The sequence below is a fragment of the Actinomyces sp. W5033 genome (assembly GCF_051303165.1).
Genome location: NZ_JBPPGD010000001.1, coordinates 81,546 through 137,697, shown reverse-complemented (window position 1 = coordinate 137,697; position 56,152 = coordinate 81,546). Strand labels below are relative to the sequence as shown.

The following is a 56,152-nucleotide window of genomic DNA, read 5'->3' as shown; positions in this document are numbered from 1 at the left end:
TCATCGGCTCGCTGCTGCGCGAGCACGTCGAGCGCCAGGAGGTCGTGCTCGTCTCGAAGGCGGGCGTGCGCACGTGGCGCACCGGGGAGCGGCCTGCGGCCGCGGACGCCTCGCGCGGCACCCTGCTGGACACGCTCGACGCCTCCCTGCGCCGGCTGGGCACGGACCACCTCGACCTGTGGCTCGTCCAGGTCGCCGACCCCACCACCCCGATGGAGGAGACGGCGCACGCGCTGCGTCAGGCCGTGGACTCGGGCCGCACCCGCTACGTGGGCCTGTCCAACCACCCCGCCTGGGCCAGCGTGCACGCGGCCGACCTGCTGCGTGAGCACGCGGGTCCCGGCATGGCCGCGGTGGAGGTCGAGCACTCCCTGCTGGCACGCGGTGCCGAGCGCGAGCTGCTGCCCGCTGCCCAGGCCCTGGGCTTCGGCGTCATCGGCTACGCCCCGCTGGGGCGCGGGGTCCTGTCCGGCAAGTACCGGGCGACGGTGCCGGCGGACTCGCGCGGGGCCTCACCGCACCTGCGCTCCTACGTGGCCCCGTACCTCCATCCCGGTCACGAGGGCGTCGTTGAGGCCGTGGCGACGGCGGCCGCGGGACTTGACCGCAAGCCCGTGGAGGTGGCGCTCGCCTGGGCACGTGAGGCCCCGGGCCTGGCCTCGACCGTCGTCGGCGCCCGCACGCCCGCACAGCTCCAAGGGGTCCTGGCAGCCGACGACCTCGTCCTTCCCACGCAGATCCGGCGCGCGCTCGACGACGTCACCGCCCTGCCGGCCTGACCCCGCCAGACCGCGCCCTGCGGCGGGGCTGCCCACCGCGGTGACGGCTGGGGGGCCCGCACCGGTGGTGCGGGCCCCCCAGGTCAGGACAGGAGCGTGGACTCAGTCCTCGTCGTCGTCCTCGTAGTCCTCGTCGTCATAGTCGGCGTCGTCGTAGTCATCGTCCTCGTCGTCGGAGTCAACGATGTCGAAGGGCAGCTCGATGCCGTGGGCGGTGAAGAGAGCGTCGTCGTAGGTGAAGAAGGCGTCCTGGAGGGCGCTCTCCGCGGCGACGACCGCGGGTGAGAGCTCATCGCCCGCGGCTGCGGCGTCCAGGTGCGCCTCGAAGGCGGCGATGAGTCGGTTGAGCGCGGACCGCGGGTCATTCGTCATGCCGTCACAATACCGGCACGAGCGCCGCGCGCGTCCACAACGGGGCTGGGCGCCCGCGCGGTGCCCGGCGCGCCCAGCGGGCTCACTCCTCGATCCCGAGCTCCTTGGCGATGTAGCCCAGGAACAGGTCCTCCCCCTTGACCCGGGTGGTCTCCTCGGGGCCGACGACCACGCGCACGCCGTCGCGCAGGATCTGGGAGGCGCCGCCGTCAGGGCCCAGTGGCAGCACGACGAGCTCGGGGCGGGGCTGGTAGGTGGCCGTGGCCTTGCCGCCGGCGATGAGGGAGCGGATGTTGGCGGCCACCACCTGGGCGTGGGCGCGGGCGGAGTCGGCCCGCTTGGACTCGCGCACGTCGGTGATGTCACCGACGGCCCACACGCCCGGGTGGTCCACGACCCGCAGGTGGTCGTCCACGCGGATCGTGCCGTTGTAGTGGCGGATGTCGTCGTAGTCGTCCCCGAGGAAGCCCGTGGCGGCGGACGAGCCCCAGGCGCGGAACCACATGTCCGCCTCGAGACGACGCCCCCCGGTGGTGGGCACGCGGAAGGGCGAGAGCACGCCGGGGTCCACCGGTGGAAGGGCGGCGAGCGTCTGGCCGGTGATGACCTCCACGCCGCGCTGCTCGAGCTGGAAGCGGATGGCCTGGCGCAGCTCGGGCTTGTAGTCCTTGGTGGCGAGGATGTCCTCGGCGGCCTCGAGCAGGATGACCTCGACCTCGGGGAAGGCCGAGGTGATCTCGCCGACGAGCTCGATGCCGACGTCGCCGCCGCCGACGACGAGGACGCGGCCGGCCTGCTCGAGGTTGGTGTGCATGCGCTCGATGCGGGCCTTGGCGACGACGCTGGAGGACTCCAGGTGCTTGGCCGGGAAGGGGTAGACGGTGCCAGTGGCCAGGACGAGGTGGTCGGCCTCGATGGGGCCGACGCCGCCGGAGACCTCGACGGTGGTGCCCTTGACGGCCAGGGCGGTGCCGTGGACGACGCGGCCGCGGGTGAGCAGCCGGTCGTAGGGCATGAAGATCTTCTCGGCCCACTCGCGGTCCACGGCTGCGCGCAGGGCGGCGGCGTGGTTGACGAAGGTGTCCTTCTGCTCGACGAGGGTGACCTCGGCGACGTCGTCGAGGGCCTTCGCGACGGTGATGCCGCCGTATCCGCCTCCGACGATGGTGACGCGAACCATGGTGTTCCTTCCAGTCCTGGGCTGAGATCGTGGTCCTGGTGGCGCGCACGCGGCACGTGCGGGCGGGGCCGGTCCGGGCCACAGTGTAGCCGGGACCTTATTCCTAGACAGTGTCCCGGGGTGGCGGCGCGCGGGCTCTAGGAGGCTCAGTCCCCCAGGCCGAGCACCCCGGCGACGTCGGGCCGGAAGAAGCGAGGGCCCTTGAGCACCTTGCCGTCCTCGCGGTAGATCGGCCTGCCGTCCTCACCGAGCTTGGACATGTTCGAGCGCTGGACCTCGGTGAGCACGGCCGCCAGGTCGATGCCGGTCTCCAGGGCCATGCCGTAGATGACGTAGACGAGGTCCGCCAGGGCGTCGGCCGCCTCAACGGTGTCGCGGGTGCCGTCGTCGGCGGCCACGGCCCGCTCGTAGGCCCGCTCGACCTCGTTGCGGGCGGCCTCACCGTAGACCGCGCCGGTGAGCTCGGCGAACTCCTCGGCGATGAGACTCATGCGCATGCCCAGGCTCGCCCGCTCCAGGCTCGGCCCGTCCGTGCGGATCGGCAGCCCGTAGACCCGGTGGAAGCGGCGCACGAGCGCCTCGGGGTCGTCGCCCTCGCGCCGCCCCACGCCGTCCTGGGCGACGAGAGGTGTGGCATCGCCCTTGGTGTTGGCCGAGCCGTGCCCCCGGCCGGTGGGCTCGGCCGACGCCGGCTCCGGGCCGTCCCAGGGGGCCTGGGGCTCGCGCGGGTCGGTGGGCAGCAGGGTGGCGCGCAGGGCGTCCACGAGCTCGCCGCCCCGTGCCAGGGCGGCGCGCGTGCGCCCGTCGGAGACGAAGCCGAGGCGCCAGGCCACCCGCCAGGAGGCCCAGTTGGGCATGCCGTCGTGGATGAGGCAGGCCCAGCCCAGGGCCTTGACCGGGAAGGGGCCGATGGGGTCGAGGACGACGTCAGTCAGGGCCCGCAGCGCACGCAGGATCGTGCCACGTCCGCGCGCCTGGGCGTCGAGCCAGTAGCCGACCTCGCCACGGCCGCTGGAGTCGCGCCTGACGTCCACCATGCCCACGAGCACGCTCTCCTCGCCGTGCAGCTCGCGCACGGCGAGGGTGGCGTCGGTACCCGTGTCCCAGCCCGGCTCGACCACCTGCTCGATGAAGGCGACGGCGTCCTCGCGCCGGTAGGGCGAGGGGACAGTGGTCCAGGCCGCGATGGCGGGGTCCTGGCAGATCTCGGTGACGCGGTCCACGTCGGCGGCGGTGGGGGTGCTCAGCAGGAGCGCGGGCAGGGCGTTGCCGTCGTGCGTGGCGGCCGGGACACGGATCTCGAAGGGCTGCATGAGCCGAGGGTAGCGCCGCGCACGACGAAGGCCCCGACCTGCTGGTCGGGGCCTTCTCACCGGGTGTCCGAGGGGGGACTTGAACCCCCACGCCCGTTTAATAAGGCACTAGCACCTCAAGCTAGCGCGTCTACCTATTCCGCCACTCGGACATTGTCACTGCCACCTTTCGGGGGACTCGGCCCCGCTGGCGACGGAGAGAAACTTAGCACGGTCCCCGGCGAGGCGGGCAAATCGGTTCGCGGTGCGGTGCGTCACAAGGACCTCGGCCGCAGGGCACCGCGCCAGGGCGCCTCAGACCAGCGGCTCGACGATCACGCGCGTGCCCACCGACAAGGTCTGGCCGGGGGCGAGCACGACCTCGTTGTCCCTGACGACCGCGTTCTCCACGCACACGAAGGTGGGCCACTCGTCGTCGGCGAGGTCCGCCATGGCCCTGGCGTCCTCGCTCCCGGGGTTCCAGACGACGGCGTTGGGCGTGCCCTGGCCGGTGACACGCACCCGGCGGCCCTTGGCCGGGTCATTGACCGTGATCGTGTGGTCCGTGGCGGGCACGTCGTAGACGCGGTCCGTCAGCCCCCGCAGGACCACCGCACCGGGCAGGCGCTGGCCCGCCCCCTCGGCACGCGTCCAGAAGGCGCGCTCCTCGAGCCCGTCGATGGTGACAGCGGTGACGTCACCGACGCTGAGATAGGTGTGCAGCGCCATCTCGACGGTTCTCGGCACGCCGTCCAGGTTGCGCACCGACAGCGACAGGGCCAGCTCCTCACCCACACCGACCTCGTAGAGCCAGCTGAGGCCGTCCGCCTCCAGGCCGAGCAGGGCGTTGACGCCGCCGTCACACCGGGAGGTGACGCTGCGCAGCCGCCACCGGGCCACACGGACCGTCCCGTGCTTGGGCTGCTTGTCCTCGTGGGGGCCGGTGGCGAACCAGGGGGCGCACAGGGGCACCCCGCCACGGATCGGGTGGAACCCGTCGAAGACGGCATCACGGGACAGGAAGAGGACCTCGCCGCCCCGGCGCGGGCGCCAGGAGGCCAGGTGGGCGCCGTGGAGGTAGATCTCGGCGTATCCGGCGGGGGCGTCGATGAGGAGGCGGGGCTGGCCCCCGCGTCCGGCGGTGAGGGCGGCGGTGCGGGGAAGGGACACGGTCGTGTGCGCCACGGTGCTTCCTTGTCGTCGGGTGCTGGGCCTCGCTCCCGGCCTCAGGTGGCCAGGGGCCCGGTGCCACCCTAGTAGTCTGTGACCCGTATCCGAGCCTCACTCAGGAGGAGACGCGCGTGGACACCCTGACCCCACCCGGGCTCCTGGAGACGCCGGTCACGGCCGTCCTGCTGGACCTGGACGGCGCCCTTATCGACTCCGGCCCCACGATCCTCGACTCCTTCTCCCACACGCTGGCGCAGCTGGGGCTGCCCGCACGCAGCCGTGAGGAGCTGGGCGTGCTCATCGGCCCGCCCCTGCACGAGGGCTTCAGCCAGCACCTCGGGCTGGAGGGGCAGGCCGTGGACGAGGCGGTGCGCGTCTACCGCTCCCACTACACCGAGCACATGCACGAGGCCCCGGTCTACGACGGCGTGCCCGAGCTGCTCGACGCCCTCGCCGCAGCGGGAGTGCCCACCTGCCTGGCGACCTCCAAGCGTGAGGACATCGCGCTGCGCATCCTTGAGCGCAACGGCCTCGCCCGCCGGCTCACCGCCGTGGCCGGCGCGGACCCGTCGGACCGGGGCGGCCGCAAGGCGGAGGTCATCGCCCAAGCGCGTCGGCGCTTGGAGCAGGCGGGGGCTGACACCTCACGCCTGGTGCACGTGGGCGACCGAGTGCATGACGTCCAGGGTGCCCACGAGGCGGGCGTCGAGTGCGTCGGTGTCCTGTGGGGCTACGGTGGCGCCGAGGAGCTGGCGGGCGCCGAGTGGCTGGTGGGCTCCCCCGCACAGCTGCGCCGTCTGCTCGCCCGGTTGACCGGCCTGCCCCTGGGCGAGCCCGGCCCGGAGGACCGCCCGTGAGTGCCGGTCCCCAGGAGGAAACCAGTCCCCAGGCCGGAGCTGGCCCCCACCAGGACGGAGCCGGCCCCCGGGACGTGGCCGACAGCTCCTCTGTGGAGACAGGCCCGGACGATGCCCCGGTCCCCACGCGGGTGCCGCCGCGGCCCCGCGCCGGCTCCGCCACGTCCTCGGCGCGCCCGGGCGGTGGCGCGCCTCGTGTCATCCGTCGCGCTCAGCACCTCCTCAGGGCCCAGGTCGAAAGGGCAGAGCGGCGTCGTGAGGAGCGCCGCAGGGTCGTGCTGCGGCTCGAGCCGGGCACCGTCATCGCCCCGGCACCCATCGCCGTCGCCCAGCCGCAGCCCGCTTCTGCCGCCCCCGTCGAGGAGCCCGGACAGGAGCCGCCCCGCACACCTCCGCTGGAGTCGCTGCCCTCCTGGCTCGTGCGCGGCGGGATCGGCGCCTGGCTCCTGCTGGGCATCCTCATCGTCGTCAGCCTCGCGGTGTTCGCGACCGCGCAGATCGTGCCGGTCTTCATCGGCATCTTCATCGCGCTGGTCGTCACCTCGCTGCTCGAGCCGGTCGTGGACCTGCTGGGTCGGCTCATGCCGCGCTACCCGGCGACCTTCCTGGCCCTGCTGGGCACGCTCGGCGTCGTCGCGGGGTTGGTCACCTACGTCGTCACCTCGGTGACCAACCAGTGGTCCTCCCTGGCCCGCCAGTTCTCCAGCGGTGTCACGACGATCCTCGACTTCCTGGAGAACGGTCCGCTACCCCTGCACCTGACCCAGCAGGAGCTCGTCAGCCAGTTCTACTCCTGGCTCGAGAAGGGTCAGCGCTACGTCGAGTCGAACGCGCCGACGCTGGCCAGCGAGGTCCTGTCGAACGCGGGCACGGTCGTGGAGGTGTTCACGGTCCTTGCCCTGGCCCTGTTCTGCACGATCTTCTTCCTGGCCTCGGGCGGGCGGATGTGGCGCTGGTTCCTCAATGAGCTGCCGACGGCGATGCGCCCGCGGGTGCACCGGGCGGCCGGGGCGGGCTGGTACACCTTCGCCGGCTACGCCCGCGGCACGATGATCGTGGCGCTGACGGACGCGATGATGGCCGGAGCCTTCCTGCAGGTCATCGGCATCCCGCTGGCTGCCCCCCTGGCGGTGCTCGTGTTCATCGGGGCCTTCATCCCCATCGTGGGCGCCCCGGCAGCCATGATCGTGGCGATGGTGGTGGCCCTGGCCGCCAAGGGGCTCGTCATGGCGATCGTCGTGGGCCTGGGCGTGGCGGGGATAGGCCAGATCGAGGGGCACATCCTTCAGCCGCTCATCATGGGACGTCAGGTGTCGCTGCACCCGGTGGTCGTCATCATCGCGGTGGCCGTGGGTACCTACGCGGCCAGCCTGCTGGGGGCGATCGTCGCGGTGCCGGTGGTGAGCGTGGCGTGGTCGGTGTACTCGGTGCTGCACACGAAGGACGCGCCCATGGAGGGCGAGCTACCCCGGTTCCAGGCGCCGCGCTAGCTCCTGCCCCCACCTCCCCTCGAACTCCTCGGTTTGCGCTCGAAAGTACGGGGATCTCCCAGGGAGTTCGGACGCAAACCGAGGAGTTCGACGGCACGGAGCCCAGCTACCTCGCTGGCTCAGGCCCAGTCCCGGCTCGCGGTGGCGGGCACACCGTGAAGGGCCTCAAGGCGGTCAGCACGCACAGCGGTGACTGCGTCGGCGCTCTCGACGGTGCCGGTGACGACGACGGCTACCGCCCTGCGGCCGGTGCCGCGGTATCTCCTCCACATGCCGGCGCTGCAGATGATGTTGAGCAGACCGGTCTCGTCCTCGATGTTGAGGAAGATGGTGCCTGCGGCGGTGTGGGGGCGTTGACGGTGCGTGATGACCCCCGCCGCCCGCACCCGCTCGCCGTGCAGGCTGGCACCGCCGCGGGTGAGCGCCTCGGCGGTCAGGACGCCGTCGGCCTGCAGCAGGGGGCGCAGGAAGGCCAGGGGGTGGGTGGAGGTGGACACCCCGGTCAGGCGCAGGTCGGTGGCGTGCTCCTCGTAGGCGCTCATGGCCCGAAGGCGGGGGGCTCGTGCGCCGGGCGTGGTCCCGGGCAGGGTGGGCTGGTACCAGGCGGCGGGCTGCTGGGTGCCAAGGCCTGGGCCGATGGTCCTGCGCGTCACAGCAGGACCGGGTTCTCGGGCGCTGGCGGCCTTGCGCACCCTGGCAGGGGCCTCGCGGGCGCTGGCGGCATTACCGGCCGTGCCGCGCCGGGGCGGGCGCAGGGTGTGCCGGCTCCCGTGCTCGTCGGCCAGGACGCCGGCGGCCCACAGGGCCTCACGGCGGCTGACTCCCAGGCTCGTGAGAGCGCCGGCGGCAGCGAGGTTCTCCAGGTGCGTGCGGCTGAGCCTCACCCGGCGGGCGAGGTCGGCGATGTCCTGGTACAGGCCGTGGGCCTCGCGCTCGCTGACGACCGCCTGCGCGGTGGCGGCGCCGACCCCCTTGATGGGGGCCAGCCCCAGGCGCACCGCGAGGTGAGGGTGGACGTCGAGGGGGCTGAGGGCGTAGGGCGTGGGGCCGACGGGCATCAGGGCGTCGTCGGGCACCTGCTCGACACCCGCCTGGACACCGGAGCGGTTGACGTCAGCGGGCTCGACGCGCACCCCGTGGCGGCGGGCGTCGCCGACGAGGGTCTGCGGGGACCAGAAGCCCATGGGCTGGGCGGCGAGGACACCGGCGTAGAAGTCCTCGGGGCGTCGGACCTTGAGCCAGGCGGAGGCGTAGACGAGGTAGGCGAAGGAGAAGGCGTGGGACTCGGGGAAGCCGAAGTCGGCGAAGGCGCACAGCTTGTCGTAGATGGTCTCGGCCGTGGCCGTGTCGATCCCCCGCTGCCCCATGCCCTCCACGAGCCGGGCACGCAGTGCCTCCATGCGCGCGTGGGAGCGCTTGGAGCCCATGGCCTGGCGCAGGGCGTCAGCCTCGGCGGGGGTGAATCCGGCGGCGTCGACGGCGATCTGCATGAGCTGCTCCTGGAAGAGGGGCACGCCGAGGGTCTTGGCCAGGGCCGGCTCGAGCAGGGGGTGCGGGTAGGTGACGGGCTCCTGCCCCAGCCGACGACGGATGTAGGGGTTGACCGCGTCGCCCTGGATGGGGCCCGGGCGGATGAGAGCCACCTCGACGACGATGTCGTAGAAGGTCGAGGGGCGCAGTCGCGGCAGTGTCGCCATCTGGGCGCGCGACTCGACCTGGAAGACGCCGACGGTGTCCGCGGCGCTCAGGAGGCGGTAGACGGCGGGGTCCTCCTCCGGCAGGGTGTGCAGACCCCAGGGGCGTCCGCTCTGGGCGGGGCGCAGGGTGCCGACGCCGTCGGCCTCGGCCGTGGGCTCGGGGACCGTCTCGCCGCGCCCGGCGAGCGTGGTGAAGGCCAGGCGCAGGGCGGTGAGCATGCCCAGGCCGAGCAGGTCGAACTTGACCAGGCCGGCGGCGGCGCAGTCGTCCTTGTCCCACTGCAGGACGGTGCGTCCTTCCATGGCGGCCCAGCGCACGGGGCAGACCTCGGTGACGGGCTGGGCGGCCAGCACCATGCCACCGGAGTGGACGCCCAGGTGCCGGGGCAGGAGCAGCAGGCGGTCGGCCACGGCGCGCACCTGCTCGGGTGCCTCGTCCGGCCCCGCCTGCGTGCCGGGTTCGAGCCGGGAGGACCAGCGGTGCTCGAGGGAACGCGTCCAGGTGTCGATGACGCCCGGGGGGTGGCCGAGGGCCCGGGCGGCGTCACGCACGGCCGAGCGCGGGCGGTAGGAGATGACGTTGGCGACCTGGGCGGCGCGCTCACGCCCGTATCGGGAGTAGACGTGCTGGATGACCTCCTCACGGCGGCAGGCCTCGATGTCGAGGTCGATGTCGGGGTAGCCGGAGCGGCCAGGTGACAGGAAGCGCTCGAAGAGCATCCGGTGGCGCACGGCATCGACGGCGGTGATGCCCAGCGCGTAGCAGACGGCTGAGTTGGCGGCGCTGCCCCGGCCCTGGCAGAGGATGCCCTCCTTCTCACAGAAGTCGACGACGCTGCGCACGATGAGGAAGTAGCCGGGGAAGCCCAGGGACTCGATGACCTCGAGCTCATGGTCCAGCACCTGCCAGGCGTGCGGGTCCTCCTCCGGGGGCCCGTAGCGCTGGTGGGCGCCGCGGCGGGTGAGCTCGCGCAGCCAGGTGGCGGGGGTGTGCCCGTCGGGGACCTGTGCCTCAGGCAGGTCGGGGGTGACGAGGGCGAGGTCGAAGGCGAGGTCGGCGGCGAGCTCGGCGGTGAGGTCAACGGCATGCGGGGCACGCCGGTGCAGACGGGCCATGTCGGCGGGCCCGCGCAGCCAGCGGCCGAGGGCTGGCAGGTGGCGGCGCGCCCCCTCAAGGCCGGTGCGCAGGCGGGTGGCGGTCAGGACGTCGGCGAGGCGGGAGTCCGTGGGGCGGGCGCATCGCACGGCGCCGGTGGCCAGCAGCGGGAGCTGGTGCACGCTGGCGAGGCGGCTGAGGGCGTCGGTCAGGGCCGCGTCAGTGGGGCCGCCGTCAAGGGTGATCTCAACGGCGACGCCGTCGCGCCCGAAGAGATCGGTGAGGTGGCCCAGGGAGGCGTCGGCGGCGCGCAGGTCCCAGGTGGTGGGGTCCCGGGGGTCGCCCAGGGCCCGGCGCAGGGGGCCGTTGGCGGTGCCGGTGAGGACGAGGACGGGCAGGCTGGTGGTGCTGCCCGGGCCGCTCCCGGCGGCCTGCCCCGCCGCGGCCCCGTGGCCTGGGCCGGTCCCCAGGGCGGTGGCGAGGTCGGGCAGGCGGTGGGCGGGCTCGGTGCGCTGTCCAGCGTCGAGGTTGTGGCGGGAGACCGCCGCACACAGGCGCCGGTAGCCCAGGGGGCTGCGGGCCAGGACGGGCAGGTGGGAGCCGTCCTCAAGGGTGAGCTCGGTGCCGTGGATGGTGGGCAGCGCGTGCTGGCGCCCGGCCTCGGCGTGCTTGACGATGCCGGGCATGCCGTCGTGGTCGGTGAGGGCGAGGGCCTCAAGGCCCAGGGCGACGGCGGCGGCCGCGAGGTCCTCGGGCTCGTTGGCGCCGTCGAGGAAGGAGTAGGCGGAGTGGGCGTGCAGCTCGGCGTAGCGGTGGGCGCGGGCGCGGGGGACGCCCTCCCCCACCGCAGATGCATCGAACATGTGTACAGAGTATCGGCCGTCCCCGACACGTACCACGGCCCGGGACGGCCTGCGCTCCGCTCTCATGCACGACGTCCGCACGGGCGAAGCCGCGGCCGTCGAACGCGCCTAGGGCCTGGACCTCAGCCGACGCCGCGGGATCTCCCGACAAGGCGAGCGCGAGCAGGCGCTCAAGGGCCCCGACCCAGCGGCCCCCGAGCAGCAGGGCTCCGTCACCCTGCCCGGGGCCCGCCACCCCGCCTGCCGCCTTCCCCTCGGTCCGCGGCGCCCCTTGAGCCGGGTGCGCGCACGCCGGTCTGGCCGCGCCCGGCGGACAGCAGCAGGGCGCTCATGGGGCCGTCTCCCGTGAGGCCGCGACCGCCCCGAGCAGGCGCTGGGCCTCATGGGCGGCGTCGATCGCCTCCCGGGCCCGCCACCAGGCCGGGCCGTCCTGGATGGGGACGGCTGCGTCGTAGGAGACGGACCTGCTCAAGACCTCGACGTGGAGTCGGCGCGGAGCACGGCACACCCCACACACCACTCACGTCATTCTCTTGTATCTTGCGACATACAAGACTTTGACGTGAGCTGGACCTACTCGCCCGCCAGCACCCCGCCCGCCGCGAGGTAGCACTTGCCGCACAGGGACTCGTAGGTGACGTCCTGGCCGTCGATGGCGATCTGGTCGCCGTCGAAGACGAAGCGCTGCCCCACCTTGCGCGCGTTGAAGATCGCCTTGCGCCCGCACCGGCAGATCGTCTTGAGCTCCTCCAGGGAGTGGGCGATCTCCAGCAGGCGGCGTGAGCCCGGGAAGGACACGGTGCGGAAGTCTGTGCGGATGCCGTAGGCGAGGACGGGCACGTCGTCGATGAGCACGAGCCTCATGAGCTGGTCCACCTGGAGGGGCGTGAGGAACTGGGCCTCGTCGACGAGCACGCAGTCCACCGCCTCACTCACGACCGCGCCCTCCTGCGCCGCCCGCTCCCCCAGCACGCGCTCGCGCACGAGGGCACGCAGGTCGTCGTCGGCGCCGACGAGCAGGTCCACCCGGCGCACCATGCCCAGGCGCGAGACGACCGTGTCGTCCCCCTTGGTGTCAACACCCGCCTTGATGAGCACGACGCTCTGGCCGCGCTCCTCGTAGTTGTAGGCGGTCTGCAGCAGGCCGGTGGTCTTGCCCGAGTTCATCGCGCCGTAGCGGAAGTAGAGCTTGGCCATCGTGCGCGCCTCTCCTCGGGGACCGGGCGGCGCCACGGCAGGGCGCCCTCCGGGATGCTACCGGGCCCCGCTACTGTCCTTTCCGTGCTCATGACGCCCCCGCCCTCCGACGCTTCCCGGCCGCGCCACCGGATCGTGCCCGTGCTCCTCGCCTCAGGTGGCCTCGGGCTGGGGGTGTTCGCCGTGGTCGCCGTCCAGGTGCTCACGGGCGGGGCTCTGGCGGGCTACGACCCGACGGCGACGGCCTACGCCGTGGGTCTGCGCCGCACGTGGCTCACGCATCTCGCCTGGGCGGCGACCCACCTGGGCGGGACGACGGGCCTGACGCTGCTGACCCTCCTGGCCTGCGCGGTGCTGGTGGCGGGCGGTCGCCGGCACCAGGCGGGTGTGCTGGCGGTGGCGATGGCGGGCTCGGCCGCGCTCACCGTGCTGCTCAAGCTCGCCTTCGGCCGCGAGCGTCCCTCGGTCGCCCTGCTGCTGGGCAGCCCCTCCCCCTCCTTCGCCTTCCCCTCGGGGCACTCCTTCAACACGGCGGTGCTGGCCGGGGCCCTCGCCGGGGCCGTGCTGCTGTCGGGCGCGCCCCGGTCCCGCAAGGTGGTGGCGGCCCTGGCTGCTGTTGCGGCAGCCCTTCTCGTGGGGCTGTCACGGGTCTACCTGGCCTACCACTGGGCGACGGACGTTCTCGCGGGCTGGGCCCTGGCCGTGGCGTGGCTGTCGCTGGTGGCGGTGCTGTGCGGCCGCCTGAGGCAGTCCCCGAGCTGCTCGGGGGCTCAGGAGCAGCCCCCGAGCAGCCTGAGCGCTCAGGAGTAGACGCCCTCGAGCCACCAGCCTGATCGGCGCACGAGCAGCAGGGCCGGCCCGTCCTGCAAGACGAGCTGCAGGTAGGCGCGACGTGAGGCCCCTGTGGGCCTCCACCACCCCTCGTCCACGGGCCACGGCCCGGCCCAGGAGCACACCCTCAGCCACCCCGACGGCGCGGGCCCTCCGGTGACCTGGACCTGCCAGGGCGTGCCCGCGAGCTGTCCCTGGGCGTCAACCAGGATCTCGCGTCCCTGCGCGTCAAGCAGGACCGCCGGAACGGGCTCGGCCAGGACGAGCGAGGGAGACGGCGAGGGCAGGGCTCCCACCCAGGCCGCCCGCCCGCCGTCGGCCGTCGTCTCCTGGCGCGGCTCCGCACGGGCGCGGTGGCCCTCACCCCAGGGCACGAGCCGCGCCCGCGAGCGCGGGTCCCAGTCCTCGTCCAGGACGGGCGTGCTCACGCTGCCGACGCCCAGCAGGGACTCGACGCGCTCGGCGGCCCGCGCGGCACGGCGCCGCCCCCTCTCACCCGGGGAGGACCACAGGCCCGCCTGACGGGTGCCAGCGGCGCAGGTCTCGAGGGCGAGCAGGCGCAGGCGGACGAGGGCCGAGGCCGGACGGGCGCCCGGCCGCGCGGAGAGCCAGCCCTCGACCTGCCAGCGCACCCTGTCGGTGAGGTCGGTGGGGCTGGGGACGGTGTCGAGCGCCCAGGAGCGCGACAGGAGGCTGCCGTCCTCGCACTCGGCCTCGACCAGGAGCCTGCCCGCGGCCAGGCCGTGGGCCACGAGGGAGGAGGAGAGTCTGACGGCAAGGGCCCGGGAGGCGAAGGCTGCGGCGTCGGCGCGCTCGACGGGAGGGTCGAGCACGCTGACGGCCTCAAGGTCCGCGTCGGGGCGCGGGCAGGAGGGGACCTGCCACGTCTCGCCGGCGGCGAGGCGGTGCGCCCGCTCGCCGGCAGGGCCGAAGCGGGCGGCGACGTCCGCGCGGGGCAGGCGGGCCAGGTCCCCGAGCGTGCGCAGCCCGAGCTGGGCCAGCCCCTCTAGGAGGGGCTCGGTCTGCGCCCTCTCCCTCTCGGTGGGCAGGGCGGCCAGGAGGTGCCCCAGGGCCCAGGGAGACAGGAAGGAGGCGGACCTCCCCTCGGGGACGAGGACCCCGCTGCGGGCGGCGAGGACGGCGGCCAGGAGGGAGTCGGCGGCGCCGACCAGGCACTCGACGCCAACCTCCCTGGCGACGGCCTCGACGAGTGCGGCCGCGACCTCCTCCTCGCCTCCGAGCCAGCGCGCGGGGCCGCGGGCGCCGCAGAGGGCGAGGCCGGGCCGGGCGACGACGGGCTCGGCCAGGACGGTGGCCAGGGCGGCCATGACGGGCTCGAAGGCGCGGGCCTCGCGCACGGGGTCCGCAGGCAGGACGGTGAGCTCCGGGCACAGGGAGCGGGCCAGGCGCAGCCTCATGCCGCGGCGAACCCCAGCGGCGCGGGCGGGGGCGGAGGCGGCTTGGACGCCCTGGGAGCCGAGGACGGCGACGGGATCGAGGGCGGGGTCCGGTGCTGCGGCCCGCCCGGCCTGGGAACTGGTCCCTCCTGCCGGGTGGCGGTGATCGAGGGTGAGGGCGACGACGGGCCAGTCGGGGACCCAGATGGCCAGCAGCCGGGGCACGGCCGGGACGGGGCCCGGCGTGGCGCGAGCGTGCGGCCCGCTCATGACAGGCCCCCGGGCAGGACGGTGAGCGCGGGGGCACGACGCCGGGGCTCCTGCGGGGCACGGTCCTCCAGGATCTCCACCCCGCGGGCCCCGGAGCGCACAAGGACCGTGGCCGGGCCCCTCTGTGGCTCGGTGAGCACCCAGTCGAGGTGACGCAGCCAGCCCGCTGGCATCTCCACCGGCGCCTGCGCGGGCTCCTGGGCGAGCGGCTGCGTGGGAGGTGCGGGGGGCGTCGGCCGTGGCGGGCATGGCGCCAGGCCCTCCGGCAGGGGGCCGCGGGGAGCCGGGCGCAGCGCCAGGACGCGCGCGCCCCCGCTCTGGGGGACGTCGGCAGCCCCCTCGCCGCCCTCCTGGTCCGCCTCCACGAGCTGGGTGCCCAGGCCCCGGGCCCGGGCCCGCAGGAGACGGGCACCCTCCCAGGGCTCGTCGAGCAGGACGAGGCAGCCTCGCTCGCGGGCTCGGGCGGCGACGGCTCTCTGCTGCCGCGCGGTGAGCGCCCGGGCGGTGGCGTCCGTGAGCAGGACGACGTCGAGCCCATCGACCAGGGCGGCGACGACGCTGGGCAGGACGGCCGGGGCAAGGTCGCGGGCCGGCACGACGAGGACGCGCGAGAGGTCGAGGCCGGCCTCGGCGGCGGCGCACCAGCCCAGGTCCCTCCCGCCGACGACGGCGCACCACCCCCGAGGCCCCTGGCGGCGTGCGGCGGCCGCGAGCAGGAGGGTCACGGAGCCCGTGAGGGACAGGACGCCGGCGGCGGCCGGGTTGACGGCCTCCCAGGGCGACTCGGACCCGGGAGCGCGCCCGGGGGGACCGGGCACCGGGGCGGGAAGGGTGCCAGCGGCGAGAGCACCAGGGGTGGAGGCCGAGACGGCCACCGCAGCGCCGGGCCACGCCCCGAGGGGCAGCGGGGCCCGCAGCCCGGTGCGGGCCTCGGCCTGCGCGAGGGCGGCGCGGGCCGTGTCCAGGCGCGACGGCGCCCCGGCAGCAGGACCACCGTGCGCCTCGGCCGTCGCGGCGTCCGTGCTCTGAGCCTGCATCCCCATCCTCTCCCCGGCACATTCATCGAACACATGTTCGATGTGTGTACCAGGGTAGCGCCAGGCAGGGACACGTGGCGCCGCCTGGAACACCTCTCGTCCCCGACCGGGCCCACGGCCCGCGTCCACCGGGCCCACGGCCACCGGGCCCACGGCCCGCACACGCCGCCCTCGCGGCCGCCGTCGTCCACCCGCAGCCGTCTACAGTGGTGCACCTCACCAGACGAGCCCCACAGGCCACCCGCACCCAGGAGACGAATGTGACCACCGACCTCAGCCGTCCGCGCAGCCCCTTGCCCTACGACCTTCTGCCCACGGTCCCGACCTTCACGCTGGCCTCGGATGACGTCGCCGAGGGCGAGCGCATGGATGACCGGTTCACCGCCGTCCACGGCAACGTCTCCCCCGAGCTGCACTGGAGCGGGGTACCAGAGGGCACGCGCTCCTTCGTCGTGTCCTGCTTCGACCCCGACGCCCCGAGCCCCTCGGGCTTCTGGCACTGGACCGTCATGGACCTGGACGCCTCCACCACCGCCCTGCCCCGAGGGGCGGGCGAGTCAGACCTGCTCCTGGACGGTGCCGCCATGCACGTGCGCAACGACGCGGGCACGCACGCCTGGTACGGCCCCTACCCGCCCGACGACGACGGCGAGCACCGCTACGTCTTCGCCGTGCACGCCCTCGACACCGACACCCTCGGCCTGGATGACGAGGCCTCCGCGGCCGCCGTGGCCTGCCAGGTCTCCTTCCACACCCTGGGCCGCGCCCTGCTCACCGCCACGTACTCGATGCCCGGGCCCCTGCCCCCGTCCGCTCGCGCTGCGCTCGACCCGGCCAGCGGCGCGAGCAGTCGGTAACCGCCTGACGGCAACCACCGGTGCCCGCGCGGCGCCGCGCGCCGTCAGGCCCCGGGGCTCAGCGCCCGCCCGGGAAGCCGAGGCTGTGCCAGGCGTGGTACAGGCCGATGGCGGCGGAGTTGGCGAGGTTGAGGGAGCGGTTGCCCTCGACCATGGGGATGCGCACGAGCCCGGTCACACGCGGGTGGTCCATGATCTCCTGCGGCAGCCCCGTGGGCTCGGGGCCAAACAGGAGGGCGTCGTCACCGCGCCAGCCGACCTCGGTGTAGAGCGTGTCCGTGTGGGCCGTGAAGGCGAGGACCCTGCCCGGAACCTGTTCCAGGCACTCCTGCCAGGTGGCGTGCACGCGGGTGAGGGCGAGGTCGTGGTAGTCCAGGCCCGCCCGGCGCAGCCTGGCGTCATCCATCTCGAAGAGCGGGTCCACCAGGTGCAGCATTGAGCCCGTGTTGGCCGACAGGCGGATCGCCGCACCGGAGTTGCCGGGGATACGGGGCTCGAAGAAGATGACGTGCAGCACGGCGCACATCCTGCCACGGCCCCGGGGCCGCGGCGCAGGCGCGGCTGAGCGCAGCCCCACGGCCGGCCACCGCGGGCCCGCAGCCGCGCGCTAGCCCGCCCGGGCCGGCACTCAGCCGAGGGTGTCGAGGACGATGTTGAGCCCCTCCGCCATCGTCGGGTGGGTGATGACGGCGTCGCGCAGCTGGCGCCAGGTCAGGTGCCCGAGCATCGCCATCTGCACGCTGGTGATGACCTCGCTGGCGCCCTCACCAATGATGACGGCTCCCAGGACCTCCTCGCTCCGGGCGTCAACAACCACCTTGTAGAAGCCCTGCGTGCGCCCCACGGTCTTGGAGCGCGGCACCGAGGCGGTGGGCGTCGTGGCGACGAGGACCTCGTGACCGGCCTCGCGGGCCTCGGTCTCGGTCATCCCGACGTGCCCGAGCTCGGGCGTGGTGAACACGGCCCACGGGACCAGGCGCCCGGCCGTCGTCGCCTCCTTGCCGGCGAGGAGGTCGCGCAGCACCCGGAAGTCGTTCCAGGAGGCGTGTGTGAACTGGGGTGTTCCGGCCACGTCACCGGCGGCGTACACCCCGGGGGCGCTGGTCTCCAGGTGCTCGTTGACCCGCACGAAGCCCCTGTCGGTCAGATCGACGCCCGCGGCCTCCAGGCCGAGGCCGGCGGTGACGGGGGTGCGCCCCAGGGCGACGAGCAGGTGGGACCCGCTCACCTCGTGCCCGTCCTCGGTGGTGACCAGGACGCCACCACCGGCCGTGGCCGCGACCCTCGAGGCGCGCGCACCGGCCAGGACCGTCACGCCCAGGGCCTCCAGGCCGGCGGTCACCTCGGCGGCGACGTCGTCGTCCTCACGGTCCAGGACGTGACGGCCCGCGTGGACGATGGTGACCGGGACACCGAGGAGCCCCATGAGGGAGGCCATCTCCACCCCGATGACGCCGCCGCCCAGGACAACGAGGTGGGTGGGCAGCTCGGGCAGGGTGAGCAGGTCCTCGCTGGTCCAGTAGCGCACGCCACCCAGGCCCTCGATCGGCGGCAGTGACGGCGTGGTGCCGGTGTTGATGAGGACCTTGGCGCCGCGCACGCGCCGCAGGCCGCCGTCGTTCAGGGCGACCTCGACGGTGCGCTCCCCCACGAAGCGGGCGGTGCCACGCACGAAGTCCATGCCCGAGGCGGGGAACATGTCCTCGTGGGCGGCCACCATGGCGGAGACGACCGCCTCCTTGCGGGCGCGCAAGGAGGCCAGGTCGATGCGCGCCCGGGCCAGGGCGCCGCCGTCCTGCCCGGGCAGCGTGACGCCGTAGGCCTGCGAGCCCTGGACCTCGCGCAGCACGCGAGCGGCGGAGATGAGGGTCTTGGTGGGGATGCAGGCGACGTTGATGCACGTGCCACCCACCTTGTCCCGCTCCACCATGACGACCCTGTCACCGGCCTTGGCCCGCAGCATCGCCAGGGACTTGCCGGCCTTGCCCCCTCCGATGACAAGCAGATCGACGTCCTGGACAGGCTCCTGGGTCGTGGCGGGCACGGTGCTCTCCTCAGTCTCAGGCCCGCGGCGGTCGCGGGCCACCGGTACCAACACGGCCCGTGCCGGTGGCATTCCACCCCGGTCTCGACTCGTTGTCGCAGGACTTCTTAGTATCGGCCCATGAGCAGTGCCCCACCTCCTCCTTCCTCAGACGCCCAGGCCGGACCTGACCCCGACCTCCTGGCTGCGCTGTCCCCCAGCACACCGCCCCTGGAGCAGCAGCGCATCGCTGCCGAGCGCCCGGACCTGCACGCCGTCCTGGCCGCCAACCCAGGTGCCTACCCCGAGCTGCTGGAGTGGCTGCGCACCTTAGAGGACCCGGCGGTCCAGGCCGCTCTTGCCAACCGTGCCCCTGCTCAGCCCGCCGCCGCCCCGGTGGCGGGCGCCCGCCCTGGTCCGGCTCCTGCGGCCGGAGCGCCGCTCGCCCCGGCACCGCCGCGCAGGCGCGCACCAATGCTCATCGGTGCCGCCGTCGTCGTCGTGCTCGTCCTGGCTGGTGCCGGTTGGGGCGTTTGGACGCTGCTGGGCCGGGGCGGCGGCTCGTCCTCCGCGACCTCCACCGTCCAGGAGGTCTCCGCCGGCTGGGCCGAGGCCAGCCACAAGGTCTGGAAGCTCGACGTCGACGAGGACGCGGTGATCGCCGTCAACGGGGACCAGCTGGTCGTCGGCACACGCAACAGCAGCTTCGACCTCACCCGTGTGACCGCCTACGACGTCTCCGGCTCCGAGCCCAAGGAGCAGTGGGAGACGAGGGTCAACCAGGACGACGGATACGTCAGCTACTGGGGGGACTGGGTGTATCTCGGAGGCAGCCAGCTGCTCAAGGCCTCCGACGGCGCCCCCGCCGAGGCCGGTTGGGACGAGGACGACTTCCCCACCTTCATCGGCTCCTACGCCCTGGTCTGCGACAAGCACGACCACTGCACCGGCTGGTCCGCATCCGACCCCACCACGCCCCTGTGGGAGCAGGACATCGCCGGCTCCGCCTCCTCGATGGACCTGGCCAGGTACAACTGGGCGGTGCACGACGGCTCGCTCGTCACCCTCGCCGCCCAGGACACCGCCGTCCGGCTCGAGGACGGCACCCTGGTGGACCTCAAGGCTAACAGCACGGAGGAGAACGTCATCCCCCTGGCGGACGGCTGGCTCATCTTCAACTACGTCGATGAGGAGTACCGGGTCCTGTCCCCCTCGGGTGAGCAGGTCGATGCCTTCGAGGGCGCCTGGCCCAGCTACGACAAGAAGACGAACGCGCGCCTGTTCGAGGCTCCCCGTCCCACCGGCGCACAGATGCGTGCCCTCGTCGTCGACGGGGACCTGTCCTGGGCGGCCGTGACGTCCCAGTACGACCCGGACGAGAAGGACCACTGCTCCATCACGCTCACCATCGGTGAGCGCAGGCTCGTGCCCGCCCGGGACGACGGCGAGTGCGTCTACGGGGTGGAGAGCTCCTGGTACGCCCTGTCCTCCGACGGCTCCCTGCTCATGCACGTCGAGGGCAGCCCCTCCCAGACGAGCGCGTCGGTGGCGCTGTCAGGGATGTGGTCCGTGGCCGACGGCAGGCCCGTGGCCTTCGCGGGCTCCGAGCCGGGCGAGCAGCCCATGTGGCTGGTCAACCCCGGGCTCATCATCACCTTCGACCGTGAGCACGGGCAGCTCACCGCCTACGCCCCCGGAAAGAAGTGACGTCCTCCGGCTGGCCCCAGCGTCGCCGGGCCACCCCTCACTGCCCGCGGGCGAGCTGGCGTAGCACGTACTGCAAGATGCCCCCGTGACGGAAGTAGTCCGCCTCACCGGGGGTGTCGATGCGCACGACGGCGTCGAAGGAGACGACCCGGCCGTCGGCCTTCTCCGCCCTGACGGTGACGGTGCGCGGGGTGAGCCCCTCGTTGAGGGCCGTGAGCCCCTCGATGGAGAAGGTCTCGGTGCCGTCCAGACCCAGGCTCGCCGTCGTCTGGCCCTGCGGCAGCTGGAGCGGGACCACGCCCATGCCGATGAGGTTGGAGCGGTGGATGCGCTCGAAGGACTCGCAGATGACGGCCCTGACGCCCAGCAGCGCCGTGCCCTTGGCCGCCCAGTCACGCGAGGAGCCGGAGCCGTACTCCTTGCCGCCCAGCACCACGAGCGGCACGCCCGCCGCCTGGTAGGCCTGGGAGGCGTCGAAGATCGTCTCCTGCTCACCGGTGAGGAAGCACCTGGTGTAACCGCCCTCGACGCCGTCGAGCAGCTGGTTGCGCAGGCGGATGTTGGCGAAGGTCCCGCGGATCATGACCTCGTGGTTGCCACGGCGCGAGCCGTAGGAGTTGAAGTCCTTGCGGGCCACGCCGTGCTCGGCCAGGTAGCGGCCCGCCGGGGAGTCGGCCTTGATGGCGCCCGCCGGGGAGATGTGGTCCGTGGTCACCGAGTCGCCCAGCAGCGCCAGCACGCGGGCGCCGGTGATGTCCTCGACCGGGGCCGGCTCCATCGTCAGCCCCTCGAAGAAGGGGGCCTTGCGCACGTAGGTGGACTCCTCGTGCCAGGCGAAGGTCTCACCCTCGGGCGTGTCCAGGCCCTGCCAGCGCTCGTCACCGGCGAAGACGTCGGCGTAGCCGGAGGCGTACATCTGGCGGTCGATGGTGGCGTCGATGGTGGCCTGCACCTCAGCCGGGTCCGGCCAGATGTCTGCGAGGAGGACGTCCTTGCCGTCCTGGTCCTGTCCCAGCGGCTCGGTGGCGAAGTCGAAGTCCATCGTGCCGGCCAGCGCGTAGGCGATGACCAGCGGCGGGGAGGCCAGGTAGTTCATCTTGACGTCGGGGTTGATACGGCCCTCGAAGTTGCGGTTGCCCGACAGCACGGAGACGACCGCGAGGTCCGCGTCGTTGACGGCCGCCGAGACCTCGGCGGGCAGGGGCCCGGAGTTGCCGATGCAGGTGGCGCAGCCGTATCCGACGACGTTGAACCCCAGGGCGTTGAGGGCGGGCCACAGGCCGGCCCTCTCGTAGTACTCGGTGACCACCTGGCTGCCCGGCGCCGTGGAGGTCTTGACCCACGGCTTGGAGCGCAGGCCCCGGGCGACGGCGTTGCGGGCCAGCAGACCGGCCGCGACCATGACCGAGGGGTTGGAGGTGTTCGTGCAGGAGGTGATCGAGGCGATGGCGACGTGCCCGTGGTCGAGCTCGGTGACGGTGCCGTCGGCCAGCGTCACCGGGGTGGGCTTGGAGGTCTCGGCGGCGTAGGCCGGCAGCGCCCGCCGGAAGGCCTCCCGGGCCTCGCTGAGCACGATGCGGTCCTGGGGGCGCTTGGGTCCGGCGATGGAGGGCACCACCGTGGACAGGTCGAGCTCGAGGTACTCGGAGTAGGCGGGCTCGCGCGAGGGGTCGTGCCACAGGCCCTGCGCCCGGGCGTACTCCTCGACCAGGCGGATGGAGGCCTCGGTGCGGCCGGTCAGGCGCAGGTAGTCCAGGGTGACCTCGTCGATGGGGAAGATCGCGGCGGTGGAGCCGAACTCGGGGCTCATGTTGCCGATGGTCGCGCGGTTGGCCAGCGGCACGGCCGCCACGCCCTCGCCGTAGAACTCGACGAACTTGCCCACGACCCCGTGCCGGCGCAGCATCTCGGTGATGGTGAGCACGACGTCGGTGGCGGTGGCTCCGGCCGGGATGGCCCCGGTGAGACGGAAGCCGACGACTCGCGGGATGAGCATGGACACGCTCTGGCCGAGCATGGCGGCCTCGGCCTCGATGCCGCCGACGCCCCATCCGAGCACGCCCAGGCCGTTGACCATGGTGGTGTGCGAGTCCGTGCCCACGCAGGTGTCCGGGTAGGCCTGGGTGACCGTGGCGCCGTCGGCCCCGGTGACCTGCCGGGTGAAGACGGTGCGGGCGAGGTACTCGATGTTGACCTGGTGGACGATGCCGGTGCCCGGCGGCACGACGCGGAAGTTGTCCAGCGCCCCCTGGCCCCAGCGCAGGAACTGGTAGCGCTCGGCGTTGCGCTCGTACTCGCGCTCCTTGTTGGTCTCCAGCGAGCTGGACAGGCCGAAGGAGTCGATCTGGACGGAGTGGTCGATGACCATCTCGGCGGGGGCAAGCGGGTTGATGACCGACGGGTCCGCACCGAGCCCGGCGACGGCCTCCCGCATGGTGGCGAGATCGACGATGCAGGGCACGCCGGTGAAGTCCTGCATGACGACGCGCGCGGGGGTGAACTGGATCTCGGTGTCCGGCTCGGCGGCGGGGTCCCACTGGGCCAGGGCGCGCACGTGCTCGGCGGTGACATTGGCCCCGTCCTCGGTGCGCAGCAGGTTCTCCGCCAGCACCTTGAGGGCGTAGGGCAGCCGCTCCAGGCCCTCGACGGCGTCGAGGCGGAAGATCTCGTAGGCGGTGCCGTCCACGTCGAGCGTGGCGCGTGAGTGGAAGGTGTCGAGGCTCGTCAACGTCGCTCCTAGTGGTCACAAGTCGGCAGTGCTCCGTCCACACCGTAGACGACGCCCCGTCACAGGGCGGGAACATCCCACGTGCCCGGGCGCTCGGGCGGCCCCGCGGTACCGCGTTTACGTCACTGAGGGGTTTCCCAACAGCGCCCGGCTCACGGGCGCTCGAGGACGGCGACGGTCTCGAAGTGGTGTGTGTGGGGGAACATGTCCAGCGCGCGCACCCCGCCGACCGTGTACCCCGATCCCAGCAGGAGGCCCAGGTCCCGGGCGAGGGCCGCCGGGTCGCAGGCGACGAGCACCACCCGGCGCGGGCTGAGGGCGGCAACGGCTTCGATGACCTGCCGGCCGGCACCCTGCCGGGGCGGGTCGAGCACGACGACGTCGGCCGTCGTGCCGTCCAGGCGGCCGAGCTCGTCCACCGCCCGGGCGCTGACCCGCCCGGTGCGCAGGCTCACCGCGTCGTAGCCGTGCAGGTTGCGCCGGGCGTCCCCGACGGCCTGCTCGGAGCCCTCCAGGCTGACGACGCGGGCGCCTGCGGCCGCCAGCGGCAGGGTGAGCAGTCCGGCCCCGGAGTACAGCTCGAGGACGCGCGTGCCGGCCACCCGTCCCGTGTCCAGGAGGGACCCGTTAGCCCAGGGCGAGCCGGTGACGACGGCGCGCATGACGGCCTCGACCAGGACGGCCGGGGCGTCCCTGTGGACCTGCCAGAAGCCGTCGGCGTGCACGCTGTAACGCAGCTCGCCCATGCCCAGGCCGCGGGCGTCCACCACCTCGTCTACGCGGCGGCGGCCGGTGGCACGGCCCTGGGCGGTGAGCACCTGGCCGTCGATGAGGACCAGCGGCTCGCCCGCTGAGGGGGCCACGGCCTCCAGACGGCTGCCGGGGCGGGCGTGCCTGCGCCACAGGGCGCGCTCGGTCAGGCCCAGCTCGCGCAGGCCCGCCACGGCCAGCGGCAGGCTGCCGGGGTCCAGGACGGTGGAGGAACGGAAGGCGTTCATGCCGAAGCGGCCCCGCCCGTCAGCCGTCAGGGCCAGGCGGGTGCGGCTGCCGGTGCCGGCCAGCGCACGGGTGCGCGCGTCGTCGGAGGCCTCGGCGCGGGCCTCGCTGGGCAGGGGCTCGACGGTCACGGCGGCGCCTCCGGCGGCCTCGGTGACGGCCTGGGCGGCGTCCTCGCCGCCGATGCGGCGCAGGCAGTCGGCCAGCACCCACCGCTTCCAGGTGCGCTGGGCGGCCAGGGCGACGTGGGAGAGCTCTCCCCCGCCCACCCCGCCGGGACCGGCCTGGGGCCAGACGGGCTCGACCCGGTCCGGGGAGGCGCTGAGGACCTCGACGGCGTCGGCACGCCAGATCTTGGCGGTCTTCTGGGTCAGGACCGCGCGCACCCGCTCGCCGGGCAGGGCGTGGCGCACGAAGACGACGCGCCCGCAAGGGTCGTCGGCGGGGCGGGCGACGCAGTGGCCGCCGTGGGCGGGGGCACCGACGTCGAGGACCAGCTCCTCGCGCGTGGTGGGGCGCGTGCCGTCCTGGGCGGGGCGGGGGACCGGGCGTGCGGGGCGGGCGGTCATCGTGCCTCCTGGCTGTGCTGGCCGTTGGGGTTGTGCTGCCGGTCGGCTGCGGCGTCACGCGCCGCCTGGTCGGCATCGATGATGCCGGTCGGGGAGGTCTGGCGCACCCCGTGGTGGATGAGCCGCTCACCCGGCAGGCCCAGCTGCCAGGGCACGGAGGCGACGACGACGCCGGGGGTGAACAGCAGGGCCGTCTTGATCCGCAGGGCCGTCTGGTTGTGCAGGGCCTGCTGCCACCAGTGGCGCACGAGGTACTCGGGCAGGAAGACGACGACGAGGTCTCGGGGGGACTCGCGGCGCACGCTGCGCACGTAGGAGACGACCGGCTGGGTGATGTCGCGGAAGGGCGAGTCCAGGACGGTCAGCGGCACCGGCAGCTCGGCGTCCTCCCAGGCCTCCAGCAAGGCCTCGGCGCCGCCGTCACCGGTGTCGACGGTGACGGCCTCGAGGGAGGTCGGGTGCGTGGACTGGGCGTAGGTCAGGGCCCTCAGGGTCGGCTGGTGCAGCCGCGAGGCCAGGACGATGGCGTGCACGTGGGCCGGCAGGACGCGCGCGTCGTGCAGGTCGTCGATGGCGATCTCCTGGGTGACGCGCCGGTAGTGGCGGCGCACGGCGGTCATGACGAGGTAGACCAGGGCCATGATCGTCAGCGTGATCCAGGCGCCGCGCGTGAGCTTGGTGGCGAGCACGATGACGAGCACGAGGCCGGTGCCGGCCATGCCGACGACGTTGACGGCGCGCGAGCGGCGCATACGGGCCCGCACGCGCACGTCGGTGGCGGTGGTGAGCTCACGGGTCCAGTGGCGCACCATGCCGACCTGGGACAGCGTGAAGGAGATGAACACGCCGACGATGTAGAGCTGGATGAGGCGGTTGGTGCTCGCACCGAAGCCGACGATGAAGGCGGTCGCCCCCAGCCACAGGACGATGATGCCGTTGGAGTAGGCCAGGCGGTCGCCGCGCTGGGAGAGCTGGCGCGGCAGGAACTCGTCGCGCGCCAGGACGCTGGCGAGCACCGGGAAGCCGTTGAAGGCCGTGTTGGCCGCCAGCACGAGGATGAGGCCGGTGACGGCGGTGACGAGGTAGAACATCGGCGGGAAGCCGGCGAAGACGGTGGCGGCGATCTGGCCGATCACCGGGTCCTGGTGGTAGCCCTTGCCCAGCGGGACGCCGTCGCTGAGCAGGCCCGTGGCCGGGTCCTCGACCATGTGCACGCCGGTGGCTCCGGCCAGGTGGACGATGCTCAGCAGCATGGCCGCGGCGATGAGGCCCAGCAGCAGCAGGGTGGTGGCCGCGTTGCGGGACTTGGGCCGCCGGAAGGAGGGGACGCCGTTGGAGATCGCCTCGACCCCGGTGAGGGCCGCGCAGCCGGAGGAGAAGGCCCGCAGGACGAGGAAGGCGCCCGCCAGGCCCGTCAGCCCGTACTCCCAGCCGTCGTCGGCGAGCACCTCGTAGGCGGCGCTGGGTGCCTGGCCCAGTGTCCCGGTGACCTCCTGGACGAGCCCGGTGACGGCCATAACCCCGATGGCCGCCATGTACAGGTACGTGGGGATGGCGAAGGCGCCCCCGGACTCGCGCGAGCCGCGCAGGTTGAGCAGGGCCAGGACGGTCACGACGCCGACGGCGACCTGCACCTTGTAGGGGGCGAGCGCGGGCACGGCGGCCGCGAGGTAACCGCTGCCGGAGGACACGGAGACGGCAACGGTGAGCACGTAGTCGACGAGCAGGGAGGAGGCGACGAGCAGGCCCGCCCTGGGGCCCAGGTTGGTGGTGACGACCTCGTAGTCGCCGCCGCCGGAGGGGTAGGCGTGGACCGTCTGGCGGTAGGAGGCGACGACGACGAGGAGGACGGCGACGACGGCCAGGGCGATCCACGGCGACAGCGCGGTGGCGGCCACCCCGGCGACGGCGAGGGTGACAAGCACCTCGTCGGGGGCGTAGCCGACCGAGGACAGGGCATCGGAAGCGAAGACCGGCAGGGCGATCCGCTTGGGCAGAAGGGTCTCTCCCAGGGCCTGGCTGGGGACCGGGCGCCCGACGAGGAGCCGTTTGAGGCGGTCGGCGAAGTCACGCACGGTGAAGGAGCCTACGTCCGTCCTCCGTCTGGGGCCATACGGGGAGTACCGTTCCGCTCGTGCACTTCGTCATCATGGGCTGCGGACGGGTGGGGGCCACCCTGGCCACCCAGCTGGACCGCAGGGGCCACTCGGTGGCCGTCATCGACCAGAACCCGGACGCCTTCAGGCGTCTGCCCTCGGGCTTCCAGGGCCGCAAGGTCAAGGGTGTCGGCTTCGACCGTGACGCCCTGGAGCAGGCCGGCATCGACGAGGCCTACGCCTTCGCCGCCGTGTCCAACGGGGACAACTCGAACATCATCGCGGCCCGGGTGGTGCGTGAGACCTTCGGGGTGGAGCACGTCGTCGCCCGTATCTATGACGCCCGCCGTGCGGACGTGTACGAGCGGCTCGGCATCCCGACGGTCGCCACCGTGCGGGAGACGGCGGAGCAGATGATGCGCCGCGTCCTGCCGGGCCTGACGGCGAGGGAGGCGGAGGACCCCTCGGGCGCCGTCGTCCTCGTGCAGCCGGACGTGTGTGCGGCCTGGGTGGGCATGAGCGTGGCGTCCCTGGAGCAGCGCCTCCAGGTGCGCGTGGCCTGGATCTCGCGCGCCTCCGCTGCACTTGTGCCGACGGCGTCAACGATCGTGCAGGAGAACGACCGCCTCCACGTCGCCGTGCCCACGGACCGGCTGCCCGCGGTGCAGCGCGCCCTGTCCCGTCCCCCTGTGCAGGAGTCCTGAGCCATGAAGATTCTCATCACCGGCGCTGGCTCCGTGGGCCGGTCCATCGCCCGCGAGCTCATCTCCCACGGCCACGAGGTCACGCTCGTGGACCGCTCCCCCGAGGCCATGCGCGTCGCCTCCGTGGCGGACGCCGACTGGCTGCTGGCGGACGCCTGCGACGTCGATGCCCTGGCGCAGGCCGGTGCGGGCGACGCCGACGTGGTGGTCTCCGCCACCGGTGATGACAAGGCGAACCTCGTCGTGTCGCTGCTGGCGAAGACGGAGTTCGGGGTGCCCCGCACGGTCGCACGGGTCAACAACCCGAAGAACGAGTGGCTGTTCGATGAGACCTGGGGCGTGGACGTGTCGGTGTCCACCCCGCGCATCATGACGGCGCTGGTGGAGGAGGCGGTGAGCGTGGGCGCGCTCGTGTCGGTCTTCCGCTTCCACCAGTCGGGCGCCTTCATGCACGAGCTGACCCTGCCGGACGACTCCCCGGTCATCGGTGAGCTCGTCAGCGAGGTCGAGCTGCCGCCGCACACGGTGCTTTCGGCGATCCTGCGCGACTACCGGCCAATCACGCCGGACGCGGACGAGCGCTTCGAGCGCGGCGACGAGCTGCTGTTCCTCACGGCGAAGGAGGGCGAGAGCGCCCTGGCGGAGATCCCGGTGATCTTCACCTCCCAGGATGAGCCGGTCCCCCAGGACCCCGAGGAGCAGGCGCCCGTGCTCGGCTGAGGGCCGCGACCGCACGTGCCTGGCCGGTCGGAGGACCTGGCGCCGCCCGACGGCGGGACCTGGGCCCCGGCAGGCTCAGCGACGCGGGGCGGCCAGGCTCAGGGGCGCTGGGCGGGGCGCACGAGCAGCCACACGAACCACAGGGTGACGGCGAACAGCGGCACCCCCAGGACCAGACGCGCCACGCCCAGGGCGCTGACGGCCTCCTGGCCCGCGAGGTACAGCGGCACCTCCACGAGCAGCCGCAAGGCGAACATCGCGCTGAGCACGGCCGTGGCGAGCACATGGCGGCGGCGGTCCGCGGCCCGTTCGGGGTCCGTGCGCCAGGAGGACCAGAGGCCAGTGCGAGCGGGCTCGTCCTGGCCGGAGCCGGCGCGCCACAGCTCCATGAGCACACCCACCAGCGGCCACCGCACCACGAGGGACACGAGGCAGCCGGTGAGCCACACGGCGTTGATGATGAGGCCGGTGGCGTAGAAGTTCGAGGCCTGGCCGCTGCGCCACGCCCACGCGGCGCTGACGAGGGCGAGGACGGCGCCGCCCAGCGCCTGGGTCAGGGGCTGGCGCTGGGCCAGGCGGGCCCCGGCGGCCAGAGCGCTCAGGGCGAGTGAGGCCACCACGGCCGTCACGAGCGCCGTCGGTCTCAGCGCCATGACGACGACGAAGACCAGGGTCGGCAGGACGGACTCCGCCACCCCGCGCCAGCCTCCCACCGCGGCGGCGGCGTCGAAGCGCTCGGAGCTGATCGCGCCGAGCCCGGTGCGGGAGGCGGCTCGGCCCGTGGAGGCGCCACCGTCCGTGGCTCCGTCGTCGTTGTTGTGCGGTGCGGCCTTGGTCACTGGCCCTCTCCCAGGAGCTCGTAGGCGGGGTTGTAGATCGTGGGGCGCGTGCGGCCGGCGCAGACCATGCCCTCGGCGAGCAGGTGGGCGCCCGGCTGGATGCCGGTGACCGAGTGGCGCCCGATCCACACGAGGTCGATGGTGCCGGTGCCGTCGTAGAGCTGGCCCGTGAGCACGGGCTTGGCGGTCACGGGCCCGTAGGTGACGGCCCTGATGACCCCTGAGACGGTCGCGCGGCTGCGGGGGACGGCCTGGCCGATGGGGGTCGTGCCGCGGCGGGCGGCGCTGCGGGCCTCGTCGTCGGCGTCGATCTGCTCCCGGCTGGGGCCCAGGGCCCCCACCGCCCGCGACAGCCGGGACCACAGGCTCATCGGACCTCGGCGATGGTCGGGCCCGGGGTGAGGGGGTCGAGCGCCGGCAGGCCCTCGGCGGCGGGGGCGTTGACGGCGCCGGGCACGTGCAGGGGCAGGACCTCGAGGGGCGGGCGGGCCTGGCCGTCACGGACGACGACGACGTCGTCGAAGACCTCCCTCAGGGCCGCCGCGGCGGCGTCGTCCGTGGCGGCACGCCCCTGCAGGACCCCGCGGAGGAACCAGCGGGGCCCGTCAACGCCGATGAAGCGCGACGGGACGCTCATCCGCACGCCCTCGGGGCCGGGCACGGGCACCTGCGCCAGCAGCTCGGTGCCGTGGGGCCCCTCCAACACCTTGAGGGTGGCCTTGGCCCGGGTGAGCTCGGCGGTGATGCTCGCACGCCGGTCCTCCCACACGCCTGCGGTGCGGGGGGCGGCGAAGGCCCGCAGCTCGAGGGTGGAGCCTCCCAGGGCCAGGACGACGGCGACGGGGGCAGCACCTGGACGGGGCAGGTCCAGACGCATCTGCATGCCGTCAACGACGGGCACCCGCAGGGACCCGAGGTCGATGCGCGGGGCGTCGGGGGCGTTGGCGACGTCCCAGGGACCCGTGGTGGGCTCCCCGGCCGGCTCCTCGACGGCCTCGTCGCTGTCCGCCGACGCGACCTCCTCGTCGGTGCCGGCGGCGGGCGCACCGGCACGCCGGCGCGAGAACAGGCCCATGGGAGCTCCTCTGGTGGGACCGGTGCGCCCGGTCCCAGGTTCTGTGGTTGGCAGGGTGCGGCGGCGGTCCCGCAGGCGGGGCCGCGCGGGTGGTGGCCTCAGCCGGCGCAGTCGGTGCACACGGGCAGGCCCGTGGCGTCATCGACGTAGGCGAGCTGGCTGCGGTGGTGGACGAGGAAGCACTCGGAGCAGGTGAACTCGTCCTCGAGCTGGGGCACCACGTGGACGCTGAGCTCCTCACGGGACAGGTCCGCCCCCGGGAGCTCGAAGCCCTCGGCGACCTCGTTCTCGTCCTCCTCGATGGCCTCAGAGGAGTGGTCCTTCTGCCGGGCGGTGAGCTCCTCAATAGAGTCGGCCTCGGGCTCGTCGTCGTTCTTGCGCGGGGCGTCGTAGTCAGTCGCCATGGCTCGTCACTCTCTCCTCGTGGACGGCGGTCGCTGCGGCTTGAGCGGCACGGGGCCGCCGGGGTTCCGCCCCGCCCCTGGGGACGAGCCGGAACGCCCCTGTGGGCAGGGCACGCGCACCATAGCACCACCGCACCGGAGTCGGAACACCCTCCTGGCTGCTGCCGTGATCGGTCTCGCGCCCCGGCTCACGCGGCTCACCGGGCTCGCCTCCCGGTCTGCCGGGCCTCGAGGTGGCAGGCTGGGCGCGCAGGGCGCCGCTCCCGCCGCCAGCCCTGCGGGACCGCTGAAGGGCACTGAGGAGGCCGACCACATGATCGAGCTCGAGCTGCTGGGCGCAGACGGCGACCGCGTCGTCATGACGGACAGGGACGGGCAGCGGTACGCGGTCGTCGTCGACGACGCCCTGCGTGCTGCCGTGCGCCGGGCCCGGCCGGCTGCCCTGGCGCCGGCTCCCGAGCCTCCCGCGCCCGGCACGGTGGTGCGCCCGCGCGACCTCCAGACCCTCATGAGGGCGGGAGCCTCCGCCGAGGAGGTCGCCCAGGCCGTCGGCATGGACGTCGAGCACGTGCGCCGCTTCGAGGGCCCGGTGCTCGCCGAGCGGGCCTGGGCCGTGTCCCAGGCGCAGGGCTGCCGCATCGGCTGGGAGAAGGACTCCCCCGTGCTGGGCGAGCTCGTCGTCGACCGGCTGGCCACACGCGCCGTGGAGCCCTCCAGCCTCCAGTGGGACGCGCTGCGCGAGGGCCGTGAGCCGTGGCAGGTGGTCCTGACCTTCGTGCAGGGCGCCGAGGAGAAGCAGGCCCGGTGGGAGCTTGACCTCGCCGCCCGGTCCGTGAGCGCGATGGATGACGAGTCCCGTTGGCTCACTGAGGCGGCTGCCGCGCCGCGGATGGCGGAGGTCTTCGACCAGGACTCCACGGCTGTTCGGGCCTCCTCCCGGCCCCGGGCGGCCTCGCCGGCACCGGAGGCCAGGCAGACGGGCGGGCCTGCGGCCCCGGTGCAGGCCCTCGGGCCTGCGGGTCCCGTCCAGGTCCCCGACCCCGAGCCGGGCGCCCTGGATGGGTCTGGGGGCCAGGATGCTCCTGCGGTCTCCCAGACGGAGGCCCTGCTGGCGGACCTCGCCTCCAGCCGTGGTCGGCGTGCCAAGGTCGTCTGCCCTGTCGAGGATGAGGAGGAGCCCGGGCAGGACGGTCCTGTCACCTCGCCCTACGGTCACGCCCAGGTGGTCTCCATGCAGGAGCGCCGCAGGGCCCTGACCGGCAACCACCCGGCGGGCTCCCGGCTGCCCCGTGCGGGCTCACCGGCCTCAGCGCCCTCACCGGCGCCGGCCTCCTCGCCCGGCTCCACGGACTCAGTGACCGAGGGGGAAGTGGATGCCCCTGGGGACGGGGCGACCCAGGAGGCGCTACCGGACATGCCCTCGGCGCCCAAGCCCCGGCCGAGGCGGCGGCCGCGCCGGCCGATGCCCTCGTGGGACGACATCGTCTTCGGCTCGAAGCCGGAGTAACGCGCCGGCTCGCGCTCAGGCGCGGGTCAGGAGCAGGGGCACGTTCGTCTCCTGGGCTGTGAGCGAGCCGTGCACCCCGGGCATGGCGATGGCCTTGGGCGAGTGCACTCGCCGGTCCACAAGCACCCATGCGCCGGCCATCGCGACCACGACGTCGCCGACGACTGAGCGGGCGCGTTCACTCAGCGGCCCGAGCAGCGTGTGCGCCTCGTCGCGCGTCCCCACCCACAGGGCCTTGTCACCGAGCCGGTCACGCCACCGGGCGGCGCTCTCGGCGGCGAGGGCCGGGTCCGCCCCGCTCACGTGCAGGTGGGTGAAGCGGGGCTCGCCAGCGACGGCGACGACGTCACGCGCGAGCACAGGGTCCGCGGACAGGTCCACCCGGTGGCTGGCGTTGGTGTCGATCATGCCGTGGTCTGCCGTGAGGATGACCCGGGTGCCACCGGGGACGCGGCGGGCGAGCTCGGCGAGCATGTGGTCCAGGCGCTCGAGCTGGGTGAGCCACTGGTCTGAGCGCCAGCCGTGGGCGTGGCCGGCGTGGTCGAGCTCGCCCACATACAGGTAGACCAGCGGCACGCCCTGGGCGAGGGCACGCGCGGCCAGGCCAGGGCGGTCCTCCATGCGGTCGGCCCCCCGGTGGGCGGCGCCGCGCAGCCCTGCCAGGGTGAGACCGGAGCCGGCGAAGCGCGCGGGGCCGATGCTGACGGCCAGCGGGGCGCTCTGGCCGTCGGTGCGCCGGGGTCTGCTGGGGTCGAGCTCGAGGCGCTCGAAGATGGTGGGAACGTCCTGCCAGGCGCGGGGGTCGAGGCCGTGCCCCTCCCAGCTGATGAGGCTCAGCTGGTCCTCACGGCGTGGCTCGCGCCCGGCCAGGCGCTCACGTGCCAGCAGGGGGCTGAGGACGCTGTATCCGACCATGCCGGTGGCTCCCGGCAGGGCTCCGGTGCCCAGCGTCGTCAGGGCGGCTGCCGTGGTGGAGGGCAGGCAGGTGCCCGCCTCGGGCCCGGGTGCGCTGGACTCGGCGCTGGACAACCAGGAGCGCAGCATGGGGGCGTGGCCCTTGCGGGCGCGCAGGTTCTCCAGGCCGAGGCCATCGACGAGGACGACGACGGTGCCGCCGCCCGCGCGGGGGCTGGCGCCGTCGGGCACAATCCCCCAGGCGGTGGCGACGGCAACGGCCTCCTCCTGGCTCAGGGTCCCGGGCACGGTGGTCTCGCGCAGGAGTAGGCCGGCGCTGACGGCGGCGGCGCCCAGGACCTGGCGCAGGTGGGGTGCGTGGGCGGCGCCCTCACCGGGCGCGGTGGGGCTCATGTCAGCCCCTGGGCGTGCAGGGAGGAACGGGCCGTGGCGCGCGACAGCGCCTGGGCGAAGGCCTCGGCGCGGGCCAGGGCGGCGTCGCCCTCGACCCCGAGGGCCACGCGCACGACGATGTCGTCGGGCATGGACACGCCGGTCAGGCCGTGGTCCGCCTGGCAGTCGGGGTCCGGGCAGGTGGCGGGCTCCAGGTCGATGCGGCGCACGGCGCCCCAGGAGAGGGCGATGGTCATCTCGGTGAGCCGGCCGCCGTCGGCCGCCGGCATGCTCACACCGTGGGTGAGGGCCACGGAGGAGATGCGCCCCACCGGCACGGCCTCGCTCGTGGCGACGGCCGCGGGCGAGCCGTCCTCGCGCTGGGCATCGTCGACGTGGACGATGAGCAGCCGCCCGGGCGTGAGCGCCAGGACGGTGAGGTGGCGGTGGACGGCCTCGTCGAAGGTGGTCTCCGCCTGGACGAGGCTCGCGACGGGCTCCTCGCCGGCGAGCGCGGTGCGCAGCGTGCCGAGCACGAGCTCGGGGTAGTAGCCGGCGCGCGTGACCTCGGCGGTCAGGGTCGTCATCTCGGGCTGGGTCATGGGGCCGATCATGCCATCCGCCTGCGACACCCATGAGTGCGCCGAGGCGAGGACCGGAGCGAGGCACCTCCTCCGGTCGCAGGGCAGTGAGAGGGCGCCCGGCAGCGGGATTCAGACGTCCTCACCCCAGGAGGCCAGCACCTGCCTGACCTGCGCGATGAGTGCCTTGTGCGGCTCTGGACGTGCCAGCAGGTCCGCAAGAAGCGCACGCATGCCATCGGCCGCCTTCTCCGGGTCACCCGCCGCCCGCACCGCCGACGCCAGGTTGGCCCGGGTGGTCAGGGTGCCGGGGTGCTCTGGCCCCAGCACCCGCGCCATGTCCTTGAGCAGCTCGGAGTACATGCCCGCTGCCCGGCCCGGGTCACCCGCAGCCAACGCCGCCGACGCCAGGCTGTTCCGGGTGGTCAGGGTGCCGGGGTGGTCGGCCCCCAGCAGCCGCGTGTGGTCCTTGAGCAGCTCGGAGTACATGCCCGCTGCCCGGCCCGGGTCACCCGCATCCCGCACCGCCGAGGCCAGGTTGCCCCGGGTGGTCAGGGTGTGGGGGTGCTCTGGCCCCAGTACCCGCGCCATGTCCTTGAGCAGCTCGGAGAACATGCCCGCCGCCCGGCCCGGGTCACCCGCAGCCAACACCGCCGAGGCCAGGTTGCCCCGGGTGGCCAGGGTGCCGGGGTGGTCCGCACCCAGCACCCGCATGCAGTCCTCGAGCAGCTCGGAGTACATGCCCGCTGCCCGGCCCGGGTCACCCGCATCCCGCACCGCCGAGGCCAGGTTGCCCCGGGTGGCCAGGGTGTCGGGGTGCTCTGGCCCCAGCAGCCGCAACTGGTCCTTGAGCAGCTCGGAGAACATGCCCGCTGCCCGGCCCGGGTCACCCGCAGCCAACGCCGCCGACGCCAGGTTGCCCCGGGTAGCCAGGGTGTCGGGGTGGTCCGCACCCAGCAGCCGCATGCAGTCCTCGAGCAGCTCCGAGTACAGGCCCGCCGCCCGGGCCGGGTCACCCGCATCCAACACCCATCTCGCGTTGTGATCTCGAACCATGCGGCCGCGAGGGTCACCTGCGTCCAGGGCACACGCCTGGAGGCAGGTGAGTACCCGCGCTGCGAAGCGAACTGCCTGATCGTAGCGGTACCTCTGCGCGGCTTCATTGGCCGCATGCCACAGAGCGACTGCCAACGCCTCGACGTCGTCCTCCTCAGCCGGTCGCCATGTGTCCTCCTCGGACGAGTCGGTATTGGCACCGACCCGGGCACCCGTGAGCGTCAGGTACCAGGACGCCAGAAGAGAGCTGCCCCGGCCTGACGGCAGATCGAGCTTCGTGAAGAAGGAGCTCAGGCGCGCCGCCAGCGCCCTGCGCACGCACTCGCGCAGGTCCTCGGCCTCGTCCTCACCGACCAGTTCTGGGCTCAGCTCACGCACGTGCTCGGCGAGGAGAATCTCAGTGAAGAGCTCCGACTCCTCCTCCAGAAGGCACCACGAGTCCGGGTCAACGGCGTGGGCGAAGGCGCGACGGGTGTCCTGCCGGTCAGCGTGCCTCCACTGCGCCACCGCCTGAGCGACCTCCCGCGGCGGAAAACGGCACACCGCGTCGTCTGCGTCGGGATTGGCTGCCACCGCCCAGGTGAGGGCCTCGCGCACCTCCTCGTCGAGCTCGTCCCACCGCCGGGCGATGACCTCCTTCAGGTCCCTGGGCAGGTCCTCAAGATCCCCCTCACGGAGCACGAGTGCCCCGCCGCCTCCCTCGATCCGCCTTCGCGTCACCTTCATGGTGAGCCACAGCTTGAGCAGGTGCGGGTTCGCCAGGCGACCCACGATGGCCTGAGCGGTCGCGTCATCCGTCTTCGGCGCGTGCTCGCGCAGGATCGACACGAGGTCCCCCGCACCCAGAGCCGGGACCTCCAGACGCTCCACCCTGCCTTCGGCGCTCGCCGACTCATACCACCGCTCGTAGACGGAGCCCGTACGGGTCTCCGGCCAGGCCGTCGCCACCACGAGCACAGGGGCGCTGCGCCGTGCCGCCAGCTGGTTGAGCAGCTCGGCGAGGTCTCCTCCCATGAGGTGGGCGTCCTCCACAACGAGGACCGCCGGCACCTCCTTGGCCGTCATAGCGGACAGGACGTCGGCGAGGTCCTCGGCGGCGCTACGCCGCTGCTCCTCCACACGCTCCCCCACGTTGATAAGGCCGCCGAGATCTGCGCGCCGGTCCCATGCCTGCTTGGCTCCCCCGAAGCCCTTGACGCCCCAGCGGGCAAGGACGCCCACAAAGGGGACCGTCACTCCCACAAGCCCGGCCAGGAGGTCCAGGGCGGCGTCTCCGCCCTCCTCCACGAGGTCTGCGCGCACCGCCCGCCAGGCTGAGGCAGCCAGCTCATACGTCCTCCGGCCCCCACCCAGCGACCGGAACCGGGCAATCTCCACGGGAATCGTGTGGGCGCCCAGCTGCGGCACCACAGCCTGGACGACGTCCATCTCATTGCCGGTCGACAGGCGCTCACAGTTGAACCCCCACCACCCGAAGGTCGGCAGCGCGTCCTCAGGCCACACGAAGCCAGTCAGCGGCGGGGCGACGAGCTTGCGCCCCGGCATGGGGTCCGCCCCCGCCCCCAGGTGCTGGCGGGTCACCGGCGCGAGCGGCGGCCAGTAGGCGTCACCGCGCTCCTGGCGCAGCCGCTCGTAGAGCTCCTGGACGATGCGGGTCTTGCCCACACCCGACGCCCCTCTGAGGACGATGACACGGGGCTCCTGGCAGTCCGGGTCGGCGACCCGCTCAAGCCGTTCCAGCAGCCTCTCGACGATCTCCCGGTGCCCGGCACCCAGCAAGCTGTCACCCATGTCACAGATACTAGCGGCAGCGCCGTCGCGCTCCTCACGCCCGGGTGTCGATGTGCGGGCAACGGCGCCCGGCCTGGACAATGCGCACATGCCGATGCCCACCCAGACGCCTGCCCCGGTTGACGGCGAGATCGTGGAGATGGACCTCTCCACGGAGATGAAGACCTCCTTCCTCGAGTACGCCTACTCGGTCATCTACGCGCGCGCCCTGCCCGACGCCCGCGACGGCCTCAAGCCCGTCCAGCGCCGCATCCTGTTCCAGATGGACCGCATGGGCCTGCGCCCCGACCGCCCGCACGTGAAGTCCTCGCGCGTCGTCGGTGACGTCATGGGCCGCCTGCACCCCCACGGCGACGTCGCCATCTACGAGGCCCTGGTGCGCCTGGCCCAGCCCTTCACCATGCGCCTGCCGCTCATCGACGGCCACGGCAACTTCGGCTCCCTCGACGACGGCCCCGCCGCCCCCCGTTACACCGAGGCCCGCCTGGCCTCCCCGGCCCTCGCCCTGACCGCCGACATCGACGAGGACACGGTTGACTTCACCCCCAACTACGACTACACCCTCACCGAGCCCGAGGTCCTGCCCGCCGCCTTCCCCAACCTGCTCGTCAACGGCGCCTCCGGCATCGCCGTCGGCATGGCGACCAACATGGCGCCCCACAACCTCGTCGAGGTCATCGGCGCCGCCCGCCACCTGCTGGAGCACCCCGAGGCGAGCCTGGAGGACCTCATGGCCTTCGTGCCCGGGCCGGACCTGCCCGCCGGCGGCATGATCGTGGGTCTGGACGGCATCCGCGAGGCCTACCGCACCGGGCGCGGCAAGTTCCTCACCCGTGCCACCGCCCGCATCGAGAACATCACGCCGCGCAAGAAGGGCATCGTCGTCACCGAGCTGCCCTACCTCGTGGGCCCAGAGAAGGTCATCGCCCGTATCAAGGAGACGGTCGCCTCCAAGAAGCTCCAGGGCATCACCGACGTCGCCGACCTCACCGACCGCAAGAACGGCACCCGCCTGGTCATCAGCGTCAAGAACGGTTACAACCCGGAGGCCGTCCTCGCCCAGCTGTACAAGCACACGCCCCTGGAGGACTCCTTCGGCATCAACAACGTGTGCCTCGTTGACGGCCAGCCGCGCACCCTGGGTCTGCGCGAGCTGCTCGAGGTCTTCGTGCGCCACCGCCTCACCGTGGTCGAGCGGCGCACCCGCTTCCGCCTGGCCCGGCGGTGCGAGCGCCAGCACCTCGTGGAGGGCCTGCTCATCGCCATCCTCGACATCGACGAGGTCATCCAGGTGGTGCGCTCCAGCGAGGACGCGGCCACGGCCCGCACCCGGCTCATGCAGGTCTTCGACCTGTCCGAGGCCCAGGCCTCCTACATCCTCGAGCTGCAGCTGCGGCGGCTGACGAAGTTCTCGGTCATCGAGCTGGAGAAGGAGCGCGACACCCTCACCCAGGAGATCGCCGAGCTGGAGGCGGTCCTGGCCGACGACGCCCTGCTGCGCGGCGTCGTCTCACGCGAGCTGGCGCTGGTGGCTGAGGAGCACGGCACACCGCGGCGCACCGTGCTGCTGGAGGCCGCGGGCGCCGGGGCCGGCGCCCTGACCGGAGGCTCCGGCGCACCCGGCGGGGCGGGTGCGGGGGCCTCCAACGCCATGGCCGAGGCCATCGCCGCCAGTGTCATGGCCGGTGCCGGTGACGTGCCGCTCACCGTCCCGGACGACCCCTGCCGGGTACTGCTGTCCGCCACGGGGCTGGTGGCCCGGGTCAGCGGCGCCGAGCCGGTCTCCCGCTCGGGCGCCCGCCAGCGCCATGACGCACTCACGAGCCAGGTGGCCACGACGGCGCGCAGCAGGGTCGGTGCGGTCACCGACACCGGTCGCCTCGTGCTCATGGACGTGCTCGCCACCCCCGAGGTTCCGCGGCTGGAGGGCGCCCCCTCCGTCGCAGGCGGGCAGCCGGCTTACCTGCTCGTGGACCTCGAGCCCGCCGAGAGGGTCGTGGGGCTCGTGCCCGTGGGCGAGGCCGCCTCGGTGCCGGTGGTGCTGGCCACGGCCCAGGGCGTCATCAAGCGTGTCAAGCCCGGTGACGAGCCGGCGCGCGGCGACTCCTGGGAGGTCATCAGCCTGTCCGACGGCGACAGGGTGGTCTTCGCGGGCACGGCGGCGGACACGGACATGCTCGTGCTCGTGACCTCAGACGCCCAGCTGCTGCGCTTCGAGGCGGCCAGGGTGCGTCCGCAGGGGCGCGGCGCCGGCGGCATGGCGGGCATCAGCCTGCGCGAGGGGGCGAGGGTCCTGTCGGGGGCCGCGGTCCCCAAGGCGCTGCTCGCCGAGGCCGTCGTCGTCACGGTCGCTAACGCCGAGGAGGCGCTGCCGGGGATGGGCACCGGCTCGGTCAAGGTCACGCCCCTGGACCGTTACCCGGCCAAGGGCCGTGCCACCGGTGGCGTGCGCGCCCAGCGCTTCCTGCGGGGCGAGGACCGGCTGGTGCTCGCCTGGGTGGGCATCGGGCCGGCGCGCGCGGTCGGCTCCGGGGGACAGGAGGTGGCGCTGCCCGAGGTCGATGAGCGCCGCGACGCCTCCGGCACGCCGCTGGCCGCACCGGTCGCCGGCATCGGCTGAGGCCGGGCACCACGCAGGCCCCGGGCGCCAGGCAGGCCCCGCGCGGGCCCAGCCCCCGGGGGCCTCAGACCTCGAGGGAGTACAGGACCGAGCCGCGCGTGGGCGTGTAGCCGAGCTCGCGGTACAGGTCCACCGCGCCCGTCGGGTTGTCCGAGTCCACACCAGTCGCCGCGAACTGCATGCCGTCACGCGCGTAGGCCCTCATGGCGGCGGTCAGCAGCGCCTCACCCACGTGCCGGCCACGGTACTCGGCCCGGACCCCGATCATGTCCGTGTAGCCCTCGCGCCAGCCCAGCGCCTCCCAGTCCTGCTCATAGCGCCCCGAGCGCAGGTAGCCGGCCACCCGGACCCGGTCCCCCGAGCGGTCCACCGCCACAAAGCTCCAGGCGGGCGCGAAGTAGGCCCGCCCGGCAGCCCACTTCTCCACGCTCATGGGCCGCTGGCCGGTGCTGTCCGACAACGCCTCGTTGTGGGCGCGGCGGGCGGCGTCATCGAGCTCCTCGCTCCACGGCTCAACCGTGAGGAAGCCGTCGAGATCGACGTCGGGCACCGGCACGGCGAGGTCACGGCGCAGCTCGCGGTACCAGCGGCGCGGCTCGAAGCCGAGCTCGGACAGGTGACGCATCATCCGCTCATCGCCCTCGAGAACGGTCGTCACCACGTGGGCGCGAGCCTCGGCACGCCTGGAGCCGACCGTCGCGGCACGCTCCACGCCGATGAGGTGGCGGGCCCGCTCGACCTGCCAGTGCAGCAGGGCCCCGCCGATGCCGCGCCCGCGCCACCCGGGGTCCACGATGCCGACGATGGAGGCGTAGACCTCCGCCGCCGGGCGCAGGCGCACGAGCCCGAAGGCACGCATGACGCCCTCGGCGTCACGCCCGGCGACCCCCGAGTAGGTGGGATCGACGAAGTACTCGGCGGTCTCCTGCGCCGTCGTGCGGTAGGGCGGGTTGTCCACCGCCTCGGCCCGGTGCAGCAGGTCCGCCAGCTCCTGGTTGTCAGCGGGGCCGAGCGGCATCCACAACAGGTCCCGGGGCAGGGCGGAGCGCGGGCCGGGTCGCATCATGCCCCACAGCCCGTTGGCCCCGGCGTGCCGGGCGAATCCGTAGACGGCCACTGGTCCCTCCTGCCTCAGGCGTCGATACGCTCGCGGTCGATGGCGTGCGCCCCCTCGATGATGAAGTCGCGCCTGGGCTCCACGCTCTGGCCCATGAGGAGCTCGAAGACGCTCTCCGCGGCCAGCAGCTCGGCCTCGTCCCCCAGGGTGATACGACGCAGGGTACGGTGCTCTGGCTCCATCGTCGTCTCCGCCAGCTGGTGGGCGTCCATCTCACCGAGCCCCTTGTAGCGCTGGGGCTCCTTGAAGGAGCGACCCTGCTTCTCAAGCCTGCGCAGCGTGCGCACGAGCTCGTCGTCGGAGTAGGTGTAGAGGACCTCCTTCTTGCGGCGCCCCTGGGCCGAGACCTCGACGCGGTGCAGCGGCGGGACAGCCGCGTACACCCTGCCGGCCTCGATCATGGGACGCATGTAGCGGAAGAAGAGCGTCAGCAGCAGGGTGCGGATGTGGGCGCCGTCAACGTCGGCGTCGGTCATGAGGATGACCTTGCCGTAGCGGGCGGCGTCCAGGTCGAAGGTGCGCCCGGAGCCGGCCCCGACCACCTGGATGATGGCCGAGCACTCGGCGTTGCGCAGCATGTCCGCCTGGGAGGCCTTCTGGACGTTGAGGATCTTGCCCCGGATGGGCAGCAGCGCCTGGAACTCGGAGTTGCGGGCGTTCTTGGCGGTGCCCAGCGCGGAGTCCCCCTCGACGATGAACAGCTCGGAGGCGCCGACGTCGTCGCTGCGGCAGTCGGCGAGCTTGGCCGGCAGGGTCGAGGTCTCCAGGGCCGTCTTGCGGCGCGTGAGCTCCTTGTGCATGCGGGCGCTCACGCGCGCGCGCATCTCCCCGACGATCTTCTCCTGCAGGGCGCGTGACTGGCTCTTGAGGTCGCGCTTGGAGGAGGTCAGCAGGGCACTGAGCCCGCTCTCCACGACCTTGGCGACGATCTGGCGCACGGGCGCGGTGCCCAGCACCTCCTTGGTCTGCCCCTCGAACTGCGGCTCGGGCACGCGCACCGTCACGACGGCCGTCAGCCCGGCGAGGATGTCGTCCTTCTCGATGCGCGCGTCACGGGCGGTGACCTTGAGGGCCCGGGCGTTGGTGTCGATCTGCTTGCGCAGGACCTTGGTGACGGCCTGCTCGAAGCCGGCCAGGTGCGTGCCCCCCATGGGGGTGGCGATGATGTTGACGAAGGAGCGCTCGAGCGTGTCGTAGCCGATGCCCCAGCGCAGGGCGACGTCAACCTGGCACGTGCGCTCAACCTCGACAGGACGCAGGTGGCCCGAGCGCTTGTCGAGCTGCTGGACGGTCTCGGTGTACGTGCCCTCACCGGTGAGGTGGAAGGTGTCGGTGACGGAGGCGTCGGTGGCCAGGAAGTCAACGAAGTCGCGGGTGCCTCCCTTGGCGAGGAAGGTCTCGACCCCCTCCTGCCCGCCCGTGTCGAACAGGTCCCCGGCCTCCTCGAAGGCCTTGGGGGCGCCGGAGCGCTGGGCCATCTCATCGGCCCCGGGTCCCGACGAGGGGGCGTGCTCGGAGCGCGCGGCCTCCTCGGCGGGACGCTCGTCGGCCAGGGTCAGGGTCAGTCCCGGCACGAGGAAGCTGGTCTGGCGCAGGCGTGAGCGCAGGGCGGAGGCGTCGTACTCGGTGGGCTTGGGGAAGATCTGGGGGTCCGCCCAGTAGCGCACCCGGGTGCCGGTGACGCCCCGGCGCACCTTGCCGACGACGCGCAGCCCGGAGGCCTCGGTGAACTCCGTGAAGGGGGCGTCGGGGGTGGGGGCCTGGCCGCCGTCGTCGAAGACGCCGGGCACGCCCCGGTGGAAGCTCATGGCGTAGGTGGTGCCGCCGCGGTCCACCTCGACGTCCATACGCACGCTCAGGGCGTTGACGACGCTGGCGCCCACGCCGTGCAGGCCGCCCGCCGCCCCGTAGGAGCCGCCGCCGAACTTCCCGCCCGCGTGCAGCTTGGTGTAGACGAGCTCGACACCGGTCAGCCCGGAGGCGGGCTCGACGTCAACGGGCACACCGCGGCCGGTGTCGCGCACCTCGACGGAGCCGTCGGCGTGGACGACGACGGCGATGGAGGTGCCGTGGCCCTCCAGGGCCTCATCGACGGCGTTGTCCACGATCTCCCACACGCAGTGCATGAGCCCGCGCTGGTCCGTTGAGCCGATGTACATGCCGGGTCGCTTGCGCACGGCCTCCAGCCCCTCGAGGACGGAGAGGTGGCGCGCGGAGTAGGAGCTCGAGCTGACGGACACGTAGGAAACCTATCGGACAGATGTTCGTCGGCACCTGTCCCTCGCGGCCTCCACGATGTGGTGTTCCTCCACCTTCCCGGGTTCGCCCAGGGCTCAGCGGCTGCGCCCGGGGCGGAAAGCGGCCCGTGCGGCTGTCGCCTGGGCCGGTGCCGGTGGTGGAGTGGGCACATGAGTCAGATGAGTGCCCCCACCGTCGCCGCAGAGGCGACCGTCCCCGCCGGCTCCGGGCCCGCCGTCGCAGGCGGCCCCGAGCGCCCGCTGACGAGCGCCGACCGTTGTGACGTCTGCGGCGCGCAGGCCTTCGTCCGCGCGGTCCTGGCCTCGGGCGAGCTGCTCATGTGCGGCCACCACGCCCGCGCGCACATGCCAGCCCTGGAGCAGCAGGCCCTGTTCATCCAGGACGAGACCGCCTGCCTGTCCCCCGCCCGGTGAGGCAGGTGCGCACGGGGCCGTCCCCGGCGGTGGGCGCCGGCGCGTCAGAGGTTCCGACGCCGCTCACGCGCGAGCGCCTGCTCACCCTGTGCGCGCAGGCCGGCTGGAGCCACCGGGTGGGCCCGGAGGGCGAGCTGCGCGTGACGCCCCTCCTGGACGAGGTCGCCCTGCACCAGCGCGGCGAGCACGGCGAGGCCCTGCTCGTGCGCTCCACCTGGCACGTGGCCCTGGACGTCGGCGTGCGCGAGACCGCGCGCCGTCTCATCGAGGACCACCACCGGCGCACCCCCTGGCCGCAGGCCCACCTCGAGGTCCAGGACCAGGGGGTGCTGCTCGTGCACACGGCCCAGGCCGTGGACCTCACCGAGGGGGTCACCGAGGACCAGCTGCGCGCCCACGTGGCGGACGCCCTGGGCGCCGCGCAGTCCCTCTTCGACGAGCTCGGCTCCCGGCTGGTCCGGCTGGAGGTCTCATGAGCGCAACAGCACCGGTGCCCGAGGGCGAGGCGCAGGTTCCCGGCCCCCTGGACACCGCGAGCCTGGCCCGGCTGCTGGCTCAGGCCGGCACCCGGGTGAGCCCCGGCCCCGACGGGGCCCTCATGGGCCGCTGGGGCGAGGTCGTCGTCCGGATGACGGTCAGCCAGGGCCCGTCCGGGGTGCTCAACGTGGTGGGGCTGGAGCCTGAGCCCTTCCCGATGGCGTTGCGGCCCCGGCTGCGTGAGGCCATTGAGGAGCGTCACCGCCACCACCCGTGGCCCACCTGCTTCCTCCTCGAGGTGCACGCCACCCGTGAGGCGCCCGACGGCGGCCTGCTGCTGGGCGGTGCCTGCGCCCTGGGCACCGGGGCCGGTGTGACGCACGCGCAGGCGCTGCGGCACGTGCAGGCCTCGGTCGTCTCCTTCCAGGAGGCCTTCACCGACCTGCGAGACGCCCTGCGCTGAAGGCCCCGCCGGCCTGGGCCTCGGAGCCGGCCAGCGGGTGCGGTGAGCGCTGTCACCGCACCCGCTGGGGAGCCGGGGCTGTCAGTCGAGGTAGTCGCGCAGGACCTGGCTGCGCGAGGGGTGACGCAGCTTGCTCATCGTCTTGGACTCGATCTGACGGATGCGCTCACGCGTGACGCCGTAGACCTTGCCGATCTCGTCGAGCGTCTTGGGCTGGCCGTCGGTCAGGCCGAAGCGCATGGACACGACGCCGGCCTCCCGCTCGGAGAGCGTGTCGAGCACCGCGTGCAGCTGCTCCTGAAGGAGGGTGAAGCTCACCGCGTCCGCCGGGACCACGGCCTCGGAGTCCTCAATGAGGTCACCGAACTCGCTGTCGCCGTCCTCCCCCAGCGGCGTGTGCAGGCTGATGGGCTCGCGCCCGTACTTCTGGACCTCGATGACCTTCTCGGGGGTCATGTCGAGCTCGACCGCCAGCTCCTCCGGGGTGGGCTCGCGGCCCAGGTCCTGGAGCATCTGCCGCTGGACGCGGGCGAGCTTGTTGATGACCTCAACCATGTGCACGGGAATGCGGATCGTGCGGGCCTGGTCCGCCATGGCACGGGTGATGGCCTGGCGGATCCACCAGGTCGCGTAGGTGGAGAACTTGAAGCCCTTGGTGTAGTCGAACTTCTCGACGGCGCGGATGAGACCGAGGTTGCCCTCCTGGATGAGGTCGAGGAAGAGCATGCCGCGGCCCGTGTAGCGCTTGGCCAGGGAGACCACCAGACGCAGGTTCGCCTCGAGCAGGTGGTTCTTGGCGCGCTGGCCGTCGTTGGAGATCCACAGGAGCTCACGACGGTGCTTCGCCTCGAGCTCGCCGTCGTCGGTGCTCAGCAGGTACTCGGCGTACATGCCGGCCTCGATGCGCTTGGCGAGCTCGACCTCCTGCTCGGCGTTGAGGAGGGCGACCTTGCCGATCTGCTTGAGGTAGTCCTTGACCGGGTCCGCGGTGGCGCCGGCGGTGACGACCTTCTGCGCGGGCTCGTCGCCCTCGTCGGAGTCGGAGACCGTGTAGGAGCCGTCCTTGTCCTTGGAGGAGCGCGAGCGCTTGCCCGCCTTCTTGGCGGCAGCCTTCTCCGCCTCCTCACGGCGCATGCGCTCGAGCTCGCCCGTGAGGGCGGCGATGGAGGGTTCCATCTTGATGCCCTTGATGACCCAGCCGCGGAAGATGAACCCGTTGCGGGTGAGGAAGTCGCGGGCGACGACCGGCTCCTCCTCGTCGGGCAGGATGAAGCGCGGCACCGGGCCGTGGCCGTAGGGGGCCAGGGTGATGGGCTCCTCGAGCGTGCCGTTGCCTGCGATCTCCAGGCCCTCGACCACGGTGCGCGAACGCACGTAGAGGGTGGCACCGGGGGCCAGTCGCACGCCCTTGAGTGAGGCCGGGGTGTTGAAGGGGGAGCGCTTGGAGCCGTCTCCGTCCTCCTCGAGGCTCACGTCGAGGTAGTAGTCGCGCAGCTCGGGCGCGGGGCCCTCGTCCTCGGTTCCCTCGTCGCCGTCCTCCTCGTCGTCGGAGCCCGCCACGTCCTCCTCGTCCAGGTCCTCGTCGTCAGAGTCGTACAGGTCGTCGGAGTCCTCCGAGTCCTCGTCCTCCTCCTCGTCCGAGCTGTCGAGGTCGTCAAGGTCGAAGTCCTCGACCTCGTCGATGTCGTCCTTGCGCGAGGAGGCGCGCTTGCGCGAGGCTGTGGAAGTGGCCACGGATGTCCTTTCACGTGGGGTGACGTCTCAGGCGGTGGTGCGCGCGAGGCGCAGGCCACCACCGACGCAGCAGGCAACCGCGTCATTGTAGCCTTTATTCCCGCCGGCTCCTCATGCGCCCTCGTTGGCGGCTGGGAAGTGGCCCTGGATCCCCGGCCGATACGCTGCGCCCATGAGCTCACCCGCCACCGGATCCCTCCCCCGTCCAGACCAGGGCCCCACGGACCCCGCCGGGAGCGACTGGACCGGCGTCAGCGAGCGTGTGCGCGCCGGCGTCGATGCCCGCCTCGCCCAGGTCCTCGAGGAGCACCGTCGCCGCTGGCACGGCCTCGGTCCCGCCTGCGACGAGCTGCTGGACGCCGCCGCGGACCTGCTCAGCGGGGGCAAGCGCACCCGGGCCCTGCTCAGCGCCCTCGGCGCCGTCCTGCTGCTCGACGGCGTCCAGAGGCAGCAGGCCCTGTCCTCGCCCGTGGTCGCGCGCGTCGGCGCGGCCCTCGAGCTCTACCAGGCCAGTGCCCTCGTGCACGACGACGTCATCGACTCCGCCCAGACCCGACGGGGTATGCCGGCCGCGCACCGGCGCCTGGCCAGCCTGCACCGGGACTCGGGCTGGCTCGGGGACCCGGAGGCCTTCGGGCGCCACGGCGCCCTCCTCCTGGGTGACGTGCTGCTGTCCCTGGCAGCCGGGCAGATGAGCGGCCTCGCCGCCGTCGAGCTCGGCGGCCACAGCCTCCAGGCCGCCCGCTGTGACCGTGCCCGCAGCGCCTTCGACGCCATGACGGCCGAGGTCGCCGTCGGCCAGTACCTCGACATCCGCAGCGAGGTCACTGCCCTGTCCGCCCCGGGGGCGGACCCCACCGCCGCCGCCCACGCCATGCACGAGCAGGCCCTGGCCGTCGTGCGCCACAAGTCCGCCCGATACTCCGTCATGCACCCGCTGCTCATCGGTGCGCTCCTGGCGGGCGTGGAGCCCGGCTCTGCCCTGTACGAGGCCCTGTCGGTCTTCGGCGAGGAGGTCGGCACGGCCTTCCAGCTGCGCGACGACGACCTCGGGGTCTTTGGCGACCCGAGGGTCACCGGCAAGCCCGCGGGCGACGACCTGCGCGAGGGCAAGCGCACCGTCCTGCTGTCCCTGGCCTGGCGGATGGCGGACGAGGACGGACGCCATGCCCTGCGCGCCGTCCTGGCCCAGCCCGGGGCCGGGCAGGCCGCGCTGGCGCACGCCACCCGGGTCATCGAGGGCTGCGGTGCGCGCCGGGCCCACGAGGCTCAGGTCGAGGCGCACCTCGCTGCCGGCCTGGCCGCACTGCGCGCCCTGGAGCCGGGCACGCTGCCCGAGACCTCCTCGCGGAGCCTGGAGGAGGCGGCGCGGGCGCTCACGCGCAGGCGCGCCTAAGTGGCCGGGCGCGTTGGTTCCGGCGCCCGGCCCGCCCGCCCGTAGACTGCCCGCGTGGTCACGGATCCCCTCATCGGACGCCTGGTCGACTCTCGCTACGAGATCGTTGACCGGGTGGCCTGTGGCGGCATGGCCACGGTCTATGCGGCCCACGACCGCAGGCTTGAGCGCACGGTGGCGCTCAAGCTCATGCACCCTCACCTGGCGGACTCGCCCGACTTCGTCTCCCGCTTCCGCCGCGAGGCGCGCGCCGCGGCACGCCTGAGCAACCCGGGCGTCGTCGCCGTCTACGACCAGGGCAGCCTCGACGGCGTCGCTTACCTCGTCATGGAGCTCGTCGAGGGCCCCAACCTGCGTGACCTCATCTCCACCGGGCCGCTGAGCGTCAAGGAGGCGCTGGGGCTCATCGCCCAGGTGCTGCGCCCGCTGGGGGCCGCGCACCGCGCGGGACTCGTCCACCGTGACGTCAAGCCGGAGAACGTCCTCCTTCCCTCCGACGGCTCGGTGGCCAAGGTCGCCGACTTCGGGCTGGCGCGCGCTGTCACCGAGTCCGCCCAGACCACCACCGGCAATGTGCTCGGCACCGTCGCCTACCTCGCCCCCGAGCTCATCACCGCGGGCGTGTCCTCGCCGCGCGCCGACGTCTTCTCCACCGGCGTCATCCTCTACGAGCTGCTCACCGGAGAGCAGCCCTTCGCGGCGGACACCCCCATCCAGATCGCCTTCCGCAACGTCCACGAGGACGTGCCCCTGGTGTCCGCGCTGGTGCCCGAGGCGCCCGCCTGCGTGGACAGCCTGGTCGCGGACATGACCCGCCGTGAGCCGAGCGAGCGCCTGGCGGACGCCGACGAGGCCCTGGCGCGGCTGCGTGCCGTGGTCGCCTCCCTGACCCCCAGTGAGATGAGCGTCAAGCGCGGGGGCGGCACCGGTTCGCTGCGCACGCAGGAGGTGCTGGCAGCCAACGCGGAGGCGGCCCGCCAGGCGGTGCGCCAGGAGCCAGAGGCCGACGACGCGGACTCGACCCCGGCTGCCGGGTTCAGGACCGTCTCGCTGCCCATCGGGTCCATCGGCTCCTCGGGCGCCACGCGCTCCCTGGACCGCTCGGCCCTTGCCGCCGCGCAGCAGGCGACGACCTCGCTCAGCCGCCCGCGCCACGGGCGGGTGCGGCGTCGTGCCGTCATTGGTCTGGGCACGCTCACCGCCCTCGGTGGGGCGGGCGCGGGCTGGTGGTACACGCAGGAGGGACCGGGGCGCCACGTCGATGTCCCGCAGGTCGTCGGGCTCGTCCAGGAGGAGGCCCAGGCCGCCGTCGTGGCCGCCGGGCTGGTCTGGGCGGCACCGACCCGCGCCTACTCGGACACGGTCGCCTCAGGCTGCGTCATCTCCTGCGACCCGGACCCCGGGTCCTCGGTACGCCTGGGGGCGCCCGTCACAGCGGTCATCTCACGCGGCATCGAGCAGAAGCAGGTGCCCGACGTCGTCGGACGCAGCCGCGAGGAGGCCACGGAGGCGATCACGCAGGCGGGTCTGGCGGTCGGCGCCGTCACCCAGGCCTTCTCCGGCTCCGTCCCCGAGGGGCAGGTGGTCTCCACGAGCCCGGCCGCCGGTGAGATGGCCAACCACTCCTCCGCCGTCGCCGTCGTCATCTCCAAGGGGCGCCAACCCGCCCAGGTGCCCGATCTCGCAGGGATGAGCGAGCAGGAGGCCGCCACCGCCCTGCAGAAGGCGGGCCTGGAGCAGGGCGAGGTGACGACCTCCTACCACGACACGGTGGAGCAGGGACGCGTCATCTCCTCCAGCCCCGCGGCTGGGGCCACGGGCGTGTACGTCGGGGACAGCGTCTCCCTCGTCGTCTCGCTCGGCCCCGAGATGGTCACGGTCCCGGAGGTCACCGGAAAGAGCGAGTCGGAGGCCACGACCGCGCTGAGGACGGCGGGCCTCGTTGTGACGGTGTCCTACGTGTGGGGCGGCCTGTTCGGCACGGCCCGCTCGACGGACCCGGCGTCCGGCACGAGCGTGCGCAAGGGCTCGAGCGTGACCCTGTACGTCGTCTGAGGCAGCGCCGGCGGGCTCAGCCGCGCAGCATCTCGGCGACCTCGAAGGCCATCTCCAGGGACTGCTGGTGGTTGAGACGCGGGTCCACGAGCGTCTCGTAGCGCTCGGCCAGGCGCTCGGCGTCGATGTGCTCGCCGCCGCCCAGGACCTCGGTGACGTCGTCGCCCGTGAGCTCGACGTGGATGCCCCCGGGGACCGTGCCCAGGGCCCGGTGGACCTCGAAGAAGCCGCGGACCTCGTCCATGATGGTGTCGAACTCGCGGGTCTTGTAGCCGGTCTCGGCGGTGATGGTGTTGCCGTGCATGGGGTCGGTGACCCAGGTGAGCGGGCGGCCGTCGGCCTGGACGGCCTCGACCAGGGTCGGCAGGACGTCGCGGATGCGCCCGGCGCCCATGCGGGTGATGACGGTCAGGCGGCCGGCGTCCCCGTGGGGGTTGAGGTGGTCGATGAGGCTGATGAGCTGGGCGGGCGTCGTCGTCGGGCCGACCTTGACGCCCACCGGGTTGTGCACCCCTTCGAGCAGGGCGACGTGCGCGTCCTCGGCCCCGCGGGTGCGCTCACCGATCCACAGCATGTGGGCGGAGGTGTCGTACAGGCGTCCGGAGCGCGAGTCCTCGCGGGTCATGGCGTCCTCGTACTCGAGCAGCAGGGCCTCGTGGGCGGCGTAGAAGTCGACCTGGCGCAGGGCGTCGAAATCGACCCCGGCGGCCGCCATGAAGCGCATGGCCCGGTCGATCTCCTCGGCGAAGGACTCGAATCGCTTGTAGGCCGGGTTGGCGGTGAAGCCCCGGTTCCAGGAGTGGACCTCGCGCAGGTCCGCGTAGCCGCCCATCGTGAAGGAGCGGATGAGGTTGAGCGTGGTGCCGGCGCGCAGGTAGGCGTCGAGCATGCGCTGGGGATCGGGCACGCGCGCCTCGGCGGTGAAGGGGTGGCCGTTGACCGAGTCCCCGCGGTATGAGGGCAGGGTGAGCCCGTCACGGGTCTCGGTGTCCGCGCTGCGGGGCTTGGCGTACTGGCCCGCCATGCGGCCGATCTTGACCACGGGGGTGGAGGCGCCGTAGGTGAGGACCGCCGCCATCTGGAGGATGGTCTGGAGCTTGAGACGGATGTTCGTGGCGGTGTTGTCCCGGAAGGACTCGGCGCAGTCGCCGCCCATGAGGACGAAGGCCTCGCCGCGCTCGGCCTTGGCCATCCGCTCGCGCAAGGAGTCAACCTCACCGGCGAAGACGAGCGGGGGCCGGGTGCGCAGGTCCGCGGCGACCTCGGCCAGACGCCCGGTGTCCGGGTAGGCGGGCTGCTGGGCGGCGGGGCGGTCTCGCCAGCTGGCAGGGGTCCGGGGGGCGTCGAGCTCGTTCATCACACCGGCATCATACGGAGGAGGTGCAGCGGCCCCCGCGCCCGCCACCAGGCGGGACACGGGGGCCGTCGTCGTCAGCGCGGGGCTGGCTCAGTGCTCCGCGGAGACCTCAGCGGGCTCGACACCCTGGCCGATCTCGGCCATGAGCCCGGTGAACCAGGGCTGGGTGATGTCGAAGGCCTTGTGGCCGGCGATGCGCGGGAAGGCGATGGCGCACAGCTCGTCACCGTTCTCCTCGTCGTTGCCGATGACGCCGGACTCGCCCTTGAGGGCGCACTCGACGGCCAGGTCGCACATGGACTTGATGAGGTCGAGGTCCTCCTGGTTGGCGTTGGTGGCGCGAGAGAAGTAACCGGACTTCTGGACCATGACCTTCTCGGCGCCGATAAGGTGCGCGAACTGCTTGGCGAACCACTGGCCGGGGTTGATGGTGTCGAGCTTGACGTGGCCGAAGGGGTCACGCTGGACCTCCTCGCCACGGGCCTCCATCTCGGCGATGATCTCGGGGACACCGGCGCCCTCGGACAGGAAGATGTTGACGTTGCCCTGGGAGTCCATGAGGTCCTTAAGGCGCTTGGCCTCGGCCTCAAGGTCGAGCTTCATCTCCGGCAGGAAGACGGCGTGCACGTCCCAGCGCTCGCGCGCCAGGCCCAGGGACGGCGCCCAGCTCTTGGTGCCCAGCAGCTCGTGGTAGCGCTTGGCGGTCTCGGCGGTGAGGTAGCCGCAGTTGCGGCCCATGCACTCGTGGATGATGAGCATGCGCGGGTTGGAGCGGTGCTCGCCGATGACGTTGAAGGCGAAGCCTGCGCCCTCCTGGGCGGCGGACCAGGCGCCCAGGGACTGGCGGATGGGCACGATGTCGTTGTCGATGGTCTTGGGCAGGCCGACGACGGTGAGGTCGTAGTCGTGCTCCTTGAGGTAGGCGGCCAGGTCCGCGGCGGTGGTGTTGGTGTCGTCGCCACCGATGGTGTGCAGGACGTCGACGCCGTCCTTGCGCAGCTGCTCGGCCGCGAACTCGAGGGGGTTGACGCCCTCCTCCACGAGGCCGCGCTCGACGAGGTTCTTGGCGTTGGTGAGCTTGACGCGGGAGTTGCCGATCGGGGAGCCACCGAACTCGCGCAGGATGCCGGCGTTCTTGCGGCCCTCGTCGTCGATGACGATGTAGTTGCCGGTGAGCAGGCCGTGGTAGCCGTACTGGTAGGCGATGATCTCGACCTCGGGAGCGACCTCGGTGTAGCGCTCGATGAGGTCGCCGACGGCGGCGGACAGGCAGGGGGCGAAACCGCCCGCGGTGAGCAGGGCGACGCGACGGATCGACATCGAGAACCTTTCGGGTTGGGTGCGTGCAGCTCGACGCCGTCGGGAGCGAGCCCGCCGGCGGCCGGGACGAGGGCGGCACGGGACGTGCCTTGACGCGGAGTTTACCCGGCCCGGCGGGCGAGAGTCAGGGTCCCGCACCCGCCCAGCCGCCCAACGCTGCCTGCGGCCGGGTCGAGGCCGCACACGCCCGGCCCGCGCGTCAGTCCTGGGCGGGTCCGACGGTCCCTGCCGCCCCGGGCTCCTTGCCGGTGCCGGTGCTGTGGTCCCCGCCCTGGGGGTCCTCGACCTCCGCGGGCTCCTCAGCCTCGACGGGCTCCTCGGGCGGCTCGGGCACGCTCGTCTCGGGGGCCGGGCGGCCGCCGGGGGCCTGGACCGGGGCGGCAGCGGGGCGGCGCAGGGCCCGGGCCTCGAGCATCTCGGTCACCACCTCGTCGGCGCTCTTCCTGTCAGCGTCCATGGCCTTCTTGACGTCGGCCGCGTAGAGATCGACGTACTCCTGGCCGGACAGGGCCATGAGGGCGTACATGATCTCGTCGGTGATCGAGCGCAGGACGAAGCGGTCGTTCTCCAGGCCCTTGTAGCGTGAGAAGTCCAGTGGCTCGCCGATGACGATGCCCACGCGGTGGCGGGTGGATGGCACCACCTGGCCGATGGGCTGGGCGAGGTTCGAGCCGATCATCGCCACCGGGATGACGGGGGCGCCCGTGGCCAGGGCGATGCGGGCCACACCGGTCTTGCCGCGGTACAGGCGCCCGTCGGGGCTGCGCGTGCCCTCCGGGTAGATCCCGAAGAGGTCGCCGGCGCGCAGTCGGTCGATGCCCGCCTGGAGGGCCGCCTGAGAGGCCCGGCCACCCGAGCGGTCCACAGGGATCGTGCCGACGGCGGTCATGAAGCTCTTGACAGCCCACCCCTTGACGCCCTTGCCGGTGAAGTAGTCCGACTTGCCGATGAAGGCCACCTCACGGTCGATGAGCAGCGGCAGGAAGAAGGAGTCGATGACGGCCAGGTGGTTGGAGGCCAGGATGGCAGCCCCCTCAGCCGGGATGTTCTCCTCGCCGCGGATCCAGGGCTGGTAGAGCATCTCGAGAGCGGGGCCGACGGCCGTCTTGATGCCTCGGTATCCCACGGGGACCTCCTGCGCCTGGGTTGAGATCGTCTGGAGTGGGCGCGTGGGTGCACGCGGCCGCTGACAGGAGTCTAGCCTCAACGTGTGCCTTCCCATGCCCCACCGCGCCCCGCGGGAGCAGGGCGCGCGCGGGCCGTGCAGCCGGCCTTCGAGCAGATGGGGCTGGCACTGAGCGAGGTGTCCTTCGTCGTCGTCGATCTGGAGACCACCGGCGGCGCTCCGGGTGCCCACGCCATCACGGAGATCGGGGCCGTGCGTGTGCGCGCGGGGCAGGTCCTGAGCGAGATGGGCACACTCGTCAACCCCGGCGCCGTCATCCCGCCCCAGATCACCCTCCTCACGGGCATCACGAACGCGATGGTGGCCGGTGCGCCCATGGTGGCTCAGGCGCTGGAGCGTTTCCTCGGCTGGGCCGGCCTGGACGAGCCGGGGACGGTGCTGGTCGCGCACAACGCGCGTTTCGACGTCGGTCACCTGCGCGCGGCAGCCCGCGAGCTGGGGCTGCGGTGGCCCGAGCCCGTGGTGGTTGACACGCTGGCCCTGGCGCGGCGGGCCTGGAGCCGGGCGGAGGTGCCCAACCACCGCCTCGCCACCCTCTCCTCCTTCGTCGGCTCCCCCACGCGCCCCACGCACCGCGCCCTGGACGACGCACGGGCCACGGTGGACGTGCTGCACGCCGCCCTGGAGGAGCTGGCCACGCTGGGCGTCACCCATGTGGAGGACCTGGCGACGGCAAGCGACCCTGTTCCTGCGGCACGCCGGGCCAAGAGCCGCCTGGCTGACGGCCTTCCCTCGACCCCGGGCGTCTACGAGTTCGTCTCCTCCACCGGCGAGGTGCTCTACGTGGGCTCGGCCGTGGACCTGCGCCGGCGGGTGCGCTCCTACTTCACGGCGGCGGAGAGGCGCACGAGGGTGGCGCAGATGCTCGACACCACCGTTGACGTGCGTGTCATCCCCACGCCGACTGAGGTCGAGGCGCGTGTGCGCGAGCTGCGTCTCATCGATGAGCTCGACCCCGTCGTCAACCGTCACTCACGCCACCCGCGCCGTCGGCCGTGGCTGCGTCTGGCGGGCGGGGCGCAGCCGCGCCTGGTCTCCACGACGCTGCTGGGGACCGAGGAGGTGTCCTGCGCGGTGGGGCCCTTCGCCTCGCGCAGCGCGCTGCGTGACGCCCAGCGGGCGGCGGAGTCGGTGCTGCGCCTGCGCTCCTGGGACGGCCACGGCGCCGCGGGCCTGGCCCCGCAGCAAGAGCCCGCCCAGCAGGCGGAGCTGGCCCGCCGTGCCCTGTCTGGCGAGTGCGACGTGGTGGCGGCGCCCCTGCTGGAGCGGGTGGCGGCGCTGGCGGCCGCGGAGCGCTTCGAGGAGGCCGGGCTCTGGACGGCGCGGCTTCGCTCCTTCCTGGAGGCCTCGCGGCGCGCTGAGGCGGTGCGCCCGCTGCTGGCCTGCCCGCACCTCGTGGCCGCCCGCCGCCGTGAGGGCGGCGGATGGGAGCTCGTCGCCGTGCGCTGGGGGCGCCTGGCAGGCAGCGCGGTGACCCCGCCGGGCGCGGACCCCCGTCCAGCGGTGACGGCGCTGCGCTCGACGGCTCAGGCGGTCCAGCGCCCGGAGAGGGTCGGGCAGGCGACGAGCGTCGAGGAGACGCTGCTGCTGGCCGAGTGGGTGCTGGAGGACGGGGCCAGGCTCGTGGAGGTCGGCGCCGAGGACCCCGCGGCCGAGGCCGTCGGGGCGCAGATGGACGTGTGCGCTGCCCTCACCTGGCCGGTGGGTGCAGCGGCCCGTCACCAGCGCGTGCTCCGTGCCGAGGGCTGAGGGCCCTGGCGCGGCCCGTGCGCGTTCTGAGGGCACAGGTCGCGCCGGTGCGTGCGCAGGCCCCGGCGGCTCCCGGTGCTCAGCCGGCAGCGACGACGGCGCCGCGCCGGGCGCTCAGCGCAGCGGCAACGGCCTCCTGCAGCGCCAGGGGGTCCAGGGGGCGGGGCACGACGGCCTGCGCCTTGGCCCAGGCGGACAGCCAGGCGTCCTGGGGGCGGGCGGTCAGCAGCACCACCGGGGGCCGCTGGTCGAGCTCGACGAGGAGCTCGTGCGCCAGACCCATGCCTCCCAGGCCCTTGGCCTCGGCGTCGAGGACAAGGACGTCGAAGGGGGCCCTGCCCTCAGCGGCGCGGTCCTTGAGGGCCAGGCGCACACCCTCGGCGGTGGCGCACTCGGTCCAGTGCACGAGGGGCAGGCCCTTGGCGGGGCGTCGCCCGACACCGGTAAGGACCTCCTGGCGCACGTTGGCGTCGTCGGAGAAGACAAGGAGGTCGAGGCGGTGGCTGGTAGCCTGGTCGGTCATGGGTCCTCCGTGCGATCGGACGTGCGTGGCAGGGCCGACCGTCGTCCGGGCTCGTCCGGGAACGGCAGGTCCGGCACTGCGCCGTCAGTGTAATCACAGTCGTCACTCTGGCGACCCCTTAAATCGGTGGATACGATCAATAACGTCCAGGACCTCGGTTCAGACTATGGACCGTCGTTGACGCGCCGGGACCGCCCGGCCAGCACGAAAGGCAGCCGCACATGGCCGTGTACACGCTTCCCGAGCTCCCCTACGACTACTCCGCCCTCGAGCCCCACATCTCCGCCAAGATCATGGAGCTCCACCACGACAAGCACCACGCCGCCTACGTCGCGGGCGCCAACGCCGCCCTCGACAAGCTCGAGGCCGCCCGCGAGTGCGGCGACCACGGCGCCATCAACCTCCTGGAGAAGAACCTCGCCTTCAACCTCGGCGGGCACATCAACCACTCGGTCTTCTGGAAGAACCTCTCCCCTGACGGCGGCGGTCGTCCCGAGGGCGAGCTCGCCGAGGCCATCACGGACTCCTTCGGCTCCTTCGAGAGGTTCCAGGCGCAGTTCACCGCCAACGCGCTGGGGATCCAGGGCTCCGGCTGGTCCGTCCTGGCCTGGGACAGCGTCTCCGGCAGGCTCGTGACCTTCCAGCTCTTCGACCAGCAGGGCAACGTCCCGGTGGGCACCATCCCGCTGTTCCAGGTGGACATGTGGGAGCACGCCTTCTACCTCGACTACCTCAATGTCAAGGCCGACTACGTCAAGGCCATCTGGAACATCGCCAACTGGCAGGACGTCGCCGAGCGCCTGGCGGCCGCGACCTCCCAGGCCCAGGGCCTCATCCTGCGCTGAGGCCGTCGGCCGAGGCCCGTTCCGCGTGCCGGCACCCGCACGCGCCGGCCCGACCCCTGTCAGCCGCACGTGTTTACACACAACCCCCCTCCCACCTGGGGGGGTGCCCGGGGCGTCGTCGTCGGGCGGCGGTCACAGCCGCGCGCGGTCACAGGAACGCGGCAACATCC

At 73.1% G+C, this 56,152-nt stretch carries 46 protein-coding genes and 1 tRNA gene (2 of these 47 only partly in view); 17 read left to right on the top strand and 30 right to left on the bottom strand.

The features are described from left to right. On the top strand, positions 1-779 hold the 3' portion of the coding sequence (locus ACSJJR_RS00595; RefSeq protein WP_435941580.1) for an aldo/keto reductase. It extends 181 nt beyond the left edge of the window; only the last 779 of its 960 coding nucleotides appear in the window; its start codon lies beyond the left edge, outside the window; it ends in the stop codon at positions 777-779. A 102-nt stretch (positions 780-881) separates the two neighbouring features. Here ACSJJR_RS00595 and ACSJJR_RS00590 read toward each other — a convergent pair whose 3' ends face one another. From ACSJJR_RS00590 to ACSJJR_RS00570, 5 genes are all read right to left on the bottom strand, one after another. Next, the gene (locus tag ACSJJR_RS00590) at positions 882-1,151 is read right to left on the bottom strand and encodes a DNA primase (RefSeq protein WP_435941579.1); all 270 of its coding nucleotides are present in this window, start codon (positions 1,149-1,151) and stop codon (positions 882-884) included. Positions 1,152-1,233: 82 nt separating this feature from the next. Next, positions 1,234-2,331, bottom strand: a complete 1,098-nt coding sequence (locus ACSJJR_RS00585) for an NAD(P)/FAD-dependent oxidoreductase (protein WP_435941578.1) — start codon at positions 2,329-2,331, stop codon at positions 1,234-1,236. Between the two features lie 146 nt (positions 2,332-2,477). Beyond that, on the bottom strand, positions 2,478-3,644 hold the full coding sequence (locus ACSJJR_RS00580) for a GNAT family N-acetyltransferase (RefSeq protein WP_435941577.1): 1,167 nt from the start codon (positions 3,642-3,644) through the stop codon (positions 2,478-2,480). Between the two features lie 64 nt (positions 3,645-3,708). After that, positions 3,709-3,796 (bottom strand) — tRNA-Leu (locus ACSJJR_RS00575). Between the two features lie 142 nt (positions 3,797-3,938). After that, on the bottom strand, positions 3,939-4,808 hold the full coding sequence (locus ACSJJR_RS00570) for a D-hexose-6-phosphate mutarotase (protein WP_435941576.1): 870 nt from the start codon (positions 4,806-4,808) through the stop codon (positions 3,939-3,941). A gap of 116 nt (positions 4,809-4,924) precedes the next feature. Between ACSJJR_RS00570 and ACSJJR_RS00565 the strand changes: the two genes are divergently transcribed. Both ACSJJR_RS00565 and ACSJJR_RS00560 read left to right on the top strand, forming a co-directional pair. Continuing rightward, positions 4,925-5,650 (top strand): HAD hydrolase-like protein, encoded by a 726-nt coding sequence (locus ACSJJR_RS00565; protein ID WP_435941575.1) that lies wholly within the window; start codon positions 4,925-4,927, stop codon positions 5,648-5,650. 275 nt (positions 5,651-5,925) lie between these two features. Continuing rightward, positions 5,926-7,140 (top strand): AI-2E family transporter, encoded by a 1,215-nt coding sequence (locus ACSJJR_RS00560; RefSeq protein ID WP_435941574.1) that lies wholly within the window; start codon positions 5,926-5,928, stop codon positions 7,138-7,140. Positions 7,141-7,259: 119 nt separating this feature from the next. On the opposite strand, the gene ACSJJR_RS00555 is transcribed toward ACSJJR_RS00560, so the two are convergent. From ACSJJR_RS00555 to ACSJJR_RS00545, 3 genes are all read right to left on the bottom strand, one after another. Then, entirely contained in the window at positions 7,260-10,796 is a 3,537-nt protein-coding gene (locus ACSJJR_RS00555) for an error-prone DNA polymerase (protein WP_435941573.1), read from the bottom strand. 328 nt (positions 10,797-11,124) lie between these two features. Beyond that, a complete protein-coding gene (locus ACSJJR_RS00550) occupies positions 11,125-11,268 on the bottom strand; it encodes a hypothetical protein (RefSeq protein ID WP_435941572.1) in 144 nt (47 codons plus the stop codon). Positions 11,269-11,369: 101 nt separating this feature from the next. Next, the gene (locus ACSJJR_RS00545) at positions 11,370-11,993 is read right to left on the bottom strand and encodes a thymidine kinase (protein WP_435941571.1); all 624 of its coding nucleotides are present in this window, start codon (positions 11,991-11,993) and stop codon (positions 11,370-11,372) included. A 90-nt stretch (positions 11,994-12,083) separates the two neighbouring features. On the opposite strand from ACSJJR_RS00545, the gene ACSJJR_RS00540 reads away from it, so the two are divergent. Beyond that, positions 12,084-12,803 (top strand): phosphatase PAP2 family protein, encoded by a 720-nt coding sequence (locus ACSJJR_RS00540; RefSeq protein WP_435941750.1) that lies wholly within the window; start codon positions 12,084-12,086, stop codon positions 12,801-12,803. On the opposite strand, the gene ACSJJR_RS00535 is transcribed toward ACSJJR_RS00540, so the two are convergent. Continuing rightward, the gene (locus tag ACSJJR_RS00535; protein ID WP_435941570.1) at positions 12,794-14,491 is read right to left on the bottom strand and encodes a DNA polymerase Y family protein; all 1,698 of its coding nucleotides are present in this window, start codon (positions 14,489-14,491) and stop codon (positions 12,794-12,796) included. The two genes, ACSJJR_RS00540 and ACSJJR_RS00535, sit on opposite strands and share 10 nt — an antisense overlap. Next, entirely contained in the window at positions 14,488-15,528 is a 1,041-nt protein-coding gene (locus ACSJJR_RS00530; protein WP_435941569.1) for a hypothetical protein, read from the bottom strand. The genes ACSJJR_RS00535 and ACSJJR_RS00530 overlap by 4 nt, the downstream gene beginning before the upstream one ends. A 260-nt stretch (positions 15,529-15,788) precedes the next feature. Here ACSJJR_RS00530 and ACSJJR_RS00525 point away from each other — a divergent pair, with 260 nt between their 5' ends. Continuing rightward, positions 15,789-16,385, top strand: a complete 597-nt coding sequence (locus ACSJJR_RS00525; protein ID WP_435941568.1) for a YbhB/YbcL family Raf kinase inhibitor-like protein — start codon at positions 15,789-15,791, stop codon at positions 16,383-16,385. Positions 16,386-16,443: 58 nt separating this feature from the next. On the opposite strand, the gene ACSJJR_RS00520 is transcribed toward ACSJJR_RS00525, so the two are convergent. Further along, on the bottom strand, positions 16,444-16,902 hold the full coding sequence (locus ACSJJR_RS00520; protein ID WP_435941567.1) for a tRNA (cytidine(34)-2'-O)-methyltransferase: 459 nt from the start codon (positions 16,900-16,902) through the stop codon (positions 16,444-16,446). A 111-nt stretch (positions 16,903-17,013) separates the two neighbouring features. Beyond that, positions 17,014-18,429: a dihydrolipoyl dehydrogenase family protein gene (locus ACSJJR_RS00515; RefSeq protein ID WP_435941566.1), complete on the bottom strand. Its 1,416-nt coding sequence runs from the start codon at positions 18,427-18,429 to the stop codon at positions 17,014-17,016. A gap of 120 nt (positions 18,430-18,549) precedes the next feature. Between ACSJJR_RS00515 and ACSJJR_RS00510 the strand changes: the two genes are divergently transcribed. Further along, positions 18,550-20,115, top strand: a complete 1,566-nt coding sequence (locus ACSJJR_RS00510; RefSeq protein WP_435941565.1) for a hypothetical protein — start codon at positions 18,550-18,552, stop codon at positions 20,113-20,115. Positions 20,116-20,152: 37 nt separating this feature from the next. On the opposite strand, the gene acnA is transcribed toward ACSJJR_RS00510, so the two are convergent. From acnA to ACSJJR_RS00495, 3 genes are all read right to left on the bottom strand, one after another. Then, entirely contained in the window at positions 20,153-22,843 is a 2,691-nt protein-coding gene (gene acnA / locus ACSJJR_RS00505) for an aconitate hydratase AcnA (RefSeq protein WP_435941564.1), read from the bottom strand. A gap of 152 nt (positions 22,844-22,995) precedes the next feature. Beyond that, entirely contained in the window at positions 22,996-24,408 is a 1,413-nt protein-coding gene (locus ACSJJR_RS00500; protein WP_435941563.1) for a class I SAM-dependent RNA methyltransferase, read from the bottom strand. Then, positions 24,405-26,483 (bottom strand): APC family permease, encoded by a 2,079-nt coding sequence (locus tag ACSJJR_RS00495; protein ID WP_435941562.1) that lies wholly within the window; start codon positions 26,481-26,483, stop codon positions 24,405-24,407. The genes ACSJJR_RS00500 and ACSJJR_RS00495 overlap by 4 nt, the downstream gene beginning before the upstream one ends. A 59-nt stretch (positions 26,484-26,542) precedes the next feature. Between ACSJJR_RS00495 and ACSJJR_RS00490 the strand changes: the two genes are divergently transcribed. Together ACSJJR_RS00490 and ACSJJR_RS00485 are read left to right on the top strand one after the other, a co-directional pair. Next, the gene (locus ACSJJR_RS00490) at positions 26,543-27,208 is read left to right on the top strand and encodes a potassium channel family protein (RefSeq protein ID WP_435941561.1); all 666 of its coding nucleotides are present in this window, start codon (positions 26,543-26,545) and stop codon (positions 27,206-27,208) included. Between the two features lie 3 nt (positions 27,209-27,211). Continuing rightward, on the top strand, positions 27,212-27,928 hold the full coding sequence (locus ACSJJR_RS00485; RefSeq protein WP_435941560.1) for a potassium channel family protein: 717 nt from the start codon (positions 27,212-27,214) through the stop codon (positions 27,926-27,928). Positions 27,929-28,026: 98 nt separating this feature from the next. On the opposite strand, the gene ACSJJR_RS00480 is transcribed toward ACSJJR_RS00485, so the two are convergent. The 4 genes from ACSJJR_RS00480 to ACSJJR_RS00465 form a co-directional block, all read right to left on the bottom strand. Beyond that, complete coding sequence (locus tag ACSJJR_RS00480) at positions 28,027-28,767, bottom strand: DUF3159 domain-containing protein (RefSeq protein ID WP_435941559.1); 741 nt, start codon at positions 28,765-28,767, stop codon at positions 28,027-28,029. Then, positions 28,764-29,138, bottom strand: a complete 375-nt coding sequence (locus ACSJJR_RS00475) for an OB-fold nucleic acid binding domain-containing protein (protein WP_435941558.1) — start codon at positions 29,136-29,138, stop codon at positions 28,764-28,766. The genes ACSJJR_RS00480 and ACSJJR_RS00475 overlap by 4 nt, the downstream gene beginning before the upstream one ends. After that, positions 29,135-29,842, bottom strand: a complete 708-nt coding sequence (locus tag ACSJJR_RS00470) for a DUF3710 domain-containing protein (protein ID WP_435941557.1) — start codon at positions 29,840-29,842, stop codon at positions 29,135-29,137. Before ACSJJR_RS00470 ends, ACSJJR_RS00475 begins: the two co-directional genes overlap by 4 nt. Before the next feature lie 98 nt (positions 29,843-29,940). Continuing rightward, positions 29,941-30,246 carry a DUF4193 domain-containing protein gene (locus ACSJJR_RS00465; protein WP_006549617.1) on the bottom strand — a complete coding sequence of 102 codons (306 nt, stop codon included), beginning with the start codon at positions 30,244-30,246 and terminating at the stop codon, positions 29,941-29,943. Between the two features lie 313 nt (positions 30,247-30,559). On the opposite strand from ACSJJR_RS00465, the gene sepH reads away from it, so the two are divergent. Beyond that, positions 30,560-31,753, top strand: coding sequence for a septation protein SepH (sepH, locus tag ACSJJR_RS00460; RefSeq protein WP_435941556.1), 1,194 nt, complete (start codon positions 30,560-30,562; stop codon positions 31,751-31,753). Between the two features lie 15 nt (positions 31,754-31,768). Here the strand turns inward: sepH and ACSJJR_RS00455 are convergent, their stop codons facing one another. From ACSJJR_RS00455 to ACSJJR_RS00445, 3 genes are all read right to left on the bottom strand, one after another. Further along, positions 31,769-33,061 (bottom strand): alkaline phosphatase family protein, encoded by a 1,293-nt coding sequence (locus tag ACSJJR_RS00455; protein ID WP_435941555.1) that lies wholly within the window; start codon positions 33,059-33,061, stop codon positions 31,769-31,771. Beyond that, positions 33,058-33,642 (bottom strand): DUF5998 family protein, encoded by a 585-nt coding sequence (locus tag ACSJJR_RS00450; protein ID WP_435941554.1) that lies wholly within the window; start codon positions 33,640-33,642, stop codon positions 33,058-33,060. The genes ACSJJR_RS00455 and ACSJJR_RS00450 overlap by 4 nt, the downstream gene beginning before the upstream one ends. A 111-nt stretch (positions 33,643-33,753) precedes the next feature. Next, positions 33,754-36,468, bottom strand: coding sequence for a tetratricopeptide repeat protein (locus ACSJJR_RS00445; protein WP_435941553.1), 2,715 nt, complete (start codon positions 36,466-36,468; stop codon positions 33,754-33,756). An 88-nt stretch (positions 36,469-36,556) separates the two neighbouring features. On the opposite strand from ACSJJR_RS00445, the gene ACSJJR_RS00440 reads away from it, so the two are divergent. Next, positions 36,557-39,088, top strand: coding sequence for a DNA gyrase/topoisomerase IV subunit A (locus ACSJJR_RS00440; protein WP_435941552.1), 2,532 nt, complete (start codon positions 36,557-36,559; stop codon positions 39,086-39,088). A gap of 64 nt (positions 39,089-39,152) precedes the next feature. Here ACSJJR_RS00440 and ACSJJR_RS00435 read toward each other — a convergent pair whose 3' ends face one another. Next, positions 39,153-40,154, bottom strand: a complete 1,002-nt coding sequence (locus ACSJJR_RS00435; protein WP_435941749.1) for a GNAT family N-acetyltransferase — start codon at positions 40,152-40,154, stop codon at positions 39,153-39,155. A 65-nt stretch (positions 40,155-40,219) separates the two neighbouring features. Further along, on the bottom strand, positions 40,220-42,445 hold the full coding sequence (locus ACSJJR_RS00430; protein ID WP_435941551.1) for a DNA gyrase/topoisomerase IV subunit B: 2,226 nt from the start codon (positions 42,443-42,445) through the stop codon (positions 40,220-40,222). A 168-nt stretch (positions 42,446-42,613) separates the two neighbouring features. Between ACSJJR_RS00430 and ACSJJR_RS00425 the strand changes: the two genes are divergently transcribed. Genes ACSJJR_RS00425 through ACSJJR_RS00415 form a run of 3 tightly spaced genes read left to right on the top strand, consistent with a single transcriptional unit; the run spans position 42,614 to position 43,817 of the window. Next, positions 42,614-42,877 carry a DUF7455 domain-containing protein gene (locus tag ACSJJR_RS00425; protein WP_435941550.1) on the top strand — a complete coding sequence of 88 codons (264 nt, stop codon included), beginning with the start codon at positions 42,614-42,616 and terminating at the stop codon, positions 42,875-42,877. Positions 42,878-42,882: 5 nt separating this feature from the next. Further along, entirely contained in the window at positions 42,883-43,353 is a 471-nt protein-coding gene (locus ACSJJR_RS00420) for a YbjN domain-containing protein (protein WP_435941549.1), read from the top strand. Next, a complete protein-coding gene (locus ACSJJR_RS00415; RefSeq protein ID WP_435941548.1) occupies positions 43,350-43,817 on the top strand; it encodes a hypothetical protein in 468 nt (155 codons plus the stop codon). Before ACSJJR_RS00420 ends, ACSJJR_RS00415 begins: the two co-directional genes overlap by 4 nt. Positions 43,818-43,898: 81 nt before the next feature. On the opposite strand, the gene ACSJJR_RS00410 is transcribed toward ACSJJR_RS00415, so the two are convergent. After that, a complete protein-coding gene (locus tag ACSJJR_RS00410) occupies positions 43,899-45,551 on the bottom strand; it encodes an RNA polymerase sigma factor (protein ID WP_435941547.1) in 1,653 nt (550 codons plus the stop codon). A gap of 172 nt (positions 45,552-45,723) precedes the next feature. Between ACSJJR_RS00410 and ACSJJR_RS00405 the strand changes: the two genes are divergently transcribed. Together ACSJJR_RS00405 and pknB are read left to right on the top strand one after the other, a co-directional pair. Beyond that, on the top strand, positions 45,724-46,947 hold the full coding sequence (locus ACSJJR_RS00405) for a polyprenyl synthetase family protein (protein ID WP_435941546.1): 1,224 nt from the start codon (positions 45,724-45,726) through the stop codon (positions 46,945-46,947). 54 nt (positions 46,948-47,001) lie between these two features. After that, positions 47,002-49,002 (top strand): Stk1 family PASTA domain-containing Ser/Thr kinase, encoded by a 2,001-nt coding sequence (gene pknB / locus ACSJJR_RS00400; RefSeq protein WP_435941545.1) that lies wholly within the window; start codon positions 47,002-47,004, stop codon positions 49,000-49,002. Positions 49,003-49,018: 16 nt separating this feature from the next. On the opposite strand, the gene ACSJJR_RS00395 is transcribed toward pknB, so the two are convergent. From ACSJJR_RS00395 to ACSJJR_RS00385, 3 genes are all read right to left on the bottom strand, one after another. Beyond that, positions 49,019-50,359 carry a class II 3-deoxy-7-phosphoheptulonate synthase gene (locus ACSJJR_RS00395; protein ID WP_435941544.1) on the bottom strand — a complete coding sequence of 447 codons (1,341 nt, stop codon included), beginning with the start codon at positions 50,357-50,359 and terminating at the stop codon, positions 49,019-49,021. Positions 50,360-50,449: 90 nt separating this feature from the next. Next, entirely contained in the window at positions 50,450-51,679 is a 1,230-nt protein-coding gene (locus ACSJJR_RS00390) for a pyrophosphate--fructose-6-phosphate 1-phosphotransferase (RefSeq protein WP_435941543.1), read from the bottom strand. Positions 51,680-51,878: 199 nt separating this feature from the next. Then, positions 51,879-52,805, bottom strand: a complete 927-nt coding sequence (locus ACSJJR_RS00385) for a lysophospholipid acyltransferase family protein (RefSeq protein WP_435941542.1) — start codon at positions 52,803-52,805, stop codon at positions 51,879-51,881. 135 nt (positions 52,806-52,940) lie between these two features. On the opposite strand from ACSJJR_RS00385, the gene ACSJJR_RS00380 reads away from it, so the two are divergent. After that, the gene (locus tag ACSJJR_RS00380) at positions 52,941-54,614 is read left to right on the top strand and encodes a DEDD exonuclease domain-containing protein (protein WP_435941748.1); all 1,674 of its coding nucleotides are present in this window, start codon (positions 52,941-52,943) and stop codon (positions 54,612-54,614) included. 79 nt (positions 54,615-54,693) lie between these two features. Here ACSJJR_RS00380 and ACSJJR_RS00375 read toward each other — a convergent pair whose 3' ends face one another. Then, positions 54,694-55,137 carry a hypothetical protein gene (locus tag ACSJJR_RS00375; RefSeq protein WP_435941541.1) on the bottom strand — a complete coding sequence of 148 codons (444 nt, stop codon included), beginning with the start codon at positions 55,135-55,137 and terminating at the stop codon, positions 54,694-54,696. Between the two features lie 221 nt (positions 55,138-55,358). Here ACSJJR_RS00375 and ACSJJR_RS00370 point away from each other — a divergent pair, with 221 nt between their 5' ends. Continuing rightward, positions 55,359-55,982: a superoxide dismutase gene (locus ACSJJR_RS00370; protein WP_435941540.1), complete on the top strand. Its 624-nt coding sequence runs from the start codon at positions 55,359-55,361 to the stop codon at positions 55,980-55,982. A gap of 148 nt (positions 55,983-56,130) precedes the next feature. Here ACSJJR_RS00370 and ACSJJR_RS00365 read toward each other — a convergent pair whose 3' ends face one another. Then, on the bottom strand, positions 56,131-56,152 hold the end of the coding sequence (locus ACSJJR_RS00365) for an FKBP-type peptidyl-prolyl cis-trans isomerase (RefSeq protein ID WP_435941539.1). 947 nt of this gene lie beyond the right edge of the window; only the last 22 of its 969 coding nucleotides appear in the window; its start codon lies beyond the right edge, outside the window — the gene reads right to left on this strand; the stop codon is at positions 56,131-56,133.

Excerpts from the sequence above, each read along its gene's own strand:
- ACSJJR_RS00590 (WP_435941579.1), bottom strand. The coding sequence starts at position 1,151 with ATGACGAATGACCCGCGGTCCGCGCTCAACCGACTCATCGCCGCCTTC.
- ACSJJR_RS00585 (WP_435941578.1), bottom strand. The coding sequence starts at position 2,331 with ATGGTTCGCGTCACCATCGTCGGAGGCGGATACGGCGGCATCACCGTC.
- ACSJJR_RS00580 (WP_435941577.1), bottom strand. The coding sequence starts at position 3,644 with ATGCAGCCCTTCGAGATCCGTGTCCCGGCCGCCACGCACGACGGCAAC.
- ACSJJR_RS00555 (WP_435941573.1), bottom strand. The coding sequence starts at position 10,796 with ATGTTCGATGCATCTGCGGTGGGGGAGGGCGTCCCCCGCGCCCGCGCC.
- ACSJJR_RS00545 (WP_435941571.1), bottom strand. The coding sequence starts at position 11,993 with ATGGCCAAGCTCTACTTCCGCTACGGCGCGATGAACTCGGGCAAGACC.
- ACSJJR_RS00540 (WP_435941750.1), top strand. The coding sequence starts at position 12,084 with ATGACGCCCCCGCCCTCCGACGCTTCCCGGCCGCGCCACCGGATCGTG.
- ACSJJR_RS00535 (WP_435941570.1), bottom strand. The coding sequence starts at position 14,491 with ATGAGCGGGCCGCACGCTCGCGCCACGCCGGGCCCCGTCCCGGCCGTG.
- ACSJJR_RS00530 (WP_435941569.1), bottom strand. The coding sequence starts at position 15,528 with ATGCAGGCTCAGAGCACGGACGCCGCGACGGCCGAGGCGCACGGTGGT.
- ACSJJR_RS00510 (WP_435941565.1), top strand. The coding sequence starts at position 18,550 with ATGAGCAGTGCCCCACCTCCTCCTTCCTCAGACGCCCAGGCCGGACCT.
- ACSJJR_RS00500 (WP_435941563.1), bottom strand. The coding sequence starts at position 24,408 with ATGACCGCCCGCCCCGCACGCCCGGTCCCCCGCCCCGCCCAGGACGGC.
- ACSJJR_RS00485 (WP_435941560.1), top strand. The coding sequence starts at position 27,212 with ATGAAGATTCTCATCACCGGCGCTGGCTCCGTGGGCCGGTCCATCGCC.
- ACSJJR_RS00475 (WP_435941558.1), bottom strand. The coding sequence starts at position 29,138 with ATGAGCCTGTGGTCCCGGCTGTCGCGGGCGGTGGGGGCCCTGGGCCCC.
- ACSJJR_RS00470 (WP_435941557.1), bottom strand. The coding sequence starts at position 29,842 with ATGGGCCTGTTCTCGCGCCGGCGTGCCGGTGCGCCCGCCGCCGGCACC.
- ACSJJR_RS00465 (WP_006549617.1), bottom strand. The coding sequence starts at position 30,246 with ATGGCGACTGACTACGACGCCCCGCGCAAGAACGACGACGAGCCCGAG.
- sepH (WP_435941556.1), top strand. The coding sequence starts at position 30,560 with ATGATCGAGCTCGAGCTGCTGGGCGCAGACGGCGACCGCGTCGTCATG.
- ACSJJR_RS00455 (WP_435941555.1), bottom strand. The coding sequence starts at position 33,061 with ATGAGCCCCACCGCGCCCGGTGAGGGCGCCGCCCACGCACCCCACCTG.
- ACSJJR_RS00450 (WP_435941554.1), bottom strand. The coding sequence starts at position 33,642 with ATGACCCAGCCCGAGATGACGACCCTGACCGCCGAGGTCACGCGCGCC.
- ACSJJR_RS00445 (WP_435941553.1), bottom strand. The coding sequence starts at position 36,468 with ATGGGTGACAGCTTGCTGGGTGCCGGGCACCGGGAGATCGTCGAGAGG.
- ACSJJR_RS00440 (WP_435941552.1), top strand. The coding sequence starts at position 36,557 with ATGCCGATGCCCACCCAGACGCCTGCCCCGGTTGACGGCGAGATCGTG.
- ACSJJR_RS00435 (WP_435941749.1), bottom strand. The coding sequence starts at position 40,154 with ATGATGCGACCCGGCCCGCGCTCCGCCCTGCCCCGGGACCTGTTGTGG.
- ACSJJR_RS00425 (WP_435941550.1), top strand. The coding sequence starts at position 42,614 with ATGAGTCAGATGAGTGCCCCCACCGTCGCCGCAGAGGCGACCGTCCCC.
- ACSJJR_RS00415 (WP_435941548.1), top strand. The coding sequence starts at position 43,350 with ATGAGCGCAACAGCACCGGTGCCCGAGGGCGAGGCGCAGGTTCCCGGC.
- ACSJJR_RS00405 (WP_435941546.1), top strand. The coding sequence starts at position 45,724 with ATGAGCTCACCCGCCACCGGATCCCTCCCCCGTCCAGACCAGGGCCCC.
- ACSJJR_RS00395 (WP_435941544.1), bottom strand. The coding sequence starts at position 50,359 with ATGAACGAGCTCGACGCCCCCCGGACCCCTGCCAGCTGGCGAGACCGC.
- ACSJJR_RS00390 (WP_435941543.1), bottom strand. The coding sequence starts at position 51,679 with ATGTCGATCCGTCGCGTCGCCCTGCTCACCGCGGGCGGTTTCGCCCCC.
- ACSJJR_RS00375 (WP_435941541.1), bottom strand. The coding sequence starts at position 55,137 with ATGACCGACCAGGCTACCAGCCACCGCCTCGACCTCCTTGTCTTCTCC.
- ACSJJR_RS00370 (WP_435941540.1), top strand. The coding sequence starts at position 55,359 with ATGGCCGTGTACACGCTTCCCGAGCTCCCCTACGACTACTCCGCCCTC.